This window comes from Sphingopyxis sp. GW247-27LB (assembly GCF_002277025.1).
Taxonomy (GTDB): Bacteria; Pseudomonadota; Alphaproteobacteria; order Sphingomonadales; family Sphingomonadaceae; genus Sphingopyxis.
This window is the reverse complement of the sequence record NZ_NIWD01000009.1, coordinates 118841-172222: the sequence shown is the minus strand read 5'-3', so window position 1 is coordinate 172222 and position 53382 is coordinate 118841. Positions and strand designations below refer to the sequence as shown.

62 protein-coding genes (1 of these 62 running past the window's edge) are annotated in these 53382 nt (G+C 68.1%); 21 read left to right on the top strand and 41 right to left on the bottom strand.

The genetic code is table 11. The features are described from left to right. Positions 1-888: the 5' portion of an SMP-30/gluconolactonase/LRE family protein gene (locus CD928_RS13215; protein WP_095387580.1), read on the bottom strand. 30 nt of this gene lie to the left of the window's left edge; the window shows 888 of its 918 coding nt (coding positions 1-888); its start codon is at positions 886-888; the stop codon falls past the left edge of the window. Positions 889-935: 47 nt separating this feature from the next. Here CD928_RS13215 and CD928_RS13210 point away from each other — a divergent pair, with 47 nt between their 5' ends. Both CD928_RS13210 and CD928_RS13205 read left to right on the top strand, forming a co-directional pair. After that, positions 936-1535, top strand: coding sequence for a TIGR02466 family protein (locus tag CD928_RS13210; protein ID WP_095387579.1), 600 nt, complete (start codon positions 936-938; stop codon positions 1533-1535). Between the two features lie 180 nt (positions 1536-1715). After that, entirely contained in the window at positions 1716-3155 is a 1440-nt protein-coding gene (locus CD928_RS13205) for an NAD-dependent succinate-semialdehyde dehydrogenase (RefSeq protein ID WP_095387578.1), read from the top strand. A gap of 216 nt (positions 3156-3371) precedes the next feature. Here CD928_RS13205 and CD928_RS13200 read toward each other — a convergent pair whose 3' ends face one another. Both CD928_RS13200 and CD928_RS13195 read right to left on the bottom strand, forming a co-directional pair. After that, positions 3372-4136 (bottom strand): SDR family oxidoreductase, encoded by a 765-nt coding sequence (locus CD928_RS13200; protein ID WP_095387577.1) that lies wholly within the window; start codon positions 4134-4136, stop codon positions 3372-3374. Beyond that, on the bottom strand, positions 4133-4516 hold the full coding sequence (locus tag CD928_RS13195) for a dihydroneopterin aldolase (protein WP_095387576.1): 384 nt from the start codon (positions 4514-4516) through the stop codon (positions 4133-4135). The genes CD928_RS13200 and CD928_RS13195 overlap by 4 nt, the downstream gene beginning before the upstream one ends. A gap of 89 nt (positions 4517-4605) precedes the next feature. Between CD928_RS13195 and CD928_RS13190 the strand changes: the two genes are divergently transcribed. Genes CD928_RS13190 through CD928_RS13175 form a run of 4 tightly spaced genes read left to right on the top strand, consistent with a single transcriptional unit; the run spans position 4606 to position 7534 of the window. After that, positions 4606-5109 carry a GNAT family N-acetyltransferase gene (locus CD928_RS13190; protein WP_095387575.1) on the top strand — a complete coding sequence of 168 codons (504 nt, stop codon included), beginning with the start codon at positions 4606-4608 and terminating at the stop codon, positions 5107-5109. Positions 5110-5154: 45 nt separating this feature from the next. Further along, positions 5155-5739 (top strand): DUF1285 domain-containing protein, encoded by a 585-nt coding sequence (locus tag CD928_RS13185; RefSeq protein ID WP_095387574.1) that lies wholly within the window; start codon positions 5155-5157, stop codon positions 5737-5739. Further along, positions 5739-6329, top strand: a complete 591-nt coding sequence (locus tag CD928_RS13180) for a CoA pyrophosphatase (RefSeq protein WP_095387573.1) — start codon at positions 5739-5741, stop codon at positions 6327-6329. Before CD928_RS13185 ends, CD928_RS13180 begins: the two co-directional genes overlap by 1 nt. Further along, a complete protein-coding gene (locus CD928_RS13175) occupies positions 6326-7534 on the top strand; it encodes a CCA tRNA nucleotidyltransferase (protein ID WP_095387572.1) in 1209 nt (402 codons plus the stop codon). Before CD928_RS13180 ends, CD928_RS13175 begins: the two co-directional genes overlap by 4 nt. On the opposite strand, the gene CD928_RS13170 is transcribed toward CD928_RS13175, so the two are convergent. Together CD928_RS13170 and parC are read right to left on the bottom strand one after the other, a co-directional pair. Continuing rightward, a complete protein-coding gene (locus CD928_RS13170) occupies positions 7498-9180 on the bottom strand; it encodes a bifunctional diguanylate cyclase/phosphodiesterase (protein WP_255247161.1) in 1683 nt (560 codons plus the stop codon). The two genes, CD928_RS13175 and CD928_RS13170, sit on opposite strands and share 37 nt — an antisense overlap. A 90-nt stretch (positions 9181-9270) precedes the next feature. Continuing rightward, positions 9271-11574, bottom strand: coding sequence for a DNA topoisomerase IV subunit A (parC, locus tag CD928_RS13165; protein WP_095387570.1), 2304 nt, complete (start codon positions 11572-11574; stop codon positions 9271-9273). 109 nt (positions 11575-11683) lie between these two features. On the opposite strand from parC, the gene CD928_RS13160 reads away from it, so the two are divergent. Genes CD928_RS13160 through CD928_RS13150 form a run of 3 tightly spaced genes read left to right on the top strand, consistent with a single transcriptional unit; the run spans position 11684 to position 13511 of the window. After that, positions 11684-12316 carry a lysophospholipid acyltransferase family protein gene (locus CD928_RS13160; protein ID WP_095387569.1) on the top strand — a complete coding sequence of 211 codons (633 nt, stop codon included), beginning with the start codon at positions 11684-11686 and terminating at the stop codon, positions 12314-12316. Then, positions 12313-13131 carry a DUF1295 domain-containing protein gene (locus CD928_RS13155; protein ID WP_217983764.1) on the top strand — a complete coding sequence of 273 codons (819 nt, stop codon included), beginning with the start codon at positions 12313-12315 and terminating at the stop codon, positions 13129-13131. Before CD928_RS13160 ends, CD928_RS13155 begins: the two co-directional genes overlap by 4 nt. Continuing rightward, positions 13107-13511 carry a ribose-phosphate pyrophosphokinase gene (locus CD928_RS13150; protein ID WP_095387568.1) on the top strand — a complete coding sequence of 135 codons (405 nt, stop codon included), beginning with the start codon at positions 13107-13109 and terminating at the stop codon, positions 13509-13511. The genes CD928_RS13155 and CD928_RS13150 overlap by 25 nt, the downstream gene beginning before the upstream one ends. Positions 13512-13690: 179 nt before the next feature. Here CD928_RS13150 and CD928_RS13145 read toward each other — a convergent pair whose 3' ends face one another. Next, positions 13691-14620: an isopenicillin N synthase family oxygenase gene (locus CD928_RS13145; RefSeq protein ID WP_095387567.1), complete on the bottom strand. Its 930-nt coding sequence runs from the start codon at positions 14618-14620 to the stop codon at positions 13691-13693. A gap of 129 nt (positions 14621-14749) precedes the next feature. Between CD928_RS13145 and CD928_RS13140 the strand changes: the two genes are divergently transcribed. After that, positions 14750-15175, top strand: a complete 426-nt coding sequence (locus CD928_RS13140; protein WP_095387566.1) for an EVE domain-containing protein — start codon at positions 14750-14752, stop codon at positions 15173-15175. A 13-nt stretch (positions 15176-15188) separates the two neighbouring features. On the opposite strand, the gene CD928_RS13135 is transcribed toward CD928_RS13140, so the two are convergent. The 7 genes from CD928_RS13135 to CD928_RS13105 all read right to left on the bottom strand — a co-directional run bounded on the left by CD928_RS13135 (position 15189) and on the right by CD928_RS13105 (position 19488). Continuing rightward, positions 15189-15512, bottom strand: a complete 324-nt coding sequence (locus CD928_RS13135; protein WP_176473579.1) for a PilZ domain-containing protein — start codon at positions 15510-15512, stop codon at positions 15189-15191. An 88-nt stretch (positions 15513-15600) separates the two neighbouring features. After that, entirely contained in the window at positions 15601-16188 is a 588-nt protein-coding gene (locus CD928_RS13130; RefSeq protein WP_095387564.1) for an SOS response-associated peptidase, read from the bottom strand. A gap of 6 nt (positions 16189-16194) precedes the next feature. After that, positions 16195-16596, bottom strand: coding sequence for an alternative ribosome rescue aminoacyl-tRNA hydrolase ArfB (gene arfB / locus CD928_RS13125; RefSeq protein ID WP_095387563.1), 402 nt, complete (start codon positions 16594-16596; stop codon positions 16195-16197). Continuing rightward, positions 16589-17272 carry an RluA family pseudouridine synthase gene (locus tag CD928_RS13120; protein WP_095387562.1) on the bottom strand — a complete coding sequence of 228 codons (684 nt, stop codon included), beginning with the start codon at positions 17270-17272 and terminating at the stop codon, positions 16589-16591. The genes arfB and CD928_RS13120 overlap by 8 nt, the downstream gene beginning before the upstream one ends. A 7-nt stretch (positions 17273-17279) precedes the next feature. After that, the gene (locus CD928_RS13115; RefSeq protein WP_095387561.1) at positions 17280-18098 is read right to left on the bottom strand and encodes a class III extradiol ring-cleavage dioxygenase; all 819 of its coding nucleotides are present in this window, start codon (positions 18096-18098) and stop codon (positions 17280-17282) included. 8 nt (positions 18099-18106) lie between these two features. Next, entirely contained in the window at positions 18107-18703 is a 597-nt protein-coding gene (locus tag CD928_RS13110; RefSeq protein WP_095387560.1) for an FMN-dependent NADH-azoreductase, read from the bottom strand. An 89-nt stretch (positions 18704-18792) separates the two neighbouring features. Further along, complete coding sequence (locus CD928_RS13105; protein WP_095388045.1) at positions 18793-19488, bottom strand: pirin family protein; 696 nt, start codon at positions 19486-19488, stop codon at positions 18793-18795. A gap of 270 nt (positions 19489-19758) precedes the next feature. Between CD928_RS13105 and CD928_RS13100 the strand changes: the two genes are divergently transcribed. Continuing rightward, positions 19759-20691, top strand: a complete 933-nt coding sequence (locus CD928_RS13100; protein WP_095387559.1) for a LysR family transcriptional regulator — start codon at positions 19759-19761, stop codon at positions 20689-20691. A 201-nt stretch (positions 20692-20892) separates the two neighbouring features. Continuing rightward, positions 20893-21600 (top strand): response regulator transcription factor CtrA, encoded by a 708-nt coding sequence (gene ctrA, locus CD928_RS13095; RefSeq protein ID WP_095387558.1) that lies wholly within the window; start codon positions 20893-20895, stop codon positions 21598-21600. A gap of 151 nt (positions 21601-21751) precedes the next feature. Here the strand turns inward: ctrA and CD928_RS13090 are convergent, their stop codons facing one another. The 17 genes from CD928_RS13090 to CD928_RS13010 all read right to left on the bottom strand — a co-directional run bounded on the left by CD928_RS13090 (position 21752) and on the right by CD928_RS13010 (position 36696). Continuing rightward, positions 21752-22183 carry a PilZ domain-containing protein gene (locus CD928_RS13090; protein ID WP_095387557.1) on the bottom strand — a complete coding sequence of 144 codons (432 nt, stop codon included), beginning with the start codon at positions 22181-22183 and terminating at the stop codon, positions 21752-21754. A 170-nt stretch (positions 22184-22353) separates the two neighbouring features. Continuing rightward, a complete protein-coding gene (locus tag CD928_RS13085; RefSeq protein ID WP_255247160.1) occupies positions 22354-22878 on the bottom strand; it encodes a hypothetical protein in 525 nt (174 codons plus the stop codon). Positions 22879-23033: 155 nt separating this feature from the next. Further along, a complete protein-coding gene (locus tag CD928_RS13080; protein ID WP_141237153.1) occupies positions 23034-23555 on the bottom strand; it encodes a hypothetical protein in 522 nt (173 codons plus the stop codon). Between the two features lie 397 nt (positions 23556-23952). After that, positions 23953-24906, bottom strand: coding sequence for a glycine zipper 2TM domain-containing protein (locus tag CD928_RS13075; RefSeq protein WP_095387555.1), 954 nt, complete (start codon positions 24904-24906; stop codon positions 23953-23955). 122 nt (positions 24907-25028) lie between these two features. Continuing rightward, positions 25029-25523 (bottom strand): GAF domain-containing protein, encoded by a 495-nt coding sequence (locus CD928_RS13070; RefSeq protein ID WP_095387554.1) that lies wholly within the window; start codon positions 25521-25523, stop codon positions 25029-25031. 55 nt (positions 25524-25578) lie between these two features. Continuing rightward, complete coding sequence (locus tag CD928_RS13065) at positions 25579-26712, bottom strand: hypothetical protein (protein WP_095387553.1); 1134 nt, start codon at positions 26710-26712, stop codon at positions 25579-25581. Beyond that, complete coding sequence (locus CD928_RS13060; protein ID WP_176473578.1) at positions 26688-28847, bottom strand: prolyl oligopeptidase family protein; 2160 nt, start codon at positions 28845-28847, stop codon at positions 26688-26690. Before CD928_RS13060 ends, CD928_RS13065 begins: the two co-directional genes overlap by 25 nt. An 81-nt stretch (positions 28848-28928) precedes the next feature. Next, entirely contained in the window at positions 28929-30020 is a 1092-nt protein-coding gene (locus tag CD928_RS13055) for a saccharopine dehydrogenase family protein (protein ID WP_176473577.1), read from the bottom strand. Beyond that, a complete protein-coding gene (locus CD928_RS13050) occupies positions 30013-30687 on the bottom strand; it encodes a DUF4166 domain-containing protein (RefSeq protein WP_095387551.1) in 675 nt (224 codons plus the stop codon). The genes CD928_RS13055 and CD928_RS13050 overlap by 8 nt, the downstream gene beginning before the upstream one ends. A gap of 10 nt (positions 30688-30697) precedes the next feature. Beyond that, positions 30698-31273: a GbsR/MarR family transcriptional regulator gene (locus CD928_RS13045; protein ID WP_095387550.1), complete on the bottom strand. Its 576-nt coding sequence runs from the start codon at positions 31271-31273 to the stop codon at positions 30698-30700. 154 nt (positions 31274-31427) lie between these two features. Next, complete coding sequence (gene rplQ, locus CD928_RS13040) at positions 31428-31847, bottom strand: 50S ribosomal protein L17 (protein ID WP_095387549.1); 420 nt, start codon at positions 31845-31847, stop codon at positions 31428-31430. Between the two features lie 107 nt (positions 31848-31954). Next, positions 31955-33013 (bottom strand): DNA-directed RNA polymerase subunit alpha, encoded by a 1059-nt coding sequence (locus CD928_RS13035; protein ID WP_095387548.1) that lies wholly within the window; start codon positions 33011-33013, stop codon positions 31955-31957. 103 nt (positions 33014-33116) lie between these two features. Beyond that, positions 33117-33506 (bottom strand): 30S ribosomal protein S11, encoded by a 390-nt coding sequence (gene rpsK, locus CD928_RS13030; protein WP_003040416.1) that lies wholly within the window; start codon positions 33504-33506, stop codon positions 33117-33119. Positions 33507-33608: 102 nt separating this feature from the next. After that, a complete protein-coding gene (gene rpsM / locus CD928_RS13025) occupies positions 33609-33977 on the bottom strand; it encodes a 30S ribosomal protein S13 (protein WP_053554920.1) in 369 nt (122 codons plus the stop codon). A 201-nt stretch (positions 33978-34178) separates the two neighbouring features. Next, entirely contained in the window at positions 34179-34970 is a 792-nt protein-coding gene (locus CD928_RS13020; protein ID WP_095387547.1) for a 3'(2'),5'-bisphosphate nucleotidase CysQ, read from the bottom strand. Positions 34971-34982: 12 nt separating this feature from the next. After that, positions 34983-36326 (bottom strand): TldD/PmbA family protein, encoded by a 1344-nt coding sequence (locus tag CD928_RS13015; protein WP_095387546.1) that lies wholly within the window; start codon positions 36324-36326, stop codon positions 34983-34985. A gap of 49 nt (positions 36327-36375) precedes the next feature. Beyond that, positions 36376-36696 carry a hypothetical protein gene (locus CD928_RS13010; protein WP_255247159.1) on the bottom strand — a complete coding sequence of 107 codons (321 nt, stop codon included), beginning with the start codon at positions 36694-36696 and terminating at the stop codon, positions 36376-36378. Between the two features lie 413 nt (positions 36697-37109). Between CD928_RS13010 and CD928_RS13005 the strand changes: the two genes are divergently transcribed. After that, positions 37110-39050 carry a prolyl oligopeptidase family serine peptidase gene (locus tag CD928_RS13005; RefSeq protein WP_095387544.1) on the top strand — a complete coding sequence of 647 codons (1941 nt, stop codon included), beginning with the start codon at positions 37110-37112 and terminating at the stop codon, positions 39048-39050. 70 nt (positions 39051-39120) lie between these two features. After that, complete coding sequence (locus CD928_RS13000; RefSeq protein ID WP_095387543.1) at positions 39121-40383, top strand: SulP family inorganic anion transporter; 1263 nt, start codon at positions 39121-39123, stop codon at positions 40381-40383. Between the two features lie 4 nt (positions 40384-40387). Here CD928_RS13000 and CD928_RS12995 read toward each other — a convergent pair whose 3' ends face one another. The 11 genes from CD928_RS12995 to CD928_RS12945 form a co-directional block, all read right to left on the bottom strand. Continuing rightward, entirely contained in the window at positions 40388-41002 is a 615-nt protein-coding gene (locus CD928_RS12995; RefSeq protein ID WP_095388042.1) for a hypothetical protein, read from the bottom strand. 170 nt (positions 41003-41172) lie between these two features. Continuing rightward, positions 41173-41706, bottom strand: coding sequence for a demethoxyubiquinone hydroxylase family protein (locus CD928_RS12990; protein WP_095387542.1), 534 nt, complete (start codon positions 41704-41706; stop codon positions 41173-41175). Beyond that, positions 41703-42185: a disulfide bond formation protein B gene (locus CD928_RS12985; RefSeq protein WP_095387541.1), complete on the bottom strand. Its 483-nt coding sequence runs from the start codon at positions 42183-42185 to the stop codon at positions 41703-41705. The genes CD928_RS12990 and CD928_RS12985 overlap by 4 nt, the downstream gene beginning before the upstream one ends. A gap of 22 nt (positions 42186-42207) precedes the next feature. Further along, a complete protein-coding gene (locus CD928_RS12980) occupies positions 42208-43596 on the bottom strand; it encodes a S41 family peptidase (protein WP_095387540.1) in 1389 nt (462 codons plus the stop codon). A 100-nt stretch (positions 43597-43696) separates the two neighbouring features. Next, complete coding sequence (locus CD928_RS12975; RefSeq protein WP_095387539.1) at positions 43697-44911, bottom strand: murein hydrolase activator EnvC; 1215 nt, start codon at positions 44909-44911, stop codon at positions 43697-43699. Then, the gene (locus CD928_RS12970) at positions 44908-45336 is read right to left on the bottom strand and encodes a 23S rRNA (pseudouridine(1915)-N(3))-methyltransferase RlmH (RefSeq protein WP_095387538.1); all 429 of its coding nucleotides are present in this window, start codon (positions 45334-45336) and stop codon (positions 44908-44910) included. The genes CD928_RS12975 and CD928_RS12970 overlap by 4 nt, the downstream gene beginning before the upstream one ends. Before the next feature lie 32 nt (positions 45337-45368). After that, complete coding sequence (gene rsfS / locus CD928_RS12965; protein ID WP_095387537.1) at positions 45369-45767, bottom strand: ribosome silencing factor; 399 nt, start codon at positions 45765-45767, stop codon at positions 45369-45371. Next, on the bottom strand, positions 45764-46417 hold the full coding sequence (locus CD928_RS12960) for a nicotinate-nucleotide adenylyltransferase (protein ID WP_095387536.1): 654 nt from the start codon (positions 46415-46417) through the stop codon (positions 45764-45766). Before CD928_RS12960 ends, rsfS begins: the two co-directional genes overlap by 4 nt. Further along, positions 46414-46701, bottom strand: a complete 288-nt coding sequence (locus tag CD928_RS12955) for a type II toxin-antitoxin system RelE/ParE family toxin (RefSeq protein WP_095387535.1) — start codon at positions 46699-46701, stop codon at positions 46414-46416. The genes CD928_RS12960 and CD928_RS12955 overlap by 4 nt, the downstream gene beginning before the upstream one ends. Next, positions 46698-46970, bottom strand: coding sequence for a CopG family ribbon-helix-helix protein (locus CD928_RS12950; protein WP_095387534.1), 273 nt, complete (start codon positions 46968-46970; stop codon positions 46698-46700). Before CD928_RS12950 ends, CD928_RS12955 begins: the two co-directional genes overlap by 4 nt. Positions 46971-47001: 31 nt before the next feature. Continuing rightward, complete coding sequence (locus CD928_RS12945) at positions 47002-48285, bottom strand: glutamate-5-semialdehyde dehydrogenase (protein ID WP_095387533.1); 1284 nt, start codon at positions 48283-48285, stop codon at positions 47002-47004. Between the two features lie 78 nt (positions 48286-48363). Here CD928_RS12945 and CD928_RS12940 point away from each other — a divergent pair, with 78 nt between their 5' ends. The 7 genes from CD928_RS12940 to CD928_RS12910 all read left to right on the top strand — a co-directional run bounded on the left by CD928_RS12940 (position 48364) and on the right by CD928_RS12910 (position 53046). After that, the gene (locus CD928_RS12940) at positions 48364-49449 is read left to right on the top strand and encodes a DUF3667 domain-containing protein (RefSeq protein WP_095387532.1); all 1086 of its coding nucleotides are present in this window, start codon (positions 48364-48366) and stop codon (positions 49447-49449) included. A gap of 90 nt (positions 49450-49539) precedes the next feature. After that, entirely contained in the window at positions 49540-51171 is a 1632-nt protein-coding gene (locus CD928_RS12935) for an alkaline phosphatase (RefSeq protein ID WP_176473576.1), read from the top strand. 70 nt (positions 51172-51241) lie between these two features. Further along, positions 51242-51565 (top strand): helix-turn-helix transcriptional regulator, encoded by a 324-nt coding sequence (locus CD928_RS12930; RefSeq protein ID WP_095387531.1) that lies wholly within the window; start codon positions 51242-51244, stop codon positions 51563-51565. Continuing rightward, a complete protein-coding gene (locus tag CD928_RS12925) occupies positions 51562-51972 on the top strand; it encodes an SRPBCC domain-containing protein (protein ID WP_095387530.1) in 411 nt (136 codons plus the stop codon). Before CD928_RS12930 ends, CD928_RS12925 begins: the two co-directional genes overlap by 4 nt. A 16-nt stretch (positions 51973-51988) precedes the next feature. Then, the gene (locus tag CD928_RS12920) at positions 51989-52204 is read left to right on the top strand and encodes a hypothetical protein (RefSeq protein ID WP_095387529.1); all 216 of its coding nucleotides are present in this window, start codon (positions 51989-51991) and stop codon (positions 52202-52204) included. Between the two features lie 4 nt (positions 52205-52208). Further along, complete coding sequence (locus tag CD928_RS12915) at positions 52209-52628, top strand: DUF1801 domain-containing protein (protein ID WP_217983763.1); 420 nt, start codon at positions 52209-52211, stop codon at positions 52626-52628. A gap of 13 nt (positions 52629-52641) precedes the next feature. After that, positions 52642-53046, top strand: a complete 405-nt coding sequence (locus tag CD928_RS12910) for a DUF1801 domain-containing protein (protein WP_095387527.1) — start codon at positions 52642-52644, stop codon at positions 53044-53046. Positions 53047-53382: the final 336 nt, after the last annotated feature.

The window sequence follows — 53382 nt, the reverse complement described above, 5'->3', positions numbered from 1 at the left end:
CCAGCGCGTCTTCACGAGCCGCCCGCTGCCCGACAGGGTCAGATAGGCGTCGCGCATGTCGGCGCCCCCGAAGGCGATGTTGGTCGTGAAGATGTCGTCGGTCGCGACGAATTCGACCAGCTCGCCCGCGGGCGAGACGACGCTGATCCCGCATTCGCCGATCGTCGCGACGCAGATATTGCCGTTCGCCTCCATCGCGAGGCTGTCGAAGAATTTATAGCCCGCGGGGCGATAGAGCGGGATGCCGGGGCCGCCCGGCCCCGCGGCATCGTCGACCTTGCCGGGGGCGACGATGTTGAACTGGGTCAGCCGGCACGTATAGGTTTCGGCCGCGTAGAGCTTCGTCCCGTCGGGCGACAGGCCGACGCCATTGGGGTTGTAGCTCGGGAAGATCACTTCCTCGATGAAGCTGCCGTCGGCCTTGGCATAGAAGATGCCGACGACGTCGTGGCAGCGCTTTTCATAATCGACCTTGCCGTGGTCGGTGAACCAGAAGCCGCCGTGCGCGTCGAACATGATGTCGTTGGGGCCGCGCAGCACCACGCCATTGTCGCCCGATTTGTAGAGGATTTCGACCGCGCCCGTCGCGATGTCGATCCGCTCGATCCGCCCGCCCGAATAGTCGCTCGCGATCCCGTGCGGGGCGAGATAGCCGTTCGCCTCGACATAATGGAAGCCGCCGTTGTTGCAGCAATAGAGCTTGCCGTCGGGGCCGATCGCTAGGCCATTGGGGCCGCCGCCGGGGGTCGCGACGACCTCTTTCTTCCCGCCGGGCCAGCAGCGGGTGATGCGCCCCTGCTCGATCTCGACCACGATGACGCTGCCGTCGTCCATCACGACCGGCGCCTCGGGGAAGCGCAATCCGTCGGCGATCAGTTCGAACTCCATCCTCGTCTCCCTTGCTCTTGTTCGTTCGCTGTGCTTTCCCGCCCATCATGCCCGTTCGCACGCTCTTCGCCACCCATTTTTACGAAGCCGACATCGGCACTCCCGACCTGCTCGACGAACTCGAGCAAAGCTGTCGCCTGCTCGCCGAAGAGGATGGCGCGGGGCGGCGCTGGAGCCGCGATCATGGCTACAAGGGCTATACGAGCTATGCGAGCCTCGACGACCTCCCGCAGCGCGACCCCGCCTTCGCGGACCTGAAGCGCCTGCTCGACCGCGAGGTGAAGGCATTCGCCAAAGCCTGTCACTTCGACCTCGCCAAGCCGCTGCGGCTCGACAGCCTGTGGGTCAATCTGCTGAAACCCGGCGGCACTCACAGCGGGCATATCCATCCGCACAGCGTCGTGTCGGGGACTTTCTATGTCGCCGTGCCGCCCGGATCGGGCGTGCTCAAGCTCGAGGATCCGCGGCTGCCGATGCTGATGGCGGCGCCGGGGCGCACCGACGACGCGCCCGAGCATCTGCGCCCCTTCATCTACGCCGCGCCCGCGCCGGGCCGCGTCTTTCTGTGGGAAAGCTGGCTGCGGCACGAGGTCATGGCCCATGCCGGCAAGGGCGAGCGGATTAGTATCAGCTTTAACTACTCCTGAGCCGATCCTATATCGCCAACCACGGGGCGCGTCGCTGCCTGATAAGCCCCTCCTCTTCAGAGGAGGGGACGGGGGTGGTGAAGCTCGGTCGGGCTAGATGCCCGAGCGAGCTTGTTCCAAGCTCGCTACCACCCCAACCCCTCCTCTGAAGAGGAGGGGCTTCGCTAGAAAGGAACTCCCATGACCGCGACCGCCGACTACAACGCCGACCTGCAACTTTTCATCGCGGGCGCGTGGCGGAGCGGGGAGGGGCGCGATGTCGCGCCGGTCTATAATCCCGCGACCGGCGCGCCGATCGCCGAACTGCCCGTCGCGACCGCCGCCGACCTCGACGAGGCGCTCGCCGCCGCCGACAAGGCATGGCCGCTGTGGCGGGCCAGGACGCCCGACGAGCGCGCCGCGCTGATGCACAAGGCGGCGGGGATCATCCGCGAACGTATCGAGCCGATCGCGACGCTGCTGACGCTCGAACAGGGCAAGCCGATCGCCGAGGCGCGCGGCGAGGTTGCGTCGGCGGCGGGGCTGCTCGCCTATTTCGCGGAAGAAGGAAAGCGCATCGAGGGCCGCGTGCTCCAGCGCCCGGCAGGCCAGCGCGCGATGGTCCTCAAGCAGCCGGTCGGCCCCGCCGCGGGCTTTTCGCCCTGGAACTTCCCGGTCAATCTGATGGTCAAGAAGATCGCTCCCGCGCTCGCCGCGGGCTGCGTCGTGATCGCCAAGGCGCCCGAGGAAACACCGGGCTGCACCAGCGCGATCATGCGCTGCCTCGACGATGCGGGCATTCCCGCGGGGGTCGCGCAGCTCGTCTATGGCGTGCCGGACATGATCAGCCGTCACCTGCTCGCGAGCCCGGTGATCCGCAAGGTCAGCTTCACCGGGTCGACCGCGGTCGGCAAGCATCTGATGCGCCTCGCCGCCGACGGGGTGAAGCGGATCACCATGGAACTCGGCGGCCACGCGCCGGTGCTGGTCTTCGACGATTGCGACCTTCAGGCGACGCTCGACCGCGTCGTCGCGCAGAAATTCCGCAACGCGGGGCAGGTGTGCGTGTCGCCGACGCGCTTCTATGTGCAGCAGGGCATCTACGACGCCTTCGTCCAGGGTTTCGCCGAACGCACGGCGAAGGTGAAGATCGGCAGCGGGCTTGATCCCGACACGCAGATGGGGCCGCTCGCCAACGCGCGCCGCGCGCCCGCGCTGGAGGCGATGATCGCCGATGCGAAGGCGAAAGGCGCGCGCGTCGTCGCGGGCGGCGAGGCGACGGGCGAAGGCAATTTCTTTCTGCCCACCGCGATCGCCGACGTGCCGCTCGATGCCGATGCGATGAACCACGAACCCTTCGGCCCGATGGCGCTGATCCGGCCGTTCGGAACCGAGGAGGACGCGCTCGAACAGGCGAACCGGCTCCCTTACGGTCTCGCCGCCTTCGCCTTCACCGAAAACGGCCGCCGCATCAACCGCATCGCCGACGGCATCGAAAGCGGCATGGTCGGGATCAACAGCTTCGTCATCTCGAGCCACGACACGCCCTTTGGCGGGATCAAGGAATCGGGTTTCGGCAGCGAAAGCGGGCCCGAGGGGCTGGAAAGCTATCTGGTGACGAAAGCGGTGCATATTTATTGAACCGGGCGGTGTGAAGGCTGGCCCGCCGTCGGCTTTGGGGTGGGATTTGGGCCATTCCCCTCCCTTTTAGGGAGGGGTTAGGGGTGGGTGCGCGAGCGGAGCGAGCCCACGAAAGAACGCCGCCTTCGGCGGCTACCCACCCCCAGCCCCTCCCTAGAAGGGAGGGGAGAAGACATGGCCGCACCCGGCCGCTCATTGCCACCCGATGGGCGCCGATCAATCCCGCTCCAGCGCCACGAAATCGCGTCCCATCGGCGCCAGATGCGCGCCGCCGTCGACGAAAATCGTCTGCCCCGTCACCGCCTCGGCTTTTGCCAGGTAAATCACCGCATCGGCAATCTGCGCCGGGGTCGGCAGCGCGCCGAGCGGCATCCGCTGTGCCAGCCGCTCGACCTGCCCCGGCACATAATCGTCGGTGGGAATCGTCAGCCCCGGGGCCACCGCGTTGACGCGCGCGCGGCCGCCGAACGCCACCGCCAATATCGCCGTCGCCTGCCACAGCGCCGCTTTCGACAGGCTGTAAGCGATCTGGTCGGGCACCGGATGCGCGACGCGCTGGTCGACGATGTTGACGATCGCGGGGCGCCGCCCTTCGCCTGCCCGCGCGACGAGCGCCTTTGCGAGCATCACCGGGGCATGGTGGTTGAGCTGCATCATCGCCGCGAGATCGGCCTGCGTCAGCCCTTCCCATTCGCCCTCGGCGAACAGCGCCGCATTGTTGACGAGCAGGTCGGGCGCGCGGCCGAAGGCGTCGGCGACCGCCGGGATCAGCGCGTCGACCGCCTCCGCGTCCGACAGGTCGGCGATGAAATGCCGGTTCTCGGCGCCGGTCTCGGCGAGCGCTTCGACGAGCATCGCGTCGGGGTCGGCGAGGCTGTGCTTGTGGAGCGCGAGCGCATAGCCCTCGCGCGCGAGTCGCGCCGCGATCGCCGCGCCGACGCGGTGCAGCCCACCGGTGACGAGGGCGAGCTTCCGCGTCACTTGCGCGCGCCCGGTCGGCTTCTGCGCATCGTGATCCCGATCTCCTCGCCGTCCTCGGCGATCGCGAGCTTGACGATCTTCACCTCGACCTCCGCGACGCGGTCGTCCTGCAGGAACAGCGTGTCGATGATATGGTCGGCGACGCTTTCGATCAGAACGAAATGCACGTCCTTCGGGATCGCGTCGGTCGCCGCGAATTTGAGGTGCATGTAATTCTTCGACGCACTGAGCGGCGTCGTCGGGTCGTAATGATCGGCCATCGCCAGCCGCGCGCGCACTGAGATGCGGAGCGGCTGCGGAAGGTGGGTTTCCTCGGAATAGATGCCGGTCAGCACTTGGACGGTCAGCCCGTCGACTTCGAGCCAGAGTTGGTCGGTCACAAGAAAATCCTGTCTGCGGGCGCGACATTCGGCTTTGCAACGCGGTGCCGCGACCCTAAAGCGCCGCCGCATTAGCGAAAGGGCGGGCATTGGTCGAGTTACTTCCATTGGCGAATATCGAGCCGCAGGCGGTCGAGCATCTGCTCGACGCCGCTTTCGGGCCCGACCGCTTTGGACGAACCGCCTACCGCCTCCGCGAAGGGGCGGCGGCGATCCCGGCGCTCAGCTTCGCGCTCGTCGAGGATGGCATGCTCGTCGGAACGATCCAGTGCTGGCCCGTCGCCCTCCGCACCGCCGATGGCGCGGCGCATCCGCTGGTGATGGTCGGCCCGGTCGCGGTGCGCCCCGACGTGCAGCGCGGCGGACACGGCCGCGCTCTGATGACGCATATGCTGGAGGCGGCCGAAGCCAACGCCGACGGCGCGCTGATGATGATCGGCGACCCCGAATATTACGGTCGCTTCTTCGGCTTCACCGCCGATGCGACGGGCGCCTGGGATCTGCCCGGCCCGTTCGAGAAACGCCGCCTGCTCGCACGCGCGGTGAACGGGCACGCGCTGCCGGTGAATGCGGGGATGATCGGGCCGCGTTGACCATAGCGGGGTTGCGCGCCGCGCACGCCCCCCTATGTCGGGTCCATGGTCACCCCCGCGCCGTCGCTTCCCAAGCCCTTTTCGCAGCTTTCGCTGACCGAGGCGGCCGAGCTTCTCGCCGCGCGCAAGCTGCCGCCGGTCGAGACGTGGCACCCCGAGCGCAGCGGCGACAGCGCGATGGAGATTCGCGCCGACGGCAGCTGGTATCATGAGGGCGGGCGGATCGACCGCCCGGCGATGGTCCGGCTCTTCTCGACCATATTGCGGCGCGAACCCGATGGAAGCCATGTGCTGGTGACGCCCGCCGAAAGGCTGCGCATCGCGGTCGAGGACACGCCCTTTCGCGCGGTCGAGATGAAGAGCGAAGGCGAAGGGAAGGAGCGCAGGCTCATCTTTCGCCTCGACACCGAAGATCTGGTCCTTGCGGGCGGCGATCATCCGCTCTCCTTCGGGAGCGACCCGGACAGCCCCGATCCCCGGCTTCATGTCCGCGGCGCGATCGGCAATGGGCTTGAGGCGCGGATCGACCGCGCGCTCTATTACGAGATGGTCGAGATGGCGCTCGCCGACAGCGGGGAGCTGCCCGTCATCTGGTCGAACGGCGCCCGCTTTCCGCTGGTGGACGCCTGATGCTCTCCGAAAAGCTGCGCGCCGCGCTCGACAATCTGCTCCCCGACCCGGGCGAGGACGAGGCCTATCTGTTCGACGGCCCGCCGACCCTCCGCGACGCGGCGGTGCTGATCGCCTTCACCGACCGCGCCGACCCCGGCGTCATCCTGACCCAGCGGCCGCAGTGGCTGCGCAGCCATGCGGGGCAGGTCGCCTTTCCGGGCGGCAAGATCGACCCCGGCGACCGCGACGCGGTCGACGCCGCGCTTCGCGAGGCCGAGGAGGAGATCGGCCTCCACCGCCGCGACGTGGCGATTGCGGGGACGACCGAGGCCTATCGCTCGGGCAGCGGCTATCACATCACCCCCGTGCTCGGCGTTATCCCGCCCGACCTGCCGCTCGATCCCAACCCCGATGAGGTCGAGGACTGGTTCGAGGTTCCGCTCGACATCCTTTTCGACCCCGAAAACTACCACCGCCAGCATGCGCATTGGCAGGGGCACGATCGGCATTATTATGACATGCACTGGCAGGGACGGCGGATCTGGGGCGTGACGGCGGGAATCATCATCAATCTGGCGCGGCGGATGCCCGCGGGCTGGCACCGATGACGGTGCTGCCCGACGCCGAGTGGCGGCAGGGGCCGGGCCTCGCGCGCATCGTCGCGGCGCTGGCGGCGGACGGCGGCGCGGTGAAGATCGTCGGCGGCGCGGTGCGCGACACGCTGCTCGGCCTTCCCGCCACCGACATCGATCTCGCGACCCCGCTTCGCCCCGACGAGGTGATGCGGCGGCTGGAGGCGGCCGACGTCAAGGTGATCCCGACCGGCATCGCGCACGGCACCGTCACCGCGATCGCAAGCGGCGACCGGCACGAGATCACGACGCTGCGCCGCGACGTCGCGACCGACGGGCGGCGCGCCACCGTCGCCTTCGCCGACGACTGGCGCGAGGATGCGGCGAGGCGCGATTTCACGATCAACGCGCTCTATGCCGATCCGGCGACGGGCGCGGTCGACGACTGGTTCGGCGGGCTCGCGGACCTTGCGGCGGGGCGCGTCGCCTTCATCGGCGATGCCGCGACACGGATCGCCGAGGATCACCTCCGCATCCTGCGCTTCTATCGCTTCGCGGCGCGTTTCGGGCGCGGCGAGCTCGACCCGTCGAGCCACGCGGCGGTGGTCGCGGCGCGCCAGTCGCTCAAGAGCCTGTCGCGCGAGCGCGTCGCCGACGAGCTGCTCAAGATCCTCGCGCTGCCCGATCCGCGCGCGGTCGTCGGCCGGATGGCGGCCGACGGCATCTTCGCGGTGGTGGTCCCCGAACTCGACCCGGCGTTCGCGAGCACTTTCGACCGGCTGATCGCGAACGAGGCGGCGACCGCTACGCCGCCCGCGCCCCTGCGCCGCCTATCGGCGTTGCTCCCCGCCGATGCCGCGACGGCCGAAACGGTGGCGAGCCGGCTGCGCCTGTCGACGCGCCAGCGCAAGCATCTCGCGGCTGCGGCGGCGCATCGCGGCGACACCGCGCGCCCGGCGCGCCGGCTCGCCCATGCGATCGGCGTCGAGGCGGCGCGCGACGTCCATCTCCTCGCGGCATCGGATGGGACGGGCGCGCGAAGCCTCGCCGGCTGGGTGCCGCCCGAGCTGCCGATCAAGGGCGGCGACATCATCGCGCGCGGCGTGACCGCGGGGCCCGAGGTCGCGCGAATCCTGCGCGCGGTCGAGGCGGCGTGGGTCGCGGAGGATTTTCCCGATGCGGCGCGCGTCGGCGAGCTCGCCGATCAGATGATCGGCCGCGCCAGCGATTCGCGCCAATAGGCGAAGGCTTCGGGGCCATCCATCGGCCGCGCGAACAGATAGCCCTGCCCGAAATCGCAGCCGAGCGCCGACAAGAGCCGCGCCTGGTCGGCGGTCTCGACCCCTTCGGCGGTCGTCTTCATCCCCAGCACTTCGGCGAGGCTCTGGATCGTGCGGACGATCGCGGCCTTGTCGCGATCCTCGACCATATGGTCGACGAAGCTGCGGTCGATCTTGAGCACGTCGATCGGCAGCCGCTGCAGATAGGCAAGGTTCGAATAGCCGGTGCCGAAATCGTCCATCGCGATCCGCGCGTCGAGCGCCTTCAATTCGCTGAGCACCGACAGCGCGAGGTCGGGGTCACCGATGATCGCGCTTTCGGTCAGCTCGATCATCAGCCGCTCGCCGCCGATCGCATTGGTCATCAGCGCCTGGCGCACGACGGCCGCGATATCGTCGCGGACGAGCTGGATCGCCGACACGTTGACCGAGAAATAGCATTCGACCGGCGTTCCGCCATTGTCGCGGTCCCAGTCGGCCAGCACTTTCGCCGCCTTGGCGATCACCCACTGGCCGAGCGGCACGATCAAGCCCGAATCCTCGGCGACCGGAATGAATTCGGCCGGTGACACGGGGCTGCCGTCGCTGTCGTCCCAGCGAGCGAGCGCCTCGAAGCCGGCGACGCGGCCGCTCGCCAGCTCGATCAGCGGCTGGAAGGCGAGGCGCAGACGGTCCTCTTCGATCGCGCTCCTGAGCGCGGTTTCGAGGCCGAAGCGATTGTCGGACAGCATCGCCGCCTCGGGCTCGTAGATTTCGATGCGGTCGGTCTGCTTGGCGCGCTTCAGCGCGATCTGCGCGTGGCGGATCTGGTCGCCGATATCGGTGTCATGTCCGGGCTGAATCGCGCAGCCGAGTGCGCAATCGACGCTGACTTTCAACTCGCCGATGCGGAACGGATGGTCGAAACAGCCGCGGATGCGCCGCGCCAGCTCGCGCACGTCGGCGCGCCCGCCGGTGATGCGGGTGGAGATGGCGAATTCGTCGCCGCCGCTGCGCGCCAATATGTCGCCGCTGCGCAGGCTCGACTTCAGGCGGCGCGCGACGGTGATGATCAGCTCGTCGCCCGCGAGCGGGCCGATATGCTCGTTGATGCGGCTGAAGCGCGCAAGGTCGAGCAGCAGGATCGCATGGTCGGCGGGCTCGTCGGTATGCGATCGCTGTTCGACCAGCTCCTCGAACCCGGCGCGATTGGGGAGGCCGGTCAGGCTGTCGGAAACCAGTTCGCGGCGCAGGTTGCGCTCGGTCATCATTTCCTGGGTGCGGTCGATCAGCGTCAGCAGGAACAGCGATTCGTCGCCGCATTCGTCCGACAGCCGGCCGATCGCGCCGCGCAGATCGCGCGCTGCCACGCCTTCGCCGAGGCGGCACGCGAATTCCTGGTTCTCGTCGACCCGCCCCGCCGCGGCGCGCTCGATGGCCCGGCGCAGTTCGATCGGGGCGTTCGCGCCGGCGGGCGACAGGCCGAGCCGGTCGAACGCGGCATTGCTGGCGTGGAGGCTGAAATTGCCGCGTTCCAGCGGCCGGATCAGCGCTGCGGGCACCGGCAGGGCGTCGATCCAGCCGACGTAAAGCAAGGGCCGGTCTTCGCCGGTCTGATCGATAGGCATAACGAAGGGTTTTGTGCGACCTTTCCCCATTGACCCATGACTATGTCACCGGGAGTAAAGAAGCTATTTACGGCAAAAGGGGAATCGGTTTCAGCCGAAACGATTGTTTCGCGGAAAACCGGTCGGCGGCATCCGCCCCGCGGCGCCGCGCGCGACGCGCCAGGGAACGAGGTCGGTTTCGGTCCGGGTGCGGCCGCTGTCGCCGCCCATCGTCCAGCTCAGACCCTCGGCGAAGACGAAGCTGACCGCGTCCGACAGGCCGCCGTCGCGATAGCGTTGCAGCATCACGCCCTGGCCGCGCGCCATCACCGGCACCTCGTTGATCGGGAAAACCACGAGCTTGCGGTTCTCGCCGACCACCGCGACGCTGTCGTCGTCCGGCGCGATCGGGCGCACCACGGCGAGCCCGGCCTTGGGTTTCAGGTTGACGACGCCGCGACCCTTGCGCGTTTCGGCGATCACCTCGCCCATCTGGACGATGAAGCCGTGCCCGCTCGTCGAGGCGAGGAGCAGGCGGCCCTCCGCGCTTGCGGGGATCAGCGCGACGATCCGTGCCTCGGGGTCGATATCGACCATCAGCCGCAGCGGCTCGCCGAAACCGCGCCCGCCGGGCAGCTTGTCCGCGCCGACCGTGAAGAAACGCCCGTCGCTTGCCGCGACCAGCAGCTTGTCGGTGGTCTGCGCATGCGCCGCGAAGGCGAGCTCGTCGCCCTCCTTGAACTTGAACTCGGCCCACTGGTCGGCTGCGACATGGCCGCGCTGGGCGCGGATCCAGCCGCGCTTCGACAGGATCACCGTTACCGGTTCCTTCTCGATCATCGCGTCGAGCGGAATATCGCGCGCCGGCGCCGCTTCGGCGATCGCCGTCCGCCGCGCGCCGAGCGGCGTGTCGGGCCCGTAAACCGCCTTCAGCTTTTCGAGGTCCTTGCGCAGCCGCGTCTTTTGACGGTCCTTGCTCGCGACCAGCTTCGCCAGTTCCTCGCGCTCGGCGACGAGGTCGGCCTGCTCGCGCTTCAGCTCCATTTCCTCCAGCTTGCGCAAGCTCCTGAGGCGCATGTTGAGGATCGCCTCGGCCTGGCGGTCGGTCAGCTCGAACTCGGCCATCATCACCGCCTTGGGTTCGTCCTCGGTGCGGATGATCTCGATGACGCGGTCGAGGTTCAGGAAGGCGATCAGATAGCCACCAACCAGCTCGAGCCGGTCGTCGATCTTGCCGATCCGGTGCTCGGCGCGGCGGACGAGCACGATGATCTGGTGCTGCAGCCACTCGGTCAAGAGCTGGTGCAGCCCCATCACCTTCGGCGTCCGCGTCGCGTCGAGGACGTTGAGGTTGAGCGCGAAGCGGCTTTCGAGCTCGGTCAGCCGATAAAGGCTTTCCTTGAGCACCTCGGGGTCGACGTTGCGGCTCTTGGGGACAAGGACGATGCGGATGTCCTCGGCGCTTTCGTCGCGCACGTCCTCGAGGATCGGCAGCTTCTTGTCGGCGATCAACTGCGCGATCGCCTCGATCAGCTTGCCCTTGGCGACCCCGTACGGGATTTCGCTGATCACGAGCTGCCAAGTGCCGCCCGCCTGCTTCTCGATCCCCGTTTCCTCCCAGCGCCCCTCGGCATCGCGGCCGGTCGAGAAGCGCGCGCGGACGCGAAAGCCGCCGCGGCCGGTCTCATAGGCGTGCGCGATCGTCTCGGCGCTGTCGACGACGATGCCGCCCGTCGGGAAATCGGGCCCCTTCACATGGGTCAGCAGCTCGGCAAGCTCGGCCTTCGGATTGTCGATCAGGACGAGCGCGGCGTCGATCACTTCGGCGGCGTTGTGCGGCGGGATGTTCGTCGCCATGCCGACCGCGATCCCGCTCGCGCCGTTGGCGAGCAGGTTCGGGAACAGCCCCGGCATGATCTCGGGCTCTTCGTCCTCGCCATTATAGGTCGGCTTGAAATCGACCGTGCCCTCGTCGAGACCCTGCATCAGGTCGACCGCGACGCGCGTCAGCCGCGCTTCGGTATAACGGTAGGCCGCGGCGTTATCGCCGTCGATATTGCCGAAATTGCCCTGGCCGTCGACGAGTGGATAGCGGAGCGAGAAATCCTGCGCGAGACGGACCATCGCGTCATAGACCGCGGTGTCGCCGTGCGGGTGGAACTTGCCGATGACGTCGCCGACGACGCGCGCCGATTTCTTGTAGCCCTGGCTGGGATCGAGCCGCATCGCGCGCATCGCCCACAGAAGGCGGCGGTGGACGGGCTTCAGCCCGTCGCGCAGGTCGGGGAGCGAGCGCGCGGTGATCGTCGACAGCGCATAGACGAGATAGCGTTCGGACAGCGCGCTGTCGAACGGGGTATCGATCTGGCCGGGGACGGGTTCGTTATGGTCGGGATCGTCGGTCGTATTCGCCATTGTCCGGTGCCGATAGCAAGGCCGGGCCCCGAGGCAAAGGGCAAAGCGGTCGCCGCTTGCGTCCGCACGCGCATTCGCGCAAGCCGGACGGCGGAAGAGGGGAGAATCGGTGGCTGCTTTCGACGATCACCCACCGGGTCCGCTCGCGCGTTTCGTGCGCGCGGCGATGCTGTGGTTCTACCGCCGCCAGGGCTGGACCGCGGTGGGCGAGGTGCCCGAGCCGCGCCGCTTCATCATCATCGCCGCGCCGCACACGAGCAATTGGGACTTCCTCTATTACCTCGGCCTCACCGCCGACAAGGACATCCGCCCGCATTTCATGGGCAAGTTGTCGCTGTTCCGATGGCCGCTCGGCGGCTTCATGCGTCAGATGGGCGGCATCCCCGTCGACCGGACAGGCGGGCATAATCATGTCGAGGCGATGGTCGCCGAGTTCGCGCGCCGCGACGAATTCATGCTCACCGTCGCGCCCGAGGGCACGCGGCGCAAGACCAGGAAATGGCGCACCGGTTTCTATCATATCGCGATGGCGGCGAAGGTGCCGATGGTCGTCGGGCTGATGGACTATGGCCGCAAGACCGGGGGGTTCGGCCCGGCCATCTGGCCGACCGGCGACTTTCGCGCCGATATGGAGAAGGTGCTGGCGGTCTATCGCGACTGCACCCCCAAATATCCCGACCGGGCTGTGCGTTCGCTCTCCGATATATTAGGGGAGGGTGACGAAGGAGCGGTGGCGGCATGATGGGGCTCTGGCAGACATTGGCGATCAATTTCGCCGGCCTGATGGCCGTGATCCTCGGGCTGTGGATCGCGGCGCGGACGATCCGCGATGTCTCGTTCATCGACGCCTTCTGGGCGTTCGGCATAGTGCTGCTCGCGTGGGGCACCGCCCTCCAGGCGGGCTTCGAGGGCGTCCGGACCCAGCTTCTGCTGCTCCTCGTGACCCTGTGGGGCCTGCGCCTCGCCGCGCATCTGTTCCTGCGCTGGCGTGCCAATGGCGAGGACCCGCGCTACCGCAGGATCCTCGCCAGCGTCATCGAGCAGCGCGGCTGGAGCTGGGGTACCGCGGCGTTGGTCTCGGTGTTCCTGACCCAGGCGCCGCTGCTGTTCCTCACCTGCCTGCCGGCGCAGCTCGGCATCTGGGCGAGCGCGACGACCCCGCCCGCGACCGCGGGCTGGGTCGCGGCGCTCGGCACCTTCGCCGCGCTCGCGGGCATCGCGTTCGAGGGCATCGGCGACGCGCAGCTCCATGCCTTCCGCAAGGACCCCGACAACCGCGGCAAAGTGCTCGACACCGGCCTCTGGCGCTACACGCGCCATCCGAATTATTTCGGCGACACGCTGACCTGGTGGGGCATCTGGCTCGTCGCCGCCGACGCCGGGCTGTGGGTGGCGTTGGCGAGCATCATCGGCCCCATCTTCCTCACCTTCACCCTCACGAAATGGTCGGGCAAGGCGCTGCTCGAAAAGGGGCTGCACAAGTCGCGCCCCGGCTATGCCGATTATGTCCAGCGCACCTCCGGATTCCTCCCATGGCCGCCAAAGACCAAGGGCTAGGCGACGAGGCGACCGCGGCTGACGCGAGCGCGCTCGGCGACGCGCCGCGCATCCGCGCGATCCTGACCGAAGCGGCGCGCGAGGGGCGCAGCGTCAGCTATTCGGAGCTGCTCGGCGACCTCGGCTTCCGCTTCACCCGGCCCAAGATGCGCGCGGTCTGCAAGACGCTCGCCGAGGTCGACCGCCTGTGCGCGCTCGATGGCGAGCCCGACCTCGCGGTGCTGGTGGTGCGCGAAAGCGACCGGCTGCCGGGGCAGGGCTGGTGGGTCGGCGGTACCGCGCTGCTTCTCGGCTACGACGGCCCGTGGGAAGGCGCGAGCGCCGCGCGCTTCATTCGGGAGCAGCAGCAGGCGGTGTTCGATTTTTGGGAGGGGCGGTAGGACGGCTTCCGGCCGGAAGCGGCCATACCTTCTCCCCTCCCTTCTAGGGAGGGGCTGGGGGTGGGTAGCCGCCGAAGGCGGCGTTCTTTCGTGGGCTCGCTCCGCTCGCGCACCCACCCCTAACCCCTCCCTAAAAGGGAGGGGAATGGCTCAAACCCACCCCAAAGCGGCCACCTTCTTTATTTCTTCAATCCGATCTCGCGTAGCCGCTCCTGCAGATACTCGTCCGCGGTGATCGGCTCCGGATAGAGGTTCGGGTGCGACACATCGACGCAATTCTCGAGCGTCTCGATCGGATAGTCCGAGCGGAAATGCAGGAAGAAGGGCATCGAATAGCGCGCGACGCTGGCGCGGCCCGCGTCGGGGTTGCGGACGCGGTGGGTGGTCGAGGGCAGGCGGTTGTTGGTCAGCCGCTGCAGCATGTCGCCGACATTGACCGCCATCGCCCCGGCCGGCGGGCTGACGGGGAGCCAGCTTCCGTCCTTGTCGAGGATCTCGAGCCCCGCCTCCTCAGCGCCGAGCAGCAGGGTGATCGTGTTGATGTCCTCGTGCGCCTCGGCGCGGATGCCCTTCGCGGGTCCCTCGACCGGCGGATAGTGGAGCAGACGCATCACGCTGTTGCCGTCCTTGACCGTGTCGTCGAAGAAATCGGGGGCGAGGCCGAGATAGCGGGCTATGCCCGAGAGCAATCGGCCGCCGACGCGGTCGAATTCGGCGAACAGCTTGTCATAGGTGGCGCGGAAGCCCGCGACCTCGGCGGGCCAGACGTTGTTCGGCTGCTGCGCGGCGAGCTTGTGGCCTGCGGGCAGGTCGCGGCCGACGTGCCAGAATTCCTTGAGGTCGACCTCTTTCGCACCCTTGGCGATCTCGGTCCCGAACGGCGTGTAGCCGCGCGCGCCGCCGCCGCCGGGGATGTGATAGGCGCGCTTCGCTGCCTCGGGCAGCGCGAAAAAGGCCTTCGCCTTCACCCAGGCATCGTCGATCAGCGCCGGGTCGATGCCATGATCGGTGATCATCGCGAAGCCGAAGCGCTCGAACGAGGCGCCGAAGTCGTGCGCGAATTGCTCGGCGGGAAGCGACAGGGAAATGACGGGAACGGCGGCGGTCATACGGTTGGAATCCATCTGTTAGGGGTCGCGCCCAGGGCGCGTCATAGCTGCGATTTAGGCGCTGGCGCCGGACGGTTAAAGGGAAAAAGGCGGTTCCGTCGCGCGGTCGGCTCGGCTAAGCCCGCCGCCATGGCAAAGCAATATTGGCTGATGAAATCCGAACCCGACGTCTATGGCTGGGATACGCTGGTCCAGGACGGCAGCGGCATCTGGGACGGCGTGCGCAACCACACGGCGAAGCTCAACATGCAGGCAATGAAGGTCGGCGACGAGGCGCTCTTCTATCACAGCAATATCGGCAAGGAGTGCGTCGGGATCATGAAGATCACCGAGGCCGCCTTTCCCGATCCGACCGCCGACGAGGGCTCGCCCTGGGTGGTCGTGCGCGTCGAACCGGTGCGGCCGCTCGCGCATCCGGTGACGCTCGCCGCGATCAAGGCCGACCCGAAGCTCGCCGACATGGATCTCGTCCGCCTGTCGCGCCTGTCGGTCGGTCGCGTGACGCCCAACGAGTGGAAGCATGTCCTGAAGAAGTCGGAAAAGCCGCAAAGCTGAAGCCGGAACCGGCCTATTTGCGCAGCTTGGCCTGCATATGCTGCGTCACCGACGGGTGCAGCGGGCTGACGAACTCGCAGCCGCAATTGGTGCCGTCGACGCGGCGGACGACCGCTTCGAGCAGCTGCAGGCCGGGCAGGTTCACCCACAGATGGGTGTCCACAGCGGGGGGCGAATAGGAGAAAAAGCGAAATCCCGTCGACGAAAGGTCGAACAGGTCGACGTCGAACGGGTTCATGCCCGCCTCGCGAAGGCGCGCCCGCGCGGACACGTCGGTGCGCGCGGCGCGGCGCCCCTCCGGCGCGGGTTTGGTGATGCTGCTGTTTTTTCCCGACACGGCTGGCGATCCCTGGTGCGATTCGATTCGAGATTTCTATCGCGCCGATGGTTACCGGCAGGTCAAAGCCGATGGTGAAGCCTTCTGGTTAAGGCGGCGCGTCGCCGACCGTCATCGACTGGCCGGGATAGGCGGCGACGAGCGCGGCCGCTTCGCGCCAGTCGGCGGTCAGCCAGCGGTCGTGATCCTCGGCCTGGAGGATGACCGGCATCGCCTTGGGCTGATAATGCGCGACCAGCCGGTTGGGATCGGTCGTCAGGATCGCGAAGCCGGGCCAGTCCTCGATCTGCCGCTGGATTCCCGCGAAGGCGAAGATCGGGCGGGAGGCGACCGAAAACCAGTGCTGCCGCTTCGCGCCCTGGGCTCCCGACCATTCGGCGAAGGCGGTCGCGGGCACCAGACAGCGCAGTTCGGGATGCCGCAGCGTGCCGATCCAGAAGGGGCTTTGAAGGTTACGGACGGTGGTTACCGGGCGCGTGCCTTGCGGGGGCGGCGGAACCCCCCACAATCGGGGGCGCAGAAAGCGGCGCGATCCGCCGCGTCCGTCGCTGACGATCACTGGGGCGGGACGGCCGGGCGCGACATAATCGCCGGTCCAGGGATCGTCGCCGGCCTCGGCATCGAAGGCCACGGCGATCGCGCCCGCGGGCGCGTCGAGGCGGTAAAGGTTGGTCATCCGGCTTTAGTCGGTCCCGCGCACCCGTCCGCGTCCGGCCTTGACCGTGCTGCGCGCCTTCTTGCTGTCGACGCGGCGCGCCTTGGCGGCCTTGCTCGGTTTGGTCTTGATGCGCCGTTCGGGGCGCACCAGCGCGGCATCGACCAGCGCGTTCAGCCGTTCGCGCGCATCGGCGCGGTTCGCTTCCTGGGTGCGATAGCGGCGCGCGAGGATGACCAGCTCGCCTTCGGTCGTCATCCGGCTGCCCGCGAGCTGCTTCAGCCTTTTATACGCATCGGGGGCGAGGCCCAGCGCATAAACGTTGACGCGAAGCTGGCACGCGGTCGCGACCTTATTGACATTCTGCCCGCCGGGACCGGTGCCTGCGAGGAACTTCTCGGTGATCGCGCTCTCGGGAATCTCAGCCACGGGTCGGCGCCGCTCCCTCCGGCGCGGCGAAGCCCAGCGCGACGAAGGCGTCGGGGAAGGGCGCCTCGGCGATAATTGGCGGCTTGACGTCACGTTTCACCACCAGTCGTTCGGCGTGGAGCAAGGTGCGCGTCCGCGTGCCGCCGCGCCCGTAGACCGGATCGCCGACGAGCGGAAAGCCGAGCCCTTCGAGCGCATGGACGCGAAGCTGATGCGTGCGGCCGGTTTCGGGGCGGAAGCGCAACAGGCTGCGGCCTTCGACGACAGCGAGCTTTTCCCAATGCGACACCGACGGCTTGCCTTTCGGATCGCTGATCATGCGCCAGCCCTCCTCGGCGGTCGAAGTCTTGGAAAGCGGCAGGTCGATCGTGCCGCTGTCGGCTTCGATCACGCCGTCGAGGATCGCGAGATATTGCTTCTCGACCGCGCGGTTTTCGAACGCGCGGGTGAAGCGCCCGTGCGCCTTGGGATTGCGCGCGAGCAGCAAACAGCCCGAGGTGTCGCGGTCGAGCCGATGGACCGCGAGCGGCCAGCGCTTGAAGCCGAAGCGCAGCGAATCGAGATGATTTTCGAGGCTGAGGCTGCCGTCGCGCGGTGCGTCGACGGGCAGGCCCGCCGGCTTGTCGAGGACCATGGCCTCGCCGTCGAGAAAAAGGATGCGATCTGAAAGGAGCATCGCCGCGCTATAGGCGGCGTGCTCCCTCGCCGAAAGCGTAAACGTCCATCGCGAGCAGGCCATAGGTGGTGCTGGCGTGCAGCCGCTCGGCCTCGAACGGCTCGCCGCCGGCGCCCATCGCGACGAACAGCGGCAGGATATGATCCATCGTCGGATGATTGTCGCGGCCGTGCGGCGCGCGCTCGACCGCGTGCAGTACGTCGTCGACCGCGCCCGCGGCCAGGCGCTCGGCAACCCAGTCGGCGAAGGCGGTGACCCACCCGGCCGCGGGTGCATCGACCGCGGGGCGCGCCGAGAACAGCGCGCGCAGATTGTGCGTCATGCTGCCCGATCCGACGATCAGCACGTCTTCGTCGCGAAGCGGGATGAGGGCCCGGCCCAGCGCATGATGCCATTCGAGCGTCGCGCTGGAGGCGATCGAGAGCTGGACGACCGGAATATCGGCGTCCGGATAGACCAGCGAGAGGGGAACCCATGCACCATGGTCGAGCCCGCGCGCCGCGTCGGGCGTCACGTCGAGGCCCTGCGCGCCGAGCAAGGCGGCGATGCGCGCCGCGAGCGCCGGATCGCCCGGCGCCGGATAACGCATCGCGAAAAGTTCGTCCGGGAAACCGCCGAAATCGTGGATCGTCGGCGGTGCGAGGGAGGCCGTAACGGTCGCGCGGCCGCCCTGATGCGCCGCGTCATGATGTGCCGAGACGACCAGGATCGCCTGCGGACGCGGCAGCCGGTTGCCCAGTCCGGCGAGGAAATCCCGCGCCGGACTGGGCTCCAGCGACAGCATCGGCGACCCGTGCGAAAGGAACAGGCTGGGAAGCCGCTGCATCGCGTGGCTCAGGCCGCTTGCTGCAGCGTGTCGATCGCCGTGGTGGCGCGCGCGATCGCTTCGCCGTCCATCAGGTGACCGTCGGCGGCGATGATCGTCACGTCGGTGATGCCGACGAAGCCGAGGATGTGTTTGAGGTATCCGCTCGCGAAATCGACCGCGCTGCCCAGCGGCACGCCGCCCGAGGCGAAGACGATATAGGCGCGCTTGCCGGTCAGCAGGCCCTCGGGGCCGGCTTCGGTGTAGCGGAAGGTGCGGCGGGCGCGGGCGATCATGTCGACCCAGGCCTTCAGCGAGGCGGGGATCGCGAAATTATAGATCGGCGCGGTGATCACGATCGTGTCGGCGGCTTCGAGCTCGGCGATCAGTTCGTCCGATCCGGCGAGCAGCGCCTTCTGTTCATCGCTGCGCTCGGCCTCGTCGGTGAAATTGGCGCCGACCCAGTTTTCGGTGAGCAGGGCGGGCGGGGTCGCGTTGAGGTCGCGGCGGGTGACCGTCGCGCCGTAATCCTGTTCGACGAGGCGGCTCACGAGCTGGTCGGCGAGCGCGCGCGTGGTCGAACCCTGGTTGCGGGCGCTGGCGTCGATGCGAAGAATATGGGTCATGGCAGATACTCCTTGGACTGTGTGAGGGGAGAAGGGGTGGGCCGCCGCCGCAAGGGAGGGGGACAGGCGGCGGCCCGGGGGGAGGCTCTTCAGAGGCTGTCGACCAGCACCAGTTCGGCGTCGTCGATCGCTTCGACGGTGATGGTGCCGACGTCGCGGATCGCGATGCCGTCGCGCGGATCGGCATCCTCGCCATTGACGCGGATGCGGCCCTTGGCGGCGACCAGATAGGCGTGGCGCCCGGCGTCGAGGTCGTAGGACAGCGTCTCGCCAGCGTTCACCGTCGCCGCCGCGACACGGGCGTTGGCGCGGATCGGCAGCGCCTCATCGCCCTCGATCCCGCTCGCCAGCGTCACGAACTGGCCCGAACGATCGGCCTTGGGGAACTGGCGCGCACCCCAGCCGGGATTGCCGCCGTCACGATCGGGCAGGATCCAGATCTGGAACAGCGTCGTTTCCTCGTCCTCGAGGTTGAACTCACTGTGCGTCACGCCGGTGCCGGCGCTCATCACCTGGACATCACCCGCCGCGGTGCGGCCGCTATTGCCCATCGAGTCGCGATGGGTGATCGCGCCGGTGCGGACATAGGTGATGATTTCCATGTCGCGGTGCGGGTGCGGGGGAAAGCCCGCCTGCGCCGCGATCGCATCGTCGTTCCAGACGCGCAATGCGCCCCAGCCCATCCGGCTCTCGTCATAATAGTTCGCGAAGGAGAAGTGATGACGCGCGTCGAGCCAGCCGTGGTCGGCGTGGCCGAGGCTGTCGAATTTGCGAATGTCGATCATGGCCGTTCCTTTCTTGTCTGTCGTCACGCCCATCGGCGTGGTGTTGATGCCAAGATAAGGGTTTGGATCGTTTCTAAAATAGCGTAGATGGAAAATCATCGTTTCCAATTTTAAGTCGATAGGACAAGAAGCCCCTCCCCTTCAGGGGAGGGGTTGGGGTGGGGTCCATCGGCCTTGCGCAAGGCCGATGGACCCCACCCGCTGCGACTAGCGAGCAAGCTCGCAAGTCTCGCTGCCCTCCCCTGAAGGGGAGGGGCTAAGGAGAGAAGAATGTCGCTTCCCGATTATGAAGGCTGGGCCTGTTTCGTCGCCGTCGCCGACGGCGGCAGCTTCACCGCCGCCGCCGCCGCGCTCGGCTTGTCGAAGGCGAGCGTGTCGAAGGCAGTGACACGGCTCGAGGCATCGCTCGGCATCACCTTGCTGCATCGCAGTTCGCGCGTCGTCGCCGTGTCGACCGCCGGCGCGGGACTGCTGGGCGAAGCGCGCGCGATGGTCGCGGCGGCGACCGCGACCGAGGCGGCGCGCGGCGACCGGGTCGACCTTGCCGGGCCGATCCGCCTCGCGGCGCCGATGAGCTTCGGGATCAAGGTGCTCGGCCCGCCGCTCGCCGCCTTCCTCGAGCGGCATCCGGCGGTGGAGATCGAGGTGATGCTGAGCGACGCGCGTCACGACCTCGTCGCCGAGGGGATCGACCTGTCGCTGCGCATCGCGAGCCTCGACGATTCGACGCTGCTCGCGCGCACCATCGCGCCGGTCGCGGCATCGGTGATGGCGAGCCCCGCCTATCTGGAAAAGACCGGCACGCCGCGCCACCCGCTCGACCTCGCGCGCCACCGGCTCCTCGGCTACGGCCACCGCGAACGCGCGATCCCGCTGCGCTTTCACCGCGAGAAGGAGGAGGCGACGGTCGTGCCCGCGGGGCCGCTCTTTGCCAACAATGGCGACATCGCGGTGCCGTGGCTGGTCGCGGGGGGCGGGATCGCAGTGCTGCCCGACTTCATCGCCGAGGAGGCGCTGGTGTCGGGCGCGCTCGTCCGCATCCTCACCGACTGGTCGCTGCCGCAGGCGCATCTGCACCTGCTCTCACCGCCCTCGCGGCTGCGCCCCGCGCGCGTGCGGGCGCTTTCCGACTATCTCGTCGATGCGCTGAAACGGTCCTGCAGCGGGGCGGGGGATCCGCGGCACGGGGCCGAGCGCGCGTGAAAACCCCGTGTCCGACGAAGCCGGATTCCCCGCGACTCGTGGATTTCTGCGGGTTAAACCAAAATTAACCTTTTCCCTTCATTAGTTTCGTGGTTAATGGTCCGGCAGTCCCGCAACAGGGGATCGATCCGCCGCGACATTCATGATGGCCCGGCGATCGGTTCGCGGGGCCATCGTGGGAAACAGTCGAAGGGGTGCCCAATGCGTGTATTGCTGATCGAGGACGAGCCGACGACCGCGAAGGCGATCGACACGATGCTCACCACCGAGGGCTTCAACGTCTACACCACCGACCTGGGCGAAGAGGGCCTGGATCTCGGCAAGCTCTATGATTACGACATCATCCTGCTCGATTTGAACCTGCCCGACATGCACGGCTACGACGTGCTGAAGAAGCTCCGCACCGCGAAGGTGCAGACGCCGGTGCTGATCCTGTCGGGCATTTCCGAAATGGATTCGAAGGTGCGCTCGTTCGGCTTCGGCGCCGACGACTATGTCACCAAGCCCTTCCACCGCGACGAGCTGGTCGCCCGCATCCATGCGGTCGTCCGCCGCTCGAAGGGCCACAGCCAGAGCGTGATCAAGACGGGCAAGCTCGCGGTCAATCTCGACACCAAGACGGTCGAGGTCGACAGCGTGCGCGTGCATCTGACCGGCAAGGAATATCAGATGCTCGAGCTGCTTTCGCTCCGCAAGGGCACGACGCTGACCAAGGAAATGTTCCTGAACCATCTTTATGGCGGAATGGACGAGCCCGAGCTGAAGATCATCGATGTCTTCATCTGCAAGCTCAGGAAGAAGCTGGCGCTCGCCTGCAACGGCGAAAATTATATCGAGACGGTCTGGGGCCGCGGCTATGTGCTGCGCGACATCGACGACGACGGCAACGAAGTCCGCCGCGTCGCCTGACGCTAACGCATATGCACCAAAGAAACCGGCGCGGAGCGATCCGCGCCGGTTTTCTTGTGGTCGGGTCGGAAGTCATCGTTGAATTCCGACGCTCCATTTCCCTTCGACTGGACGGAGATGGCGAGAATTTGAAACGCCCTGGGTCCTGACCCTAGCCCTTGCGGCCGTAATGGCCGGGCAAGGGCTGCGTCTGAAGCAGCCCCGGGCGCCACGCGGAGACTTTCGGCGGCGGCATGATCTGGAAATCGGCGCGGCTGTCGGCCGCCACCAGCTCGTCGCCGTGCGCGGCGCGCAGCCGGCCGGGGAAAATCTCCGCGTCGGTTTCGATGCCGAAGCGGCGGTCGACGACCCAGCGGACGGTGCCCATCATCGGGTCGTGCCCCGGCAGGAACAGCGTCACTCGCTCGCCCAGGTTCAGCCCGTGCGGCGCCTGGCCGCCGATGCCGGTCTGCGACACGTTGCGGATAGTGACGTCGAACTGGCCGAAGCGCGCGCAGGCGAGCGCCGCCTTCACCAGGCGCGACTGGCGCGGCTGGCGCTTTTCGGCTGCCGTGGAGGCGGATTCGGCCTCGGGATAAGACATGCGCGACCCAGTTCCAGCCGCCCGGTCACCCACACCCGGCGGTCATTATGGCCCCATGCGACTCCATAAAGAAGGAAGGTAAATATTCGGTCATCATCCGAGGATGCCGCCTGCGCAAGGAGCCCGCCGGTCGAAGACCGGCGGGCTCCCGCATTCTTCCGTTCGGGTGCTCAGCGCAGGCCCGAAAAATCGAGGTCGTGGATGCGGCCGTAGCGGACGTCGCAGCTGAACTTGCCCTTGTCGTAATAGCCGCCGCGGCCCCAGCGGCCGCCATAGCCGTCGCGGACGACGACGCGGCCCTTGACCTTGTAGCCGTCGCGCTTGCGGTCGATGCTCGTCACCTGGGTGACGTCGGCGCGGCCATAGCGGCTGCCGCTGCGCTCGACCGCGCGCACGCACTGGTTCACCGCGCTGCGGCTGTCGCCATAGCGGCCATAATCATAGCCATAGCCGTAACGCGGGTCGTTGTACCGACCGCGATAGTGATCGTCGTAACGGTCGTAGCGATCATTGTCCGAAGACAGGATCGCGGCGAGGCCGCCGAGCACGACGGCGCCGGCGATGATCTCGCCCGCGCTGATGCCGTCGCGGTCGTAACGGTCGCGCGCCATTGCGGGTGTGGCGCTCAGCAACGCGCCGGCGGCGGCCGCACCAATCGCGGCCTTGGTCAAAGACGTTTTGATCATCTGAGCCATGGTTCGGTCTCCTTCACCGTCAGGCAGCGCGAAATCGCGGCCTGTTGGTGACGGTCTACCAAGGCGGGGGTGACATGGTGCTGAACCTCCCGCTTATCCAAGGTTCAGCCTGGGTTGTCCTACGTTCAGGAAGGCGAGCAGTCTTTACGCTCGGATCAGCCGAAGCTGACGTCGACCACGCGGCCGCCGCGATAGCTGCAGCCAAAGCTGCGCGTCGGGCCATCGGGCGCCGACACCGTGCCGGTGACGTACCAGCCGCCGTCGTTCGGACGCGCTTCGGTGATGCCGTCGACACGCGCGCCGTCGCCGAGTTCGCCCTCGGCCGCCCAGCTGCACGCATCGCTGGCGCGCGCCTCGGCTTCGCCCGAACCATAGGCGCCGTCCTGATAGGGGCGCACCTCCTGCGGCTGGTCATAGGGCTCGTCGCGCGGTTCGTCGCGATAGGGCGGTTCGTACCGGCCGTCGCGGTCGCGCCCGTCCTTGCTCACCGCGCTGGCGATGGCCGCGATCGCGCCGATGACGAACAGGCCGCCGATCACGTCGCCGGCGTCGATCCGGTCGTGATGGCGATAGCCCCAGCCGCCGTGACGGCCGCGCGCCTCGGCGGGGGTCGCGCTGAGTCCGATGGTGGTGAACAGGACCGCCGCGGCGGTCGTCAGGCCGGTCAATCTCCGCATCGCTCGGTGACTCCATGGCGGGCGAGGAACGATCCGGCCCGCAATGCGCCGGGCATAGCCGCCCCATGCTTTCGCGCCGCTGAACCGTGGCGGACGTGCGACGGGCTGCGGATGGCGGGGCGGCCGGGAGTGGCCATAAGATCCTCCCTGCGGCGCAGCCGTGGGGAGGGGGACCATCCGAAGGATGGTGGAGGGGCCGCGAGCACAGCGAGCGCTTCGCGCTCGGCCCCTCCGTCAGCCCTGCGGGCTGCCACCTCCCCATCGCTGCGCGACAGGGAGGATCGTCCGCTCCCCACCCCAAAGCCGACACGCACTTGCAGGCGGTGTCATCCCCAAAAACAAGGAACCCGCCATCCATCGGATGGCGGGCCCATATTCTCCGGTCGGTTCGGCCGCGTCAGCAGACGCAGCGCGGCTTGGGTTTCGGCTTCCATTTCTTCTTGGCGACATGGCGTTTGCGCACCGGCACCGTCTCATAATAGGTGCGGGTCGAGGTCTCGACCGTCTCGGTGACGACCGGGGCGCCGTTGGTGATGATCGTCGTAACCACCACGCCCGGCGTGTACCAGCCATAGCCGTACCCATAGCCATAGCCATAGCCGTGCTGGTAGACGCTGGTGGCTCCAGGGTAATAGCCGCCGGGATAAGGGGCGCCTTGGTAATAGCCGCCCTGATACTGGCTGCGGCTCGCCCACCAGCTTTCGCACCGCTTGCGGTCGGCTTCGCTGCCGATCGCGGCGCCCGCGATCGCGCCCACGCCGCCGCCGATCAGCGTTCCGGCGGTGCGATTGCCGCGGCCGGCGATGCGGTTCCCCGCGACGCCCCCGATCAGCCCGCCGACGACCGCGCCGCCGACGGCGTTGCCTTGGCCGCAGCGGCGTTCCATGTCGGCGTCATGGCGCGGGTCCGGGCCGCCGCGATAGGCTTCGTCATAAGGCGGCGGCGGGGGATAGTCGACGCCGGGGCGCCCCTCGACCGTGCCTTCGTAGCGCCCGTCGTAGCGGCGTCCGTCGGGCGCCTCGTAGGTGCCGTCCCAGGTGCCGGTCCAGCGTCCTTCGGCATCATAGGTGCCGCTGTAGACCGCGTCGGGCGGCGGCGGCGCGGGATAGGTCGTGCCGCGGCGATATTCGACCTCGCTCGGGACGCGGTCGGGATAGCCGGTGTAGACGCGGGTGTCGGATGCCGTCGGCGCGCCATAGTCGAGCGAGGGGCGCGGGTCGTCGCCGAAGGCGGCGCGCTGCGCCAGCGTCGCCGCGCCGTGCGGCGCGGGCATCGGCGCTTCGGCGCTCGACGCGTGGCCCGACAGCAGCAGCGACCCTGCCGCAATTCCCAAGAGCAAGACTGTGCGCATGGCTAACTCCCTGTTTCAGCGGCCGTCGCCCGGTGAGCGACAAGCGGCTGGTTAACAGTTTGTTTAGCAAAAAGCCGGGGAACCCGCGAATCCGTTAACCCTGCATAGCGTCCCATTCTGGGTCATGTTTGGCCCGCGAGGGCCGCGGCGATGCGCGCGACCAGCGCTTCGGCGCCCGCCTGGTCGTCGGGCGTGAAGCGCGAAGGCAGCGGGCTGTCGAGGTCGAGGACGCCGATCAGGCGGTCATCCGCGACGACCGGCACGACGAGTTCGCTGCGGCTCGCGGTATCGCAGGCGATGTGGCCGGGAAAGGCGAGGACGTCGTCGACGCGCTGGCTCGCGCGCAGCCGCGCCGCGGCGCCGCACACGCCCTTGTCGAGCGCGATGCGGATGCACGCGGCCTTGCCCTGAAAGGGGCCGAGGACGAGTTCGGTCCCGTCGAAGCGATAGAAGCCCGCCCAGTTGAGGTCGGGGATCGCCTGCCAGATCAGCGCCGCGACATTCGCCATGTTGGCGATCGCGTCGGGCTCCCCCGCGACCAGCGCCACCGCGGCGTCGGCGGCCTCGGCCCAGCGTTCGGCGGGATCGGTGGCGGTGAAGGCGAGGGCGTAGGACATGGGCGGGGCTTTCGATTGAGCAACGCTGCGTAGATGGGATCGGGATGCGCCGGCGTCAAATCGCCTTTGGTCGTTTGCACGGGGGCGGAGCGAAGCGCGCGAGCCGGGGGTCGTCGCCGCGCCAGCGCAACTCGACGACCGCATAGGTCGCATTGTGATCGGACAGGCGCGGTCCGTGGATGCCGTCGAACAGGCTGGTCACTGCAAGCGGAACCACCTCAACGCGTGACCCGCTCGCGACCCCGATCAGGTCCTGCAGCGCCGCCCATGCGCTGTCATCGGTCATCGCCGCGGATCGCGCGGCCATTGCATTGCCGGGCTGGGGAGCGATCAACCGGAACCCGGGATCGCTCGCGAACCGGCCCGTGCGATCGCCCGCGCGCCGCATGTTGAAATCGCCCGCCGCGATCATCGGCCCGGCCATGCTTTGCGCGAGCAAGGCGTCATTCTCATACGTCTGCACCCGATGCGCGGCCTCGGCACGCGAGGCGGCGACGCCCGAAGGTGTCAGCGAATTGCGGTGCGTGTTGAACAGCCGGAGCGGTTCCGGGACGCCGGGGATGATCAGCGTCGCCACCTCGCCGCCCTTGTTGGCGAGGCAGTCGTAGCCCGCGCAGGCGGCGGTGCTGAACGGTGCGGCTTCGTCGATGAAAAGCGGCAGGTCGGTCGCAATATAAAGCCCGCTGTCGAGCCGTTTGCCGATCGCCTCGCCCTTGAACCACCGCGCGCCGGCGTCGTAACCGGTGGGGCGGGGCGCCGCCGCGGCGGGGTTGCGCCGAACGCCGCGCGACGGGCCGGGAAGGATCCAGTCGTAATCGCCCGCCCGCGCGATCGCCGACGCTGCGGGGGTGAAGGCCTTGTGCAGGAAGAGAATATCGGGCGCCCGCCCCGAAGCGCGGCGCCGTTCCAGCCAGGCCGCGATGCGCCCGAGTTCATATTTGCGTTCGAGCCGCGCCGGAAAGGGCAGGCCTTCGACATTGTAGAGAAGGACGCGGAGCCGCATCGCCCGCCGTCCGTCGGCGAGCGGCGTGATCGGTGGCAGGCGCGCGGGGTCGTAGCAATCGGCGCGCCGCTCGATCCGCGCCGCCTCGCCGTCGGGAAGCAGCGCCCACAGCACGAACGCCGCAAGCGCGAGGATCGCGGCGGTACGCGCCAGCGCCCGCCCTATTCGACGCTCAGCCCGGTCCATTTCGCGGCGAAGGCATATTTGTCGGCGGCCTCGGCGATGATCTTGTCGGTCGGCTTGCCCGACCCGTGACCCGCGCGCGTCTCGATGCGAATGAGGTGCGGCTTGTCGCCCGCGTCGGCGTGCTGGAGCGCGGCGGTATATTTGAAGCTGTGCCCCGGCACCACGCGGTCGTCGGTATCGGCGGTGGTCACCAGCACCGCGGGATACGCCACGCCGTCCTTGATGTTGTGATAGGGCGAATAGGTCAGCAGGTTACGGAAATCCGCCTCCTTCGACGGATAGCCATAATCGTCGACCCAATAGCGCCCGGCGGTGAAACGGTCGAAGCGCAGCATGTCCATCACCCCGACCGCGGGCAGCGCGGCGGCGAACAGGTCGGGGCGCTGGTTGGTCACCGCGCCGACGAGCAGTCCGCCGTTCGACCCGCCCTCGATCGCGAGTTGGCCCTTGCCGGTGATGCCTTCGCCGATCAGAAATTCGCCCGCAGCGATGAAATCGTCGAAGACGTTCTGCTTCTTGTCGAGCCGCCCGGCATCGTGCCACGCCTTGCCATATTCGCCGCCGCCGCGCAGGTTCGCGATCGCGAGCACGCCGCCCTTGTCGACCCAGGCGAGCTTGGTCGGCGAGAAGGCGGGGGTCATCGAGATGTTGAAGCCGCCATAGCCGTAAAGCAGCGTCGGCGAACCCTTGCTGCGGTCGATCCCCTTCTTCATCACCAGGAACATCGGCACCTCGGTGCCGTCCTTCGATTTATAGAAGCGCTGCTCGACCGAGAATTGCTTGGGGTCGAAGGTCAGCTTGGGCTCGGCGAAGACGCTGCTCGCCCCGGTCACCGTGTCGAGCCGATAGATGGTCGTCGGCCGCGCGTAGCTCGAAAAGGCGTAGAAGGTCTCGGGGTCGCCCGGCTTGCCGCCGAAGCCCGAGGCCGAGCCGATGTCGGCGAGGTTGATCTCGGCGACCGGCTGGCCGCCCAAGGTCACCATCCGCGCCTCCGACTTCGCATCGCCGAGATAGGAGAGGATGATGCGGTTGCCGACCTGCGAGGCGCCGACCAGCGTCGCCTCATTCTCCGTGACCAGCGGCGTCAGCGCCGTGGGCTTCCTGATGTCCATCGCGACGAGCCGCTGGCGCGGCGCGTCCTTGTTGGTCAGGAAGATGAAGAGCGGGCCCTCGTTGCCGACATATTCCCAGTTGTTCGCATAATCGCCCACGAGCACGCGCGGTTTCGCGCCTTTCTTGCCAAGCGTGTAGAGCGTCAGCCCATAGCGTTCGTCGGTACCCTCGGACGAGGTCACGAGCAGATATTGGCCGTCGTCGGTGACCTCGGCGCTATGGTTGAGCGCGGGCTTGTCGGGCGAGGCGTGGATCAGCACGTCCTCCGACTGCGGGGTGCCGAGCCTGTGGAAATAAACCGCGTGATTCTCGTTGAGCGACTGAAAGGCCTCGCCCGCCTCGGGCGCGGGAAAGCGCGAATAATAAAAGCCGCTGCCGTCCTTCGCCCAGTCGAGCGCCGAAAATTTCACCCAGCGCACTTCATCGGGCAGGTCCTTGCCGCTCGCGACGTCCATCACGCGGACGATGCGCCAGTCGGTGCCGCCGTCCTGCACCGAATAGAGAAGATGCGTGCCATCCTTCGACGGCGTCCATTCAGCGAGCGCGGTCGCGCCGTCCTTGGCCCAGGCGTTGGGGTCGATCAGCACCCGGCCTTCGCCCGCCAGCCCTTCGCGGACATAAAGGACCGACTGCGGCTGCAGCCCGTCGTTGCGCGTGTAGAAATAGCGGCTGCCCGCCTTTTCGGGCAGGCCGAAACGCTCGTAATTATAGAGCTCGGTCATCCGCTTGGCGAAGACGTCGCGGCCCGGCAGCGTGTCCAGATAGGCGTCGGTGACTTCATTCTCGGCCGCGACCCACGCCGCGACCTTCGGATTGACGCGGACATCGTCCTCGAGCCAGCGATAGGGGTCGGCGACGTCGACGCCGAACTGCGTGTCGACCGTGTCGCCGCGCACCGTGTCGGGATAGGTCAGCGCGGGTGCGGGGGCCGCCGCCGTCGCGGTTTCCGCGGCGTTCGCCGTCGCAGGGGCCGTCATCAGCAGGGCCAGCGCCAGCGGGGCGCGAAAGGAAGGTCGGGACATGGCAAGGCGATCCTCATCGTCGGGTAATAATCGTGCGCGGCACTGTACGCATCGGCAAGGGCTGGGCAAGGAGATTTGCAGTCATTCCGAGCGCGTGTCGATTTCGAGCGTCGCGAAGTCGGCGGCGAAATCGGCGAGGCCAAGGATACCGCTGCACGCGCGCGCGCCGGGCGCCGGCGGGCGGCCATCGCGAAAGCGGCGCAGCATCGCGAGCGCGGCGAGCGTCGGCACATAGGGGCCGCGGTTGCCCTCGGCGATCAGCGTCCAGCGCGCGCGGCGCGGGTCGCCCGCGGCATCGCCCCCCTCGACGATCACGTCCATCGCCCCGATATCGCCGCCGAACGGCAGCAGCAGCGTCGCCATCGCCCGGAGCGGCCGCGCCGCGGGGCGAAGGCTGCGAAGCCAGCCCCGGCGAACGGGCAGCGCGAGCAGCGCGAGCCCGAGATGGAGCAGGCCGAGTTCGAGCCCCGCGAAGAACTCCGCGCTGTCGCGCGGACGATAGCGCTCGACGAGCAGATCCTGTTCGGGCGTGTCGCAGACGCTCGCCCAGCGGCGACCGACGCCCGGCACCGGCCAGCGATGCGTCATGCCCCAGCCGGGTACCTCGTCCCAGCCGCCGCCGCACCAGACGCGCACCGGCCGGCCGGCATAGGAGAGGATCGCCTGCACCACCGCGAGCCCGCGGGGCGCGCGATTTCCCGGAAAGATGCCGATGCGGATCGTCTCCACCCGCCGCCAGTCCGCGACGAGCGTGTCGAGCACGGCGTGCGACAGCGCGGGGATCGAACTGGCGCCGGCGATGACGCTGATCCCGGCCGCTTTCGCAGCGGCATCGTGCACGCCGATGCCCGCGACGAAATCCCGCCCGTCGGCGAGGTCGATATAATGCACTCCTGCGGCGATCGCGGCCTCGATCACGGTTGGCGCGGACGCCTGGAAGGGACCCGCGGCGTCAACCACGACGTCGAATCCCGCAAGGTCGGCGGCGCCGATCCGCTCGCGGTCGAGAATCCGCACCGGCAATCCGCCGAGCCGCGCCGCGAGCGCGTCGAGCCGCGTCCGGTCGCGCGCGGCGAGAGTCGGCAATAATCCGGGCTCACGCGCCGCCCTTTCGGCAAGCCGGCTGCCGAACACCCCGGTCGCGCCGATCAGCAAAGCGCGCGTCTCAGCCATCGCGGAACAGCGCATGCTGGTTCACGAGCTCGCCGAGCAGCGGATGCGTGACCTTGAGGTCGAAGGCGAAGCGTCCGCTGCCCAGATGCTGGTGCGTGACCAGGGTTGCGCCAGGCGCGAGCCAGTGCGGCAGGCGCAGGCGGATGCGCCCCGCCTGCCAGAAATAGTGGTCGGAGGCGAAGATCAGCGCATCGGCCTCGGCGCACACCATCAGCGCCATGCCGAAGCCGCCGCCGATATGCTCCTCGAGCCCCGTCGTTCCCGCGAAGCGCTTGGCGCTATGGATCACCTGCGGATAGCCGCGCGGCCGGCCATAGAGGCGCGTCCAGCACTGGCCGCCGCTCGCCCGGTCCTCGCTGACCGCGACCGCGGCGGGGGCCGGGCCGCTGGCGTTCGTCGGCAGCGGCGCGCCGATCAGGCGGCAAAGCTGCGCGAGCAGCCAACCGGCGCGGGAGAGCCGCGTCCAGACGATCTGGCCGCTATAGGTCGCGACGCGCTGATCGGAGAGGCGCTTGGAGAAGCGGCGGCGCACGTCGTCGGGAAGCGCGTCCCACGCGGCGTGCGGGACCAGGCGGCGAAAGCGATAGTCGTAGAGGATGTCGTCGTCGGGCCTGGGAACAGAGGTGGCGTCCGGCGCCAAGGCTCTTTCGGTGACCAGTTCGCCCATGACCCGTCTCCTACCGCGCGTCCTTGCCTTTGCCCGGACGCCAGTTGATCAGCTTCGTCACCCCGGCGCCCAGCTTGATCAGTCGCATCAGCGCGGGCTTGGGGACGGCGAGCATCTCGTCATGCCAGCGGCTCATCACCGTCACGAAATCGAGCATCTCGGACAGTCGCCCCTTCGCGCCCGCGCTCAGCCCGGGATCGTCGGCGGCGCGCGCGACGCAGGCCTTGAGCGCGGCTTCGGCGGGGTCGATCTCTCGCGCCTTGCGCCCCGCGGCGATGCGCGTGACCATTTCCCATATGTCGGTCTCGGCCGCGAAATGGTCGCGCCGGTCGCCGAGCATCGGCACCCGCTCGATCAGCCGCCAGCCGAGCAGTTCCTTGATCGAATTGGACACGTTCGAGCGCGCGAGACCGAGCGCATCCGCAATTTCCTCGGCGTGCAGCGGCCGGTCGCTGACGAACAGCAAGGCATGAATCTGCGCGACCGACCGATTGACTCCCCACTGGCCGCCAAGATTGCCCCAGTGAAGGATGAACTCGGTCGCGGCCGGCGACAGTTTCGACTCATGTTCGATAATTTCTGTCATAACAGAAATATCTGATGGAAGAGGTGTAAAGTCAAGCGGAATGAGGCGGCGCCGGCGACCCGAAGGCGGGCCCGAAGCCGTGCTGGCCGTGGCCATGAAAAAGGGCGGCCGTCCTTGCGGACGCCGCCCTTGATCCTGTCTTCGGAGTCGCGGCTTACGCGTCTTCGAATTCGTCCTCGGCGTTCACCGGGCCCGAATCCTGGCCCTTGGCATCGACGTCGCGGTCGACGAACTCGATGATCGCGATCGGCGCCGCGTCCGAGGCGCGGATGCCGGCCTTGATGATGCGGGTATAGCCGCCGTTGCGGTCCTTGTAGCGCTCGGCGAGCACGTCGAACAGCTTGACGAGCTGGGTGTCGTCCATCAGCCGGCTCTTGGCGAGGCGGCGGTTGGCGAGGCCGCCGCGCTTGGCGAGCGTGACCAGCTTTTCGATATAGGGGCGCAGTTCCTTCGCCTTGGCGACGGTCGTCGTGATCTGCTCATGCTTGATGAGCGAGGCCGACATGTTGCGGAACAGGGCCGTGCGGTGCGCGCTCGTGCGCTGCAGCTTCCGGCCACCCGATTTATGACGCATGATTTTGTCCTTCGTTCGTTAAGGGCCCGTGCGAGGTAGCCCAGACCAGGTCGATTTGCGGGCCGACCCATTCCCGTTGTGGCCCCGGCCGAAGCCGGGGCGCAAAGTCAGCCGAGAAGTTCCTGTTCGAGCTTCTTGGCCATTTCCTCGATGTTCTCGGGCGGCCAGCCGGGGATGTCCATGCCGAGGCGCAGGCCCATCGACGACAGCACTTCCTTGATTTCGTTCAAGGATTTGCGGCCGAAGTTCGGGGTGCGGAGCATTTCGGCCTCGGTCTTCTGCACCAGGTCGCCGATGTAGATGATGTTGTCGTTCTTGAGGCAGTTCGCGCTGCGAACCGACAGTTCGAGCTCGTCGACCTTCTTGAGAAGGAAGCGGTTGAGCTGGTTGACGTCCGATTCGTCGCTGGCCGCCGAAGGGGCCGCCATGCCGATCAGGCCGCTGTCGTTCATCGCCTCTTCGAAGTGGACGAAGACCTGGAGCTGGTCCTGGAGGATGCGCGCGGCATAGGCGACGGCGTCCTCAGGCGTGACCGTGCCGTCGGTCTCGACGGTCAGGTTCAGCTTGTCATAGTCCAGCTCCTGGCCGATGCGGGCGTTGTCGACCTTGTAGGCGACCTGGCGCACGGGCGAATAGAGCGAGTCGACGGGGATCAGGCCGATCGGCGCGTCGGCCGGACGGTTGGCGGTCGCGGGGACGTAACCCTTGCCGGTGTCGGCGACGAGTTCCATGTTCAGCGTCGCGCCGTCGTCGAGATGGCAGATGACATGGTTCGGGTTCATCACCTTGATGTCGCCCGACACCATGATGTCGCCCGCCTTGACGGTCGCGGGGCCGGTCGCCGAAAGCTGGAGCCGCTTCGGGCCTTCGCCTTCCATCTTGAGCGCGATCTGCTTCACGTTGAGGACGATGTCGGTGACGTCCTCGCGCACGCCGGCGAGGCTCGAGAATTCGTGGAGGACATTCTCGATCTTGATCGACGTGATCGCAGCACCCTGGAGCGACGAGAGCAGCACGCGGCGCAGCGCGTTGCCGAGCGTCAGGCCGAAACCGCGCTCAAGCGGCTCGGCGACGAAGGTCGCCTTGCGCTTGCCGTCGCCGCCGGCCTTGATTTCCAGGTTGCTGGGCTTCTTCAATTCCTGCCAGTTCCGGATATTGACAGTCATGGACTTCCCTTTGCTTTGGGCGGGACGGGCGGGGGTCGGCCACCTGTCCAGCGAGAGATTGGTGCGGGCGGCGCCCCGGCGGTGGGGCGCGCCCGAAAAGACGTCAGACGCGGCGGCGCTTGGCCGGGCGGACGCCATTGTGCGGGATCGGCGTCACGTCGCGGATCGACGTGATGTGGAAACCGACCGCCTGCAGGGCGCGCAGCGCCGATTCACGGCCGGCGCCGGGGCCCTTGACCTCGACCTCGAGCGTGCGGACGCCGTGTTCGGCGGCCTTCTTGCCCGCGTCTTCGGCGCAGACCTGCGCCGCATAGGGGGTCGATTTGCGGCTGCCCTTGAAGCCCATCATGCCGGCGCTCGACCAGGCAATCGCATTGCCCTGCGCGTCGGTGATGGTGATCATCGTGTTGTTGAAGGTCGCGTTGACGTGGGCGACGCCCGACGAGATGTTCTTGCGTTCGCGCCGACGAAGGCGCTGCGGTTCACGAGCCATGATGAAATCCTAACCTGTATCCTGAATGGCCGGTGGCGGACGGATCGCCGCTCTCCGGCAGGGAAAGAAATAAGGAAGCGCGCCCGGTGGACGCGCTCGACCTTATTTCTTCTTGCCGGCGATCGGCTTCGCCTTGCCCTTGCGGGTGCGCGCGTTGGTGTGCGTGCGCTGGCCGCGGACGGGAAGGCCCTTGCGATGACGCAGGCCGCGATAGCAGGCGAGGTCCATCAGGCGCTTGATGTTCATCGCCGTGTTGCGGCGAAGGTCACCCTCGACCGTGTGGTCGGCGTCGATCGCTTCGCGGATCTGGAGGACTTCGGCGTCCGACAGGTCCTGGATGCGGCGGCTGTGGTCGATCCCCAGCTTGTCGGCGATGTCGACGGCGGTCTTGCGACCGATGCCGTGGATGTAGGTGAGCGCGATGATCACGCGCTTGTTGGTGGGCAGGTTGACGCCCGCAATACGTGCCATGGTGATTCTTTCTCCTGCTCCACAGGGCGCGCTGGCAAACGACCCTATCTCAAAGCGTCTGATTTCCAACGCAAAAAACGGACCACGAATGCGCGGCTGCGCTTCGCCGTCCGGTCAGGCTGTTGGAATGGATGGGCAACTAGGGTGAGTCGCGCCGAAAGTCAAGCGAGCCGCCCCGGAATCGCGGCGAACCGAGCGGGTTCAACCAGCCGACGTCAGCGCGACCGCGCGGTCGTGCAAGCGGTCGACGACGGCGCGGTGGATGCCGGGGGCGCAGGCGATGACGCCGAAGGCCTGCGCGCGCGGGGTGTTGAAGACGAGCGGGGCGCCGAAGGCGTCGGTGACGGTTGCCCCCGCCTCGGTCGCGATCAGCGCCGCGGCGGCGACGTCCCACTCGAATCCCCAGCGCAGCGTCGCGACGAGGTCGGCGCGGTCGTCGGCGACGAGCGCCATGCGCAGCGCGATGCTGTTCGGCTTGGTCACCATGACGAGGTCGCGGTCGATCTTCGGCAGGCTGTCGGCGGGCACGCGCGCGCCGTCGAAGCTGGTGCGGCTACTGGCGCGCAAGGCCTCGCCGTTGAGCTGGGCGCCCTGGCCGCGCTGCGCGACCCACAGCTCGTCGAGCGCGGGGGCATAGAGCACGCCGAGCTCGGGCGCGCCGTCGACGACGAGCGCGACCGACACCGCCCAGCCGGGACGGCCGCGGATGAAATCGCGCGTGCCGTCGATCGGGTCGACGCACCACATCGCGCGCCGCGACAGCCGCGCGTCATTGTCGGCGGTCTCCTCCGACAGCCATCCGGCTTCGGGCACCATCGCGCCGAGCACCGCCTTCAGGCGCGCGTCGACCGCGAGGTCGACGTCGCTGACCGGATTGTCGTGCGACTTGTGCCAGACGTCGATCGCCTGGCCCTCGCCGCGCCAGCGCGCCATTGCCATATCGCCGACCTCACGCGTCGCGGCGATCACCGCTTCGAGATTGCGGCCCGGCATCCGCGTCCCCGCCTAGCTGCTGGCGACGGTCATGCCGTCGATGCGCAGGGTCGGGACGTTGGTGGCGTGACGAAATTCCAGATCGTCGGCGGGAATGAGCGCCGCGAACATGTCGATCAGATTGCCCGCGATGGTGAATTCGGCGATCGGCCCGGCCATCGCGCCATCGCGGATGACGAAGCCCGACGCGCCGCGGCTGTAGTCGCCGGTCACCGGATTGACGCCCTGGCCGATCAGTTCGGTGATGTAAACGCCTTCGGCGACGTCGGCCATCAGCGCCTCGGGCGTGACCGTCCCGGCGGCGAGGTGGAGATTGCTCGCGCTCACTCCCGATGCGCCGCCGCCGCGGCTTGCATGGCCTGTCGGTTCGAGGCCGAGCTGGCGGGCCGAGGCGGTGTCGAGCAGCCAGCCTGTTATTCTGCCGCTCGCGACGATGTCGCGCGCCGCGGTGGGCAGGCCTTCGCCGTCGAAGGCGCGGCTGCGAAGCCCGCGCGGCCGGTGCGGGTCGTCGCGAATGACGATGCCGCTGTCGAAAAGCTGCCGGTCCTCCTTGCCGAGCAGGAAACTCGTCCCGCGTGCCACGGCGGGGCCGGCGATGGCGCCGAGCAGATGGCCGACGATGCTGCCGCCGACGCGCGGATCGATAATGACCGGAACCTTGCCGACCGGCGCCCTGCCGGGGGTCAGCCGCGCCACGGCGCGGGTGCCCGCGCGCGCGCCGATGTCCCCGGCGCTTTCGAGGTCGGACAGATGATGGGCGCTGTGCCAGCCGTAATCGCGCTGCATCGCCGCGCCTTCGCCGGCGATCACGCTCGCCGACAGGCTGTGCCCGCTCGCGCCATAGCCGCCCGCGAAGCCGTGGCTCGTCGCGAGCGCGAAGCGGGTGCGGCTGTGGCTCGCGCTGCCGCCCTCGCTGTTGGTGACGCCCACGACGGCGCGCGCGGCTTCCTCGACGGCGAGCGCGGCGGCACGGAGTGCTTCGGGGTCCGCCTCGCTGGCATCGTCGAGGTCGAGGTCGGGGACCGTCCCCTTGAACAGCAGCGTTTCGGGCGCGAGCCCAGCATAGGGATCCTCGGGCGCCTCGCGCGCCATGGCGACGCAGCGCTCGACCAGCCCCGCAAGCTCGCCCGGGTCCATGTCGGCGGTCGACACGCTCGCGCTGCGCTGGCCGACGAAGACGCGCAAGCTGATGTCCTGGCCTTCGGAGCGCTCGACGTCCTCGAGCGCGCCAAGGCGCATCGACACGGAGGTCGCGGCATTGCAGTAGTACAGCGCGTCGGCGGCGTCGGCGCCCGCGCGGGTTGCGGCGTCGCACAGCATTTGCGCACGGTCGAGGGCTTCGGCAACGGTCAGCATGACCGCGCCCTAGACGGCGTGCGGCGGGTCGTCAAAATTTAAGTCGGAATCAGCCCGCGACGGCAGCGATCGCCTGCGTCGCGGCCATCGCGCCGCTGACCCAGAGGAAGGGCAGGGCGAGAGCGGCGACCCACAGGCGGCGGACGTCGCGGCGGAACCGCGCGTGCAGACCCCAGCTTGCGAGCGCCTGGCGGCTGAGGTGATACCAGCGCCGTTCGGTGATCCGCGCGGTGGGTACCGCGAGCGCGAGCAACATGACCAGCGCGACGATGGTGAAGGCCGAGGGCGCGCCGGCGGCGATCGCGCTCGACACCAGCCAGATCTGCAGCGCCGCGAAGGCGAGCAGCGCCGCGGCCACATGGACGGTCATTCGGCGCCCCAGGCTTCGCGCCGGAGGCACGCTGGGAATCGAGCGCCCCAGCAGGCGCGGTCCGAACGTCGATGCCATTTTTTCAGCCTCCCCGGCTGGCGATTCCCAGAAGGAACCAGGTTTTCAGCCGTTTATCCCCGAGTCAAGCCACGATGGCGCCGATTCGTTAATTTTCCGCGTCAATTCATCGAAGATTCCGAACAAAAATGCGCCGAACCGCCTTCCAGCAGCGAAAAGGCGAGTCTTTTTGAGCTTTGGAGCGCGATTTTGGGACGGGTCTTGCCTCCGTCTTGTTCTGCTAATACGCTCACCTCATCGCGGCGGGCGGGGCCGATCTCGCGTCTTGTGCATCCGGATGACGGCCTCGCACCGTCCAGCCGCTGTTCGTCCGTTCGAAGCCAGGGGAAAATCCTATGCGCCATCTCGCTCTTCTCGCCGCTCTCGCGCTGCCGCTGGCGCCTGCGCTCGCCGCCGAGGATGCGGCGCCCGCCGCTGTCGAGGCGCGGCCCGCCGCCCTCGTCGCCGATGGCGTGCCCGCCGTGCCGTCCGACCTCGCCGCCGCATCGCGTCCCTATATGGAAAGCCGCGGGGCGAGCTTCGTCGGGTGGAACGATGGCGACAAATCGATGCTGATCGCGACCCGCTTCGGTAACACCAGCCAGATCCACCGCGTCGCGATGCCGATGGGCGCGCGGCAGCAGCTGACCTTCGAGGAAGAGCCCGTCAGCGCGGGCGCCTGGTCGCCGAAGAGCGCCGATATCATGCTGGTGCAGAAGGATATCGGCGGCAATGAATTCTATCAGATCTACGCGATGAAGAACGGGCGGCTGGTGCTGCTGACCGACGGAAAGAGCCGCAACAGCTTCAACGCGTGGAGCGACGACGGGACGCTCGTCGGCTATACGTCGACGCGGCGCAACGGCCGCGACAGCGACCTGTATGTGATGAACCCGCGCGATCCGGCCTCGGGGCGCATGGTCGCCGAGGTCGAGGGCGGCGGCTGGTATCTGACCGACTTCGCGCCCGACAAGAGCTGGGCGCTGGTCGCCAAATATGTCTCGGTGCAAAAGACCGATCTCTACCGGCTCGACCTCGCGAGCGGGGCGCTGACGCCGATCGGCGATCATGCGAAGACGATCGCGATCGGCGGCGCGGCCTTCGCGCCCGACGGCACCATCTGGGTCACCAGCGACGAGGGGTCGGATTTCCAGCGGCTGGGGACGATCGACCCGAAAAGCGGCGCTTTCACCCCGCGCGGACCCGCCGAAAAATGGGACGTCGATACGTTCGATATCTCCGACGACGGCCGCTTCATCGCCTATGTCGTCAACGAGGCGGGGATGAGCAAGCTTCGCATCCTCGACGTCAAGAGCGGCAAGGCGCGCACGGTCGAGGCGCTGCCCGCGGGGATCATCGGCGGCATCGACATCGCGCCCTGGGGCGAGATCGGGCTCAGCTTCACCTCGGCGCGGAGCGCGGCGGACGCCTATAGCGTCAATCCTCAGACGCTCGCGGTGACGCGCTGGACCCAGAGCGAGACGGGCGGCCTCGACGTGACGAAGAATGTCGAGCCCGAACTGGTGAGCGTGAAGAGCTTCGATGGGCTCGCGGTGTCCGGCTTTCTCTATCGCCCCGATCCGGCGAAATTCCCCGGCAAGCGGCCGCTGATCATGAACGTCCACGGCGGCCCCGAAGGCCAGTCGCGGCCCGGCTTCCTCGGCCGCAACAACTATCTGCTCAACGAGCTGGGCATCGCGATCTTCTATCCCAACGTCCGCGGTTCGACGGGCTATGGCAAGACGTTCGTCAGCCTCGACAACGGGCCGTTCAAGCGCGAGGACAGCGTCAAGGACATGGGCGCCTTCCTCGATGTGCTGGCAAAGGATCCCGCGCTCGACGCGGCGCGCTTCGGGCTGACCGGCGGCAGCTACGGCGGTTATATGTGCTATGCCGCCGCGACCCATTATGCCGACAAGCTGCGCGCCAATCTGTGCGTCGTCGCCATCTCCAACTTCGTGACCTTCCTCGAGAATACGCAGGATTACCGCCGCGATCTGCGCCGCGTCGAATATGGCGACGAGCGCGTACCCGAGCAGCGCGCGAAGTTGCTGGAAATCTCGCCGCTCACCCGCGTCGGCGACATCCGGAAGCCGCTCTATGTGGTGACGGGCGCCAACGACCCGCGCGTGCCGGCATCGGAGGCCGAGCAGATCGTCGCCGCGGTGCGCAAGAATGGCGGCACCGCCTGGCATCTCGTCGGCACCAACGAGGGGCACGGCTTCGCCAAGAAGGAAAATGCCGACTATCAATTCTGGACCTCGCTGCTCTTCTGGCAGCAATATCTGCTGAACTGAACCGGCGGCCTTGACCCGAACACGGGCCGGGGCGTAGCGATTCTCCATTCTTTCATCGGATGGAGACGCGATGCGCCGGCCCAAATTGCTCGACACGATGCGCGATTACAGCTGGCCGCTGTTTCGCGCCGACGCATTGGCCGGGATCAGCGTCGCGCTCGTCGCGCTGCCGCTGTGCATCGCCATCGCCATCGCTTCGGGAAGCACGCCCTTCGTCGGGCTCGTCACCGCGATCACCGGCGGCTTCGTCATCTCGCTGACGAGCGGCAGCCGGGTGCAGATCGGCGGGCCGACCGGCGCCTTCATCGTCGTCGTCTATGGCGTGATCCAGGATCACGGGATGGACGGGCTGATCGTCGCCACCATCATGGCCGGACTGATCTTGATCGTCGCCGGCTTCTTCCGCGCCGGGCGCCTGATCGCGCTGATCCCCGAAGCGGTGATCAACGGCTTCACCATCGGCATCGCCGCGATCATCGCGGCGAGTCAGCTCGCCGACGCGCTGGGACTGTCCGCCGGCAAGGTTCCGGCCGACATGATCCCGAAGATCGAGGCGCTGTGGGCGGCGCGCGGTTCGCTCAGCCTCGCCGCGCTCGCCGTCACCGCGGTGACGATCGCCGCCATATTGCTGCTCCGCCACTGGCGCCCCCGCTGGCCGGTGTTGGTGATCGCGGTGGGCGCGGCCTCGCTCGCGGTGTTGTGGCTGCATCTGCCGGTCGACACGGTGAGCTCGCGGTTCGGTGCCTTGCCGAGCGGGCTTCCCGCGCCGCACTGGCCGCAGGTGACCGCGGCGCGGCTGATCGAGCTGCTGCCCTCGGCGCTGACCATCGCCTTTCTGGCCGGGGTCGAATCTTTGCTATCGGCGATCGTCGCCGACCGCATGTTCGGCGGACAGCATCGGCCGAGCGCCGAGCTGCTCGCGCAGGGGTACGCCAATGTGCTGACGCCGCTGTTCGGCGGCCTGCCGGTCACCGGCGCGATCGCGCGCACCGCGACCAACGTCCGCGCCGGCGGGCGGACGCCGGTGGCGGGGATGGTCCACGCGCTGGTGATCCTGTTCGTGCTGCTCGTCGCCGGCGGCCTCGCTGGTGCGCTGGCGCTGCCCGCGCTCGCCGCGGTGCTGCTCGTCACCGCCGCCAACATGGCGGAGCCGGAGAAGTGGCGCGAGCATTGGTCGCTGCCGTGGGACGAGCGGCTGTTGCTGCTGCTGACGCTCCTGCTCACCGTCTTCGCCGACCTGACGATCGCGATCGGCGCGGGGGTCGCGCTCGGGCTGTTGCTGCGCTGGTGGAAGGGCAAGCGCGCGGCCGCCTGGACGCCGCGCGAGCGATAGAAAGTCAGTGCTGCGGCGGCGTCGGCAGCGGCTCGGCGTCGGGCTCGGCTTCGCCGGTGGCCGGGGCGGGTGCTTCGCCATTGGCCTGGCGCTCAAGGTCCTCGGCCGCCTTCTGGCGTTCGGCAAGCGCCTTTTCCTCGGCGACCACCGCGGCTTCGACCTCTTCGGCCGCCGCGTCGATCCCCGCGAGGCGTTTGGCGCGTTCCTCGGCGATCATCGTCTGCCAGTCGGTCTTGTCGGCCGCCTGCGCCTCGGCCTTCGCGCCCGAGACGAGCTGCTGGGTGCAACCGGTAAAGCCGCCGAGGCCGACCGGCGAGCAGCTGTCGGTGCCAAAGCGGCCGACGCGCTCCATCGCGGTGACGCGGTTCAGCCACGCCTGGTTGCGCGGGTCGAGCGGGTCGCCGCCACGGAAGATCTGCGGGACGCGATAGCGATCTTCCTCGGGCATCCGGTTGCAGACGACGATCTCGTCGGGGCTGCTCGGCTCGCACTTGTCGTCGCCATAGACGATGACCTGGTTGACCTTTTCGTTCGGCGCGCCCGCGGTTTCCTGCGCCTGGGCGGGGAGGGCGGCGGCGCTGCCGGCGAGGATCAGCGCGAACAGGGGGAGGCGGGTCATCGATCGTTCCTTCATGGTTTCAGGCGAGATGGCATGGGCTCTCTGCATAGCCGATGAACATCCCTTAGCCGTTCGCATCGAGCGAAGTCGAGATGCCCCTCGACCTTGCTTTGCCTCGATGGGTGTCTCGACTTCGCCCGACACGAACGGAAAAAGAGGATTCCTGTTTATCAGATACGTTTCGATAGCGCGATGGCTGCACGGCAGCCCGCCCGAATGGCGAGGCTGAGCAGCGGATAGGCGGGGGCGCTTTCCGCGCCCGCGGCGATCGCCGCTTCCTTGTGCTCGAGCTCCTCGGCGCGGAATTCGGCGACGGCTCCCGAGAGTTCGGGGTCGCTGTCGCCGAGTTCGGCGAGCTGTTCGCGATAATGGCGGTCGATCTCGGTCTCGACCGCGGCGGTGCACGCCATCGCGGCGCGCGGCCCCATCGCGGCGGTCACCGCGCCGAGCGCGAAGCCCGCGACGTCCCAGACCGGCTGCAAGGCGGTCGGTCGCACGCCGCGGCGCGTGACCATCGCGTCGAAAAAGGCGCGGTGGCGCTCTTCCTGCTCCGCCATATGCGCGATCTCGCGCGCCATCGGGTGGCGGTCGCCCATCACCGCGAGTTGGCCGGCGTAGATGCGCGTCGCGCCATATTCGCCCGCCTGATCGACGCGTATCATCGACGCGGTGCGGCGATCGGTCGTTTCGGGAGCGCTGCTCATGCCGCCGATGTGGGCCGGCGGCGCAGCAAGGTCAAGACGAGGCCCGCCGCCGCGAGCGAGAAGATCGCGTTGAATCCCGCGAGCGAGACGCCGAACAGCGTCCATTGCGGCACGTCGCAGCGGATCACCGGCGCGGCCATGATGCTGTCGAGGGTGACCGGGCCGTTCTGGCCGGTGCTGCACGTCGTCAGCCCTTCCCAGAAGCCGTACTCGACCCCGGCGTGGAAGATGCCGATCGCGCCGCTGACGGCTATGGCGAGCGCGGCAAGCAAGGTCAGGGCGCGCATCGCCGTATCGTTGCGGCGCAGGAGCAGAGCGATCGCCGCAAGCACCATCGCCGCCTGGTGCGGCCAGCGCTGCCAATAGCACATCTCGCACGGATGGAGGCCAAAGCCATATTGCGACACCAGCGCCCCGCCATAGAGCAGCAGCGGCGCGAGCAGCGCCAGCAGCGGCGCGGCGTAACGGCTATTCAGCATAGAGGATCCTCCGCTCGCGGCGTCAGTTGCGGCGCGCCGGCTTGGCGGCGGGTTTCGCGCCCTGCGCCATGCGCGAGGGGGCGGGGCCGATCCGCCCGATCGTTTCCAGCGCATAGTGGAGCTGGAAATCCTCGATCCCTTTCGCCTTCAGCTCTTCGGCGGTCGCGGTGAAGCGCGGATCGGGCTTTTCGTCGGCTTCGAGCAGGCCGTTGTCGACCTTCTTCTCGTTGATCAGGTGCCGGCGCAGGTCGCTCTCGCGGAAGGACGGGCGATCCTTGTAATCGGGGTCGGACAGCTGCGGGACGCGGATATCCGGGTCGATTCCGCCCTCCTGCACGCTGCGTCCCGATGGTGTGTAGTAGCGCGCCGTCGTCAGGCGGAGTGCGGTGGTGTCCGTCAGCGGCAGCACCGTCTGCACCGATCCCTTGCCGAAGCTACGCTCGCCCATCACCACCGCGCGGTGCTGGTCCTGCAGCGCCCCCGCGACGATCTCCGAAGCCGAGGCCGATCCCGCGTCGATAAGCACGATGACCGGCGCGCCGCCCGCCTGATCGCCGGGCTCGGCGAAATAGCGTTCGATATCGCCCTTCTTGCGGCCGCGCTGCGAGACGATCTCGCCGCGGTCGAGGAACAGGTCGCTGACCCCGACCGCTTCGTCGAGCAGCCCGCCGGGGTTCGACCGCAGGTCGAGCACCCAGCCGCGCGGGGTGCGGCCGAGCGACTTCTCGACCGCGACCATCGCCGCCTTGAGGTCGGTGCTGGCATCGGCCGAAAAGCTGCTGATCGTCAGCACGCCGACGCCGTCCTTGACCTCCCATTTGACGGGCTTCAGGTCGATGATCTCGCGCGTCAGCGTGAGCTCCATCGGCTTGTCCTGGCCTTCGCGGACGACGGTGATCTCGATCTTGGTACCCGGACGGCCGCGCATCTGTTCGACCGCCTCGTCGAGCGTCATGCCGAAGATCAGCTGCTTGTCGATATGGGTGATATAGTCGCCCGCCTTGATCCCGGCGCGGTCGGCGGGGGTGTCGGCGGTCGGCGCGATCACCTTGACCACCCCGTCCTCCATCGTCACCGACAGGCCGAGCCCGCCATATTCGCCGTCGGTCTGGGTCCGGAGGTTCGAATAATCGCGCGCGTCGAGATAGCCCGAATGCGGGTCGAGGCTGGCGAGCATGCCGTTGATCGCCCCCTCGATCAGCTTGTCGTCGCTGACCGGTTCGACATAATTGGCCTTCACTTCCCTGAACACGTCCATGAAGCGCATGATCTCGTCGGTGGTCGAGGCGTCGACGGTCGCCATCGCGCCGGTCGCGAGCGGCACCAGCGCGAGCGTGCTCAACGCGGCGGCGCCCTGCCACAGGGCAAAGCGGCGCCGGGGCGACGCGGCGGTCTTGGTCGATTCGGTCATTGGCGTCTTTCGTGTCCTCGCGGGAGCTCTCCCGCCCTTATAAACCCCGGCGCGCTATCCTCCAACGCATTTGAACCGCCGTCAAGCGGCGCGTCGGACGTCACCCCAGCATCGCGGCGACGTCGACCGGGCGGCCGGCGCGGCGCAGTTCGACGGTAATCCGACTGTCGTCGGACCCCGCGCGCCCGACGGGCGTTCCGGCGTCGAGCGTGTCGCCGACCCCTACCGACAGCGCGATCATCCCGGTCAGCAGCGAGGTCCAGCCGCCGCCATGGTCGATGATGACGATCTTGCCATAGCCGCGATAATCGCCCGCGAAGCTGACCCGCCCCGGGGCGGGGGCGACGACCTGGCCGCCGGGGCGCGCCGCGATGGTGATCCCGCGCGATCGCACCCCGCTGTCGTTCACTTCGCCGAGGCCCGCGACGATGCGGCCGACCACCGGCAGGCGATAGGCGCTGCGCGTCATGTCGGCGGCCGGCGCGGCGGGCGGAGCGGCGGTGATCGCGGCCCTTGCCGGATCGCGCGGGCGCGGCAGCGGCCCGGCGAGCTCTGCCAGTTCGGCGCGCACCGCGCCATCGGCTTCGAGCGTGTCCATCAGTTCGACGATGTCGCGCGCCTTTTCGCCGAGCCCGAGCGCGCGGTCGGCCTCAAGCCGGGCGCTGCTCATCAGGTCGCGCGCGTGGAGGCGCCCCTCGTTTTCGAGCCGGGTCAGCTCGTCGCGCCGGGCGGCGAGTTCGGCCTTGCTCGCGCCGAGCGCCTTCAGCGCGATCGCCTGTTGCCGCTGCGCGGTGCGGAGGTCGGCAAGCTCGCGGCGGACCCCCGCGGTGCGGCTGCGGATCACCGGCATCACCGCATCGAGCACGGCGCGCGCATGCACCATGTCGCGCAGCGATCCCGGCTGGGCGAGCACGCTCACCGGCGGCTGGCGCGAGAGCTGCTGGAGCGAGGCGGCGAGTTCGAGCAGCGGCTGCTGCTGCTCGGCGAGCCGCGCCTGCTGCACGGCGAGGCGGCGGTTCACCAGCGCGACGCGCGCCTCGCCCGCATCGATATCCGCCTCGGCTGCTTGGATGCGCGCGGCGAGCGCGGCGCTCCGTTTCTTCAGCCGGTCGGCCGCGTTGGTCGCCTTCTGCGCCTGGGCTTCGAGCGCGCCGCTGCGCGCCATCGCCTCGGCCGATTGCTGCTTGGCGGTCAGGAGCTGCGCGCGTTCGCGCGTGGCGATCGCCGCGGGGTCGAAAACGTCGCTCTGCGCGATCGCAAGCGCGCCGCACGCGATCGCGGCGAAGCCGGCCAGCGTGGCGAGCACCCGCCTCACTGGCGCCCTTCGCGGTGATAGGGGTGGCCCGCGATGATACTCGTCGCGCGCCACAGCTGCTCGGCGAGCATCGCGCGCGCCATCAGGTGCGGCCAGGTCGCGCGGCCGAAGGCGATGACCTTGTCGGCGCCCTCGCGCTCCGCCGGCGTGAAGCCGTCGGCGGCGCCAAGGCAGAAGCGCGCCTCGCGCACCCCGGCGTCGCGCCATGTTTCAAGCAATCGGGCGAATTCGAGCGACGACATCTGCTCGCCGCCCTCGTCGAGCAATATGGTACGGCTGTTGTCGGGAGCCGCGGGAACGCGCCCGCCTGTATCGGGAAGCTCCGACATCTTCTGCGCCCAGGTCACGCGCTTCATGTAGCGCTCGACCAGTTCGGCTTCGGGGCCCCGCCCGATGCGTCCGCGCGCGATGATGTGCAGCAACATATCCGCCGCCTAACCTTCAGGCGGCGGTCACGTCAATTCGCGGCTGCGACCGGCGGCGCGTCGCCGAACGACCACATGCGTTCGAGGTTGTAGAAGCTGCGCACTTCGGGCCGGAACAGGTGGACGATGACGTCGCCGGCGTCGATCAGCACCCAGTCGGCGTTGGGCAGGCCCTCGACGCGGACGCTGCGGCCCGCCTCCTGTTTGATTCGCTGCGCCAGCTTGTCGGCGATCGCCGAGACGTGGCGCGTCGAACGGCCGCTCGCGATCACCATGTGATCGGCGATGCTGCTCTTGCCGGCGAGCGGGATGGAAATGGTTTCCTGGGCCTGATCCTCGTCGAGCTGGTGGAGGATCAGCGCGTGGAGCGCGTCCACGCTGTCGTTTGCGGGTGCGGCGCCGGGCGCGGCATCCTTGCTGGCGGATATCAAGCGGGTCCTTTCCTTTTGCCATCGCGCAGGCGCGAATGCGTCAACGGGTCGCGGAAGCCGCGGCCTGCATAGCGTTCGAACCAGCGGGGATTGGCCTGCCGTATAGCGGTTGCGGATCGCACATCGGGCGAAAATCGCAGGAACACGAGGGCAGGCGGTCTCCAGTCCGTCCAATCAGCTTTCTGGTTCGCGGGCCGGACGAAGCGCCGAAGCCAGCCCATCGCCTGCGCGGCGTGGGTGCGGCCATTATAGCCCGGCCGCGCGACCACCGCAATCGGCATCAATCGCGCGATCCCCCGCCAGTCGCGCCAGCGGGGCAACTGGGCCAGATTGTCGGCGCCCATGATCCAGATGAAGCGGCGATTCGGATAGCGGCGGACCAGCTTTTTCAGCGTATCGACGGTATAGCGCGTGCCGAGCTCGGCCTCGATCGCCGTCGCGCGGATCGGCGAGCGCCGCGCCATCCGCTGCGCCGAGGCGAGCCGAGCGGAGAGCGGCGCCATGCCGGCGGCGGGCTTGAGCGGATTGCCGGGCGAGACGAGCCACCACAATTCGTCGAGATCGAGCGCCGCGATCGCATCGAGGCTGATCGCCCGGTGCCCGCCATGCGCAGGATTGAAGCTGCCGCCGAGGAGGCCGGTGGCGATCACAGGAGGGTCCGCCAGTCGCTGCGCAAATGCGAGACTCGGAGGATCAGAACGCGTTTCGAATCGACGTGGTAGATCAGGGCGTATGGCAGCTTTCCGAGCCGCCATTTTCGCCGGCCTTGCGCGCCGACCGGTGTGCCGCCGCGGGGCGAGGTCGCGAGGAAAATAGTTGCTTTGGCCGCTTCTTCGAGCAGCGCGTCCGCCATGTCGAAATTCGCATCGACCTGACGATCAACCGCACTGTTCAGGTCTTCACGTGAAAGACGGGACCAGTGAACCGGCGTCACGCCGCGTCTTTATTTCGCTTGGCCCGGATTTCTTTCCGCTTGGCGGCAATCCATTCCTGCATCTCTTCGGCGGAGATCAAAGGCTCCTCGCGAGCGGATCGTTCGCCCTCTTCGATAAAAGCCAGCATTTCGGCTTCGCGTTCGGCATATTCACGCACGGCCTGCGCTACCAGCCAAGCCCTGCTGCGACCCTGCGCCGTAGCGAGGTTGTCCATCAGCGCCATGGTGTCGGCATCGATACGTGTCGAGATGACGGAATGCTTGGTCATGGTCGCAATGTATCACTTGTATACAAATGATTCAAGGACGCGTCTGACCGCTTCCGCGCACCAGCCACTTGTACGTCGTCAGCCCTTCGAGCGCCACCGGCCCGCGCGCGTGGAGGCGCCCGGTCGCGATGCCGATCTCCGCCCCCAGGCCGAATTCGCCGCCGTCGGCGAACTGGGTCGAGGCGTTGTGCATGACGATCGCGCTGTCGACCTCGGCGAGGAAGCGTTCGGCGGCGGCCGCATCCTCGGTGACGATCGCGTCGGTATGGCGGCTCGAATGCGCGTCGATGTGCGCCAGCGCGCCCTCGATCCCGTCGACCGCGGCGATGGAGACGATCGCGTCGAGATATTCGCAGTCCCAGTCGTTCGCGCTCGCGCGCGTGACGTGCGGGCTCAGCGCCGCGATGGCCTCGTCGCCGCGCACCTCGCAGCCCGCCGCGACCAGCGCGTCGACGATGGCGCGCGGCGCGGAATAGGCGCGGTCGATCAGGATCGTCTCGGTCGCGCCGCAGATACCGGTGCGGCGCATCTTGGCGTTGACCGCGAGGAGGGTCGCCTGTTCGGGGTCGGCAGCGGCATCGATATAGAGGTGGCAGATGCCGTCGAGATGGGCGAGCACGGGCACCCGCGCCTCGTCCTGCACGCGCGCGACGAGGCCCTTGCCGCCGCGCGGGATGATGATGTCGACGAGGCCCTGCGCGCGGAGCAGCGCGCCGACCGCGGCGCGGTCCTGCGTCGGCACGAGCTGCACCGCGTCAGCCGGCAGTCCCGCCTCGGCGAGCCCGGCGGCGAGCGCGGCGTGGATCGCGCGGTTCGAATGCACCGCCTCGCTGCCGCCGCGCAGGATCACCGCATTGCCCGACATCAGGCCGAGCGCCGCGGCGTCGGCCGTGACGTTGGGGCGGCTTTCATAGATGATGCCGATCACGCCGAGCGGCACGCGCACGCGGCTCAGCACCATGCCGTTGGGGCGCGTCGCGCGGTCGATCTCGGCGCCCACGGGGTCGGGGAGGGCGGCCACCGCCTCGACCGCGTCGGCGATCGCGCCGAGGCGGCCCGCGTCGAGCCGCAGCCGGTCGAGCATCGCCGAGGTCAGCCCGTTCGCCTCGCCCGCCGCCATGTCGCGGGCATTGGCGTCGAGGATCGCCGGTGCCTGCGCGCGAAGCTCGGCCGCGGCGGCACGCAGGCCTTCGGCCTTCTTCGCCGTCGGCGCGACCGCCATGCGTTTCGCGGCGGCGCGCGCGCGCGCGCCCATGTCGGCGATCAGCGCGTCGGCGTCGTGAACGGGCGGGTGGATCAGCGTCTCGGTACTCATGGCCTTTGCCCTATCACGCTTTGCCGCGGCCGCGAAAGTCCCGTTGCGCCCTGACGCGCGCGGCTTTAGGCAGAGCGCATGAGCGGGGATATCGAGGGTATCGGAGCGGCGGTGACCGCGGGGCTGGCGGCACGCGCGGTCGAACCGCGCCACGGCGGCGCGGCGGATGGGCACGCGGGCCAGCGCTGCCTCAACTGCGGAACGACGCTGGTCGGCTCGCACTGCCATCGTTGCGGCCAGCGCGTCGACGTGCACCGGACGTTCGGCGCGATCGGGCACGATCTGGTCCATGCGATCTTCCATTTCGAGGGCAAGCTGTGGAACACGCTGCCGCTGCTTGCCTGGCGCCCCAGCGACCTGACGCGCCGCTACATCCACGGCGAGCGCGCGCGCTTCATCTCGCCCCTGTCGCTGTTCCTGTTCGCGGTATTCCTGACCTACGCGGTCCTGTCCTTCGTCGGTAGCGGCTCGTCGGGACACGGCCTGCAGGACATGGTGACCAGCCAGACCGAAACGAGCGCGGTTCGCTCGCGGCTCGAGCATGAGGTGGCGACGATCGACACCCAGCTCGCCAAGGCCGACCTCGCCGACGGCCAGCGCAAATTGCTCGCCGAGCAGCGCTATACGCTGATGCAGAGCGCCGAATATCTCGGCCTTCTCGATCATGCCGGCACGCCGGGCGAAGGCAGGGAAACGCCCGAGGGTCGCTTCGCGCGCGCCGAGATTCGCACCGGCATCGCCTTCGTCGACCATGGCATCGCCAAGGCACAGGCCAATCCGGGACTGATGCTCTACAAGGTGCAGGCGAACGCCTATAAATTCGCCTGGGCGCTGATCCCCTTGTCGCTGCCCTTCCTGTGGCTGCTCTATCCGTTCAGCCGGCGCTTCCACACCTATGACCATTTCGTGTTCGTCACTTACTCGATCAGCTTCATGCTGCTGCTGTTCGTCGCGGTGCGGCTGTTCGCGATGACGCCGGCGATGGGGTGGGTGACGACATTCGCGGTCTTCTACGTTCCTTTTCACATGTATCGCCAGCTTCGCGGCGCCTATCGCTCGTCGCGGATCGGCGCGCTCGCGCGGACCTCGCTGCTGCTGCTCTTCAGCGTCATGGCGGTGACATTGTTCGTGACGATGCTGCTGGCGCTGGGGGCGATGGGCTAGAGTGTTTTCAAGTCAGGTGGAATCACCTGACGACTCGGAAAACACGATAAAACTCTAGCCGGCGCCGCCGGCACGGACGGGAGAGATGCGATGCACCAGCTGTGGGCGGAGATGGACCGGCGGCAGTTGATCGGACTCGGCGCTGCGGGGCTCGCGGCGTTGTCGCTGCCCGGCGCGGCGGCTGCAATGATGGCGCAGGGCTTCACCCACGGCGTTGCGAGCGGCGAGCCGGGGGCCAATTCGGTGCTGCTGTGGACGCGCTATGCCGCGCCGTCGGATACGATGCTGACCGCCGAGATTTCGGAAAGCCCCGACTTCGCCCGAATCGCCGGGGGCGGGGAAGTTGCCGCGACCGGCGAGCGCGACCATGTCGCGAAGATCGTCGTGGACGGGCTTCAGTCGGGCCGCTGGTATTTCTATCGCTTCATCGCGCCCGACGGCAGCAAGTCGGTGACCGGCCGGACGCGAACGCTGCCCGCGGGACCGACCGCCGCCTTCAACCTCGCGCTCTTTTCCTGCGCCAACATGCCGTTCGGCTGGTTCAACGCCTATGGCCACGCCGCGGCGCGCGAGGACATCGACCTTATCGTCCATGCCGGCGACTATCTGTACGAATATAAGGTCGGCCAATATCCGGCGCTGAAGGAAGCGGTGCCCGGCCGCGCGATCCAGCCCGATCACGAGATCGTCGCGCTCGCCGACTATCGGCTGCGCTACGCCGCCTATCGCAGCGACCCCGATCTTCAGCGGCTCCATCAACTGTTCCCGATGATCGCGCAGTGGGACGATCATGAATTCGCCAACGACACATGGAGCGGCGGCGCGCAGAATCATCAGCCGGACGAAGGCGAATGGAGCGCCCGCGCCGCTGCCGCCGAGCGCGCCTATCGCGAATGGATGCCGGTCGCCGAGACGCGCTGGCGCCATTATGAGGTCGGCGATCTCGCGACCATCTTCCTCCCCGAAACGCGGATCAGCGGCCGCGACAAGCCGTTCAGCATCGGCAGCATCGTCAAGGACGCGGGCGATCCCGCCGCGGCGCTCCGCCAGTTCCGCGACACGCGCTACCGCGATCCGGCGCGGCAGATGCTCGGCGTGCAGCAGGAAAAGTGGCTGACCGACGCGATCCGCGCCTCGGTGCGCGCCGGCAAGCGCTGGCAGGTTTGTGCGCAGCAAGTATTGATGGGCACCACCTTCAGCCCGCCGGAATCCGCGAACTGGTTCGGCGCCGACGCGCCCGACTATGTCATGGAGCGGGTGAAGACCGCGCAGCTCGGCGCGGCGGCGGGCCTGCCCTATAATTTCGACGCCTGGGACGGCTATCCGGCGGCACGCGCGCGGCTGCTCGGTGCGGCGCAGCAGGCGGGCGCCAATTTCGTCTCGCTCGCGGGCGACAGCCATAATGGCTGGGCGTTCGACCTGCCGCACGACGGCCGCCCCGCCGGGGTCGAGGTCGGCGGACACAGCGTCAGCTCGCCCGGAATCGAGGCGGCGGCGAAAGGGGTGGGCGATGCCGACCGCGCCGCCGCGCTGCGCCGCTCGTCGCCGCAGCTGCGCTGGGCGAACACCCAGCGGCGCGGCTATGCGACCGTCGCGCTGACGCCCGAGACGATGACCGCGAACTGGCATTTCCTCGATACGGTGGCGGAACGCTCGCGTACGCTCGCGGGCACGCACAGCATGACGGCGCGGCGCGGGCGCAACGCCTATGACGCCGCCTAGCGTTCGGGGTTGACGAATCCATATCCCGATGGTTATGGATTAAACCATAGCCAAGAGGTTATGGATTGAGATGATCGAAACCCGCGACTTGCTGTTCAAGGCCCTGTCCGATCCCACGCGCCGCGCGCTGTTCGAGCGATTGTGCGAGAGCGGCGAGCAGAGCGTCGGCGCGCTGACCGCTCCCGCCGGCATCTCGCAGCCCGCGGTGTCTAAGCATCTCGCGGTGCTCAGGCAGGCGGGGCTGGTGCAGGACCGCCAGCAGGGGCGACAGGCCTATTACAGTGCGCGCCCGGCGGCGCTCGCGCCGCTCGTCGACTGGACCGAGCGGATGGCGCGCTTCTGGGACGCGCGGTTCGACGATCTCGACGATGTGCTGAAAAGGATGGATCAATGAACGAAACGGCAATCGAGGCGCGCAGCGTCGTGGTCGAGCGCGAGTTCGCGCACCCGCCCGCGAAGATCTGGCGCGCGCTGACCCAGCCGCATCTGGTCGCCGAATGGCTGATGGCGGGGGACGTCGCGCCGACGCCTGGCCACCGCTTTCGTTTCGGTGCCGACTGGGGCCATGTCGATTGCGAGGTGGTCGAGGTCGAGCCCGAACGCACGCTCGCCTATAGCTGGGACGGCATGGGGCTCGAAAGCACGGTGACCTGGACGCTCACCCCGACCGCGGCGGGCACGCTTTTGCGCATGGAACAGCGGGGGTTCCAGCCCGACCAGAAACTCGCCTATCATGGCGCGAAGGCCGGCTGGCCGCGCTTCCTGACCGCGCTCGACGACCTGCTCGCGCGGATCGACTGATAAGGGAGGAAAAGAGATGAACTGGAATCAGGGAATCCGCCAGTTGCATCGCTGGCTGTCGATCCTGTTCACGGCCGTGGTCGCGGGCATCTTCCTGACGCTGGGCCTCGGACGCGAGCCCGCGCAGTGGGTCTATTATCTGCCGCTCGTCCCGCTCGCACTGATGACGCTCACGGGCCTGTGGATGTTCTTCCTCCCCTATGCGGCGCGTTCGCGTCGCGCGGAGGGATAGCGCCATGGCCGACAAGGCACCCAAGCTGCTGTCGGGCGGCAATCCGCAAATCCCGAAGGGCGACGGCGACGCGCCGGTGCAGGCCTATATCGCCGCGATGCCCGGCTGGAAAAGCGCGGCGGGAAAACGGCTCGACGCGCTGATCGAAAAAAGCGTGCCGGGGGTCCAAAGGTCGGTGCGCTGGAACTCGCCCTTCTACGGGGTCGAGGGGAAGGGTTGGTTCGTCAGCTTCCATTGCTTCACCCGCTATATCAAGGTCACCTTCTTCAAGGGCACGGCGCTGACCCCGCTGCCGCCGGTCGGATCGAAGGACCCCGACGCGCGTTATTTCCATATCCACGAGGACGAGGCTGTCGACGAGGCGCAGGTCGCGAGCTGGCTGAAGCAGGCGGCGGCGATCCCCGGCTGGATCACCGGACAATGAAGGAAGAGTGACGATGAGCGAAGACAAGGCCGCACCGGCGCTGATCGACGAAAAGATCGCGGCGCTCGGCGGCTGGCGCGGCGACATGCTCGCGACGATGCGGGGGCTGATCCATGAAGCCGAGCCCGAGGTGACCGAGACGGTAAAGTGGCGCAAGCCGTCGAATCCGCACGGCGTCCCGGTGTGGGAGCATGGCGGCATCCTGTGCACCGGCGAAACCTACAAGGACAAGGTCAAGCTGACCTTCGCGCGCGGCGCGGCGCTCGACGATCCCAAGCGACTGTTCAATGCGAGCCTCGACGGCGGCACGCGGCGCGCGATCGACCTGTTCGAAGGCGATCGCGTCGACGCGGCGGCGTTCAAGGCGCTGGTGCGCGAGGCGGTGGTTGCGAACGCGGCGAAGGCGGGACGGAAATAGGAAGGCGGCTAGCGGCCGATAGGCGAAATATCCCATATGTACCCCGGCGAAAGCCGGGGCCCAGGGCGTAGCCACGCAACGTCGGCTTTCTACCGCCCTGGGCCCCGGCTTTCGCCGGGGTACACTTTGGATGGAAACGTCTACTTCCCACTCCAAAACGGACACTGCCTTCAATAAGGCGGCGTTTCCTCGAACTCGTCGAACGCGGGATAGTCGTTGGCGACGCTGGCGGTGAAGTTGGGCGCGCGCTTTTCGAGGAAGCTGGTGACGCCCTCGGCGGCGTCGGGGCTGCGTCCGCGGGCGAAGATGACGCGGCTGTCCCAGCGGTGGGCGCTC

Excerpts from the sequence above, each read along its gene's own strand:
- CD928_RS12930 (WP_095387531.1), top strand. The coding sequence starts at position 51,242 with ATGATCGAAACCCGCGACTTGCTGTTCAAGGCCCTGTCCGATCCCACG.
- CD928_RS13130 (WP_095387564.1), bottom strand. The coding sequence starts at position 16,188 with ATGACCAACCTTTACCGCCTCGACGCGCCCGCGGGCGCGATCGCCGTG.
- CD928_RS13175 (WP_095387572.1), top strand. The coding sequence starts at position 6,326 with ATGACGGTGCTGCCCGACGCCGAGTGGCGGCAGGGGCCGGGCCTCGCG.
- CD928_RS13210 (WP_095387579.1), top strand. The coding sequence starts at position 936 with ATGCCCGTTCGCACGCTCTTCGCCACCCATTTTTACGAAGCCGACATC.
- CD928_RS13085 (WP_255247160.1), bottom strand. The coding sequence starts at position 22,878 with ATGGCTCAGATGATCAAAACGTCTTTGACCAAGGCCGCGATTGGTGCG.
- CD928_RS13035 (WP_095387548.1), bottom strand. The coding sequence starts at position 33,013 with ATGACTGTCAATATCCGGAACTGGCAGGAATTGAAGAAGCCCAGCAAC.
- CD928_RS13015 (WP_095387546.1), bottom strand. The coding sequence starts at position 36,326 with ATGCTGACCGTTGCCGAAGCCCTCGACCGTGCGCAAATGCTGTGCGAC.
- CD928_RS13005 (WP_095387544.1), top strand. The coding sequence starts at position 37,110 with ATGCGCCATCTCGCTCTTCTCGCCGCTCTCGCGCTGCCGCTGGCGCCT.
- CD928_RS12935 (WP_176473576.1), top strand. The coding sequence starts at position 49,540 with ATGCACCAGCTGTGGGCGGAGATGGACCGGCGGCAGTTGATCGGACTC.
- CD928_RS13100 (WP_095387559.1), top strand. The coding sequence starts at position 19,759 with ATGTCGCTTCCCGATTATGAAGGCTGGGCCTGTTTCGTCGCCGTCGCC.
- CD928_RS13050 (WP_095387551.1), bottom strand. The coding sequence starts at position 30,687 with ATGGGCGAACTGGTCACCGAAAGAGCCTTGGCGCCGGACGCCACCTCT.
- CD928_RS12925 (WP_095387530.1), top strand. The coding sequence starts at position 51,562 with ATGAACGAAACGGCAATCGAGGCGCGCAGCGTCGTGGTCGAGCGCGAG.
- ctrA (WP_095387558.1), top strand. The coding sequence starts at position 20,893 with ATGCGTGTATTGCTGATCGAGGACGAGCCGACGACCGCGAAGGCGATC.
- rplQ (WP_095387549.1), bottom strand. The coding sequence starts at position 31,847 with ATGCGTCATAAATCGGGTGGCCGGAAGCTGCAGCGCACGAGCGCGCAC.
- CD928_RS13145 (WP_095387567.1), bottom strand. The coding sequence starts at position 14,620 with ATGACCGCCGCCGTTCCCGTCATTTCCCTGTCGCTTCCCGCCGAGCAA.
- CD928_RS13140 (WP_095387566.1), top strand. The coding sequence starts at position 14,750 with ATGGCAAAGCAATATTGGCTGATGAAATCCGAACCCGACGTCTATGGC.
- CD928_RS12940 (WP_095387532.1), top strand. The coding sequence starts at position 48,364 with ATGAGCGGGGATATCGAGGGTATCGGAGCGGCGGTGACCGCGGGGCTG.
- CD928_RS12990 (WP_095387542.1), bottom strand. The coding sequence starts at position 41,706 with ATGAGCAGCGCTCCCGAAACGACCGATCGCCGCACCGCGTCGATGATA.
- CD928_RS12910 (WP_095387527.1), top strand. The coding sequence starts at position 52,642 with ATGAGCGAAGACAAGGCCGCACCGGCGCTGATCGACGAAAAGATCGCG.
- CD928_RS13185 (WP_095387574.1), top strand. The coding sequence starts at position 5,155 with ATGGTCACCCCCGCGCCGTCGCTTCCCAAGCCCTTTTCGCAGCTTTCG.
- CD928_RS13070 (WP_095387554.1), bottom strand. The coding sequence starts at position 25,523 with ATGTCCTACGCCCTCGCCTTCACCGCCACCGATCCCGCCGAACGCTGG.
- rpsM (WP_053554920.1), bottom strand. The coding sequence starts at position 33,977 with ATGGCACGTATTGCGGGCGTCAACCTGCCCACCAACAAGCGCGTGATC.
- CD928_RS13060 (WP_176473578.1), bottom strand. The coding sequence starts at position 28,847 with ATGTCCCGACCTTCCTTTCGCGCCCCGCTGGCGCTGGCCCTGCTGATG.
- CD928_RS12945 (WP_095387533.1), bottom strand. The coding sequence starts at position 48,285 with ATGAGTACCGAGACGCTGATCCACCCGCCCGTTCACGACGCCGACGCG.
- CD928_RS13020 (WP_095387547.1), bottom strand. The coding sequence starts at position 34,970 with ATGCCGGGCCGCAATCTCGAAGCGGTGATCGCCGCGACGCGTGAGGTC.
- CD928_RS13180 (WP_095387573.1), top strand. The coding sequence starts at position 5,739 with ATGCTCTCCGAAAAGCTGCGCGCCGCGCTCGACAATCTGCTCCCCGAC.
- CD928_RS13105 (WP_095388045.1), bottom strand. The coding sequence starts at position 19,488 with ATGATCGACATTCGCAAATTCGACAGCCTCGGCCACGCCGACCACGGC.
- CD928_RS13010 (WP_255247159.1), bottom strand. The coding sequence starts at position 36,696 with ATGACCGTCCATGTGGCCGCGGCGCTGCTCGCCTTCGCGGCGCTGCAG.
- CD928_RS13115 (WP_095387561.1), bottom strand. The coding sequence starts at position 18,098 with ATGCAGCGGCTTCCCAGCCTGTTCCTTTCGCACGGGTCGCCGATGCTG.
- CD928_RS12995 (WP_095388042.1), bottom strand. The coding sequence starts at position 41,002 with ATGACCCGCCTCCCCCTGTTCGCGCTGATCCTCGCCGGCAGCGCCGCC.
- CD928_RS12920 (WP_095387529.1), top strand. The coding sequence starts at position 51,989 with ATGAACTGGAATCAGGGAATCCGCCAGTTGCATCGCTGGCTGTCGATC.
- CD928_RS13205 (WP_095387578.1), top strand. The coding sequence starts at position 1,716 with ATGACCGCGACCGCCGACTACAACGCCGACCTGCAACTTTTCATCGCG.
- CD928_RS13150 (WP_095387568.1), top strand. The coding sequence starts at position 13,107 with ATGGCCGCCAAAGACCAAGGGCTAGGCGACGAGGCGACCGCGGCTGAC.
- CD928_RS12970 (WP_095387538.1), bottom strand. The coding sequence starts at position 45,336 with ATGTTGCTGCACATCATCGCGCGCGGACGCATCGGGCGGGGCCCCGAA.
- CD928_RS13000 (WP_095387543.1), top strand. The coding sequence starts at position 39,121 with ATGCGCCGGCCCAAATTGCTCGACACGATGCGCGATTACAGCTGGCCG.
- CD928_RS13055 (WP_176473577.1), bottom strand. The coding sequence starts at position 30,020 with ATGGCTGAGACGCGCGCTTTGCTGATCGGCGCGACCGGGGTGTTCGGC.
- rpsK (WP_003040416.1), bottom strand. The coding sequence starts at position 33,506 with ATGGCTCGTGAACCGCAGCGCCTTCGTCGGCGCGAACGCAAGAACATC.
- CD928_RS13080 (WP_141237153.1), bottom strand. The coding sequence starts at position 23,555 with ATGCGGAGATTGACCGGCCTGACGACCGCCGCGGCGGTCCTGTTCACC.
- CD928_RS13045 (WP_095387550.1), bottom strand. The coding sequence starts at position 31,273 with ATGACAGAAATTATCGAACATGAGTCGAAACTGTCGCCGGCCGCGACC.
- CD928_RS12950 (WP_095387534.1), bottom strand. The coding sequence starts at position 46,970 with ATGACCAAGCATTCCGTCATCTCGACACGTATCGATGCCGACACCATG.
- CD928_RS13110 (WP_095387560.1), bottom strand. The coding sequence starts at position 18,703 with ATGACCCATATTCTTCGCATCGACGCCAGCGCCCGCAACCAGGGTTCG.
- CD928_RS13065 (WP_095387553.1), bottom strand. The coding sequence starts at position 26,712 with ATGGACCGGGCTGAGCGTCGAATAGGGCGGGCGCTGGCGCGTACCGCC.
- parC (WP_095387570.1), bottom strand. The coding sequence starts at position 11,574 with ATGGCGAATACGACCGACGATCCCGACCATAACGAACCCGTCCCCGGC.
- CD928_RS13090 (WP_095387557.1), bottom strand. The coding sequence starts at position 22,183 with ATGTCTTATCCCGAGGCCGAATCCGCCTCCACGGCAGCCGAAAAGCGC.
- CD928_RS13170 (WP_255247161.1), bottom strand. The coding sequence starts at position 9,180 with ATGCCTATCGATCAGACCGGCGAAGACCGGCCCTTGCTTTACGTCGGC.
- CD928_RS13120 (WP_095387562.1), bottom strand. The coding sequence starts at position 17,272 with ATGCTCCTTTCAGATCGCATCCTTTTTCTCGACGGCGAGGCCATGGTC.
- CD928_RS12915 (WP_217983763.1), top strand. The coding sequence starts at position 52,209 with ATGGCCGACAAGGCACCCAAGCTGCTGTCGGGCGGCAATCCGCAAATC.
- CD928_RS13155 (WP_217983764.1), top strand. The coding sequence starts at position 12,313 with ATGATGGGGCTCTGGCAGACATTGGCGATCAATTTCGCCGGCCTGATG.
- CD928_RS13075 (WP_095387555.1), bottom strand. The coding sequence starts at position 24,906 with ATGCGCACAGTCTTGCTCTTGGGAATTGCGGCAGGGTCGCTGCTGCTG.
- CD928_RS12980 (WP_095387540.1), bottom strand. The coding sequence starts at position 43,596 with ATGACCGAATCGACCAAGACCGCCGCGTCGCCCCGGCGCCGCTTTGCC.
- CD928_RS12985 (WP_095387541.1), bottom strand. The coding sequence starts at position 42,185 with ATGCTGAATAGCCGTTACGCCGCGCCGCTGCTGGCGCTGCTCGCGCCG.